Source organism: Nostoc sp. (assembly GCF_036917135.1).
Taxonomy (GTDB): domain Bacteria; phylum Cyanobacteriota; class Cyanobacteriia; order Cyanobacteriales; family Nostocaceae; genus Nostoc.
Map to the genome: position 1 here is coordinate 115,343 of NZ_JBALEA010000023.1, position 57,671 is coordinate 173,013.

Genomic DNA, 57,671 nt, shown 5'->3' on the forward strand with positions numbered 1-57,671 from the left:
ATTTACGTGAGGTACACCCGTAGGGGCACGGCATTGCCGTGCCCCTACACCTCGTGGTGTAACCTTGTACTGCATCTGAATGGGAACCGCTATAGCACTGGTTGCACGACTATTAATTGTTGACTTATTTCGTGGGGGGATTTCACTAAATAGTTATTGGCAGAATGCCATTTATTACTATATTTATCTACAAATATACTCGCCATTACTCTCCAGATGGTAAAAGCACAGCAGCAGAACTCAAGGCAATACTAGTAGCAGCAACCAAAAATTTTTGCTTGATTTTCATTCAAATTTTTCTTTGCCTAAAAATTTTCTGTTTACATCCCCAATCCTGACCGGATAAACAAATCAGCAATGCTAGCTAGTCCTATCCCAAAACCGGGAATTATAAATAGAAGCATCATGGCAAAGAGTCCGAATTGGGTATATTGCAGTGGCTTTAGCTGAGGAAAAATCTCACTGAAAACATGAAAGCCATCAAGTGGCGGAATTGGCAATAGATTAAACAGAAACAACGTCAAATTAATCCGAGCCGCTAGGTAAAGAAATTCAACACTAAAGACTCCTGAAAGACTAGGATTAAAGAAAAGTTTGAGCAGCACAATAAATAGAATGCCTAAAGCCAGATTGGATAATGGCCCTGCTGCTGATACCAAAATATTGCCTAGCTTCCCAGAGCGAAACTTAGATGGGTTGACGGGCATTTGTCCCCAAGCTATACCCATGAGACACAGAAAGATCAGCGATTCTTTGCCCATGTGAACTACAGGATTAAGCGTCAGATGACCAGTTTGTTGTGGAGTGTTGTCTCCCTGACTCATTGCAGCCCAGCCGTGGGCAAGTTCATGTATAGTGATGGAAAATATGACAATTACAATAATTCTAAAAAAATGAATCGGCTCTGTGATGAGTGTTTGGATAAACATATATTCTGGTTCGTGGTATGGTAGAAGCTGAAATTCGCGCTTTCTGAGAACTAAGTGAAAAAGTGTATTTGAATTTTGGAGGTATAGATTTATCTACAAAATTAGTTTGTTGATTTTCGGATTCTTTCAGAAATATTTTTGCAAAATTGAGATGCTCTCTACTGGAATGCAGAGGAAAATCTATTTAAGCAGCACTAGCATCAAAAAATATCGGTAAATGAGAAAATCATCTAAATCGCGAGCTTATTGATACAAATAATAGCGTTTAATCTACGTATATAGCTCGGTGAATTTTGGTATATTTTTAAATTAAATTGATTTAATCGATCAACTTTAATTGCCTAAAAACCATAATTAGTTGGCATACAAAGGTGTTTTAGTCCTGGTAAATACTACGCAATTCTTTTTATTTTTTGTATAAAAATAGATATTTAAAAAAAAAAGTAGTTATTGTTGAGGGCGGGAGGAATACTGCCCTTGAGCTTTATTCGTGTGTTTCTTGTTTCTGAGGTTTAAGAAAGAGGGAGTATTATCTTGTAATTTTGGTATAAGTTAATTAGCATTCAAGTTGCATAATCAGGGCGCTCATGTTGCCTACCCCAGAAGATATTGAGGAAATTTGAATCTGCAAGTTAGATGTGTTTTAGCTGATGACTTTGCAAAGTTAATTTTATTACCTGACATAACAATAGATTTACTAATAATCTTTAAGAAAATTATGCAGAAATCAACTTCAATGAGACAATCTGACCTAATCTTCTTCAACTCATAAGGAAGACATGAACGATCGCACAAAGGCTCTTCAGGCTCTCGCGGCTGAACGTTGGCGGGTATCCCTGATTCTCACTGGAGCCATGATATTTATTTACTTTGGCTTTATCCTCTTAATCGCGTTCAATAAGCCCCTCTTGGGGTCATTAGTAGTTCCTGGTCTCAGTCTCGGAATTTTACTAGGGGCGTTGGTAATTGTCTCAGCATGGGTATTAATTTTTATCTACGTGCGTTGGGCAAATAGCAGTTACGACGATCAAATCGCCAAGCTGACACGCAAGTGAAAATTGGGAATGGGGAATGGAGATGAGGAGTAGGGGAAAAAGAACATTGATTTATTTACCAATGCCCAATACTTCGGCTTACCTCGGCTTCGCCCTTCGGCTACGCTCAGGACAGGCTCGGCGCAAGTCGCGGTTCCTGAGCGTAGTCGTACCACTTCGTGGAAGCAAGCTACGCGTAGCGTCTCGTAGAGAAGGGCAGTACAAGTGCCCAATGCCCAATGCCCAATAGCTAGCTATTAGCAACTTCTAGTCAAAAATCCAAAATACTAAACCAAAAAAGCATGAATAATGTGTGGTTCAATCTGCCACTGGCGGCGGATATTACCAGTCTTGGTAAGTTTAACCCGTTAGCGATCGCTTTCTTTTTTCTGTTTGTTGTCAGTTCTTTAGGCATTACCTATTGGGCGGCAAAGCTCACCAAAAATACCGCCCACTTCTACACTGCTGGCGGTAATATTAGCGGTTTCCAAAATGGGCTGGCCTTAGCAGGAGACTTCATGAGTGCGGCTAGCTTTTTAGGTATCACTGGGCTGGTGGCACTTAATGGCTTTGACGGCTTAATTTATTCTATCGGCTTCCTGGTGGGCTGGCCGATTGTCATGTTCCTAATTGCCGAACCACTACGCAACTTAGGTAAATATACTTTTGCCGATGTAGTGGCTTATCGCTTGCAGCAAAAACCTGTACGTATCGCATCCGCCATTGGAACGCTGGTAGTAATTAGCTTTTACTTAATTGCCCAGATGGTAGGGGCTGGTGAGCTAATCAAACTATTATTTGGCTTTGATTATGAATTAGCTGTGGTCATCGTCGGTTGTGTGATGATGGCTTATGTGATTTTTGGCGGGATGATTGCTACCACTTGGGTGCAAATTATCAAAGCTGTTCTGCTGCTTGGTGGAACAATTTTACTAGCTATTTTAGTACTATCACGATTTGGCTTTAACCCACTCGCTCTTTTCGCTGCCGCATCTGAAAAGTATACAGGTGTATTAGCTCCAGGCAAACAGGTTTCTGATCCCTTTGATGCGATCTCTTTGGGGATGTCTTTGATGTTCGGCACTGCTGGACTACCCCACATCCTGATGCGTTTCTATACAGTACCGGATGCCAAAGCAGCGCGGATATCTGTTACTTATGCTACAGCTATTATTGGCGTTTTTTATCTCCTAACCTTCATTCTAGGCTTTGGCGCGATGGTGCTGGTAGGACAAGATGCCATCAAAAAAATTGGTAGTGGTGGTAACATGGCTGCGCCGATGTTGGCAGAATTTCTCGGTGGTGATGCTTTCTTAGGCTTTATTTCTGCTGTTTCCTTTGCAACTATTTTGGCAGTTGTGGCTGGGTTGACACTCTCAGGTGCGGCTGCATTGTCTCATGATTTGTGGGTGAACGTGGTACGTTCTGGTCATGCTGACGAGTCAGAACAGCTAAAGGTGGCTCGCGGTGCAACAATGATTTTGGGATTAGTGGCGATATTCTTAGGTATTTTGTTTAAAGGACAAAACGTAGCTTATATGGTAGGTTTAGCATTTGCGATCGCTGCTAGTGCAAACTTCCCAGCGTTGCTGTTATCAATGCTTTGGCGACGCTTCACTACCAACGGTGCAGTTGCGAGTATGTTAGTGGGTACTGTCTCCTCATTGGTGCTGATTTATTTGTCACCGACAATTCAGGTAACGATTCTCAAGCACGCTTCTGCACCCTTTCCACTGAAAAATCCTGGATTAATTAGTATCCCATTGGCGTTTATTGTGGCGATTGTCGTTTCACTATTGAGTACTGAACAGCAAGCGCAGGAAAAATTTGCGGAAGTTGAGGATCGCATTCACATTGGTTCTGGGATGTGATTTTGTTAACGGACAAAGAAGGCGAATAGAATGATGCCTCCGGCACGCCTGCCGTAGGATGCCCAAAGGGCTGTAGGGCGAACGCGGCTACACAAACTCTCGTCCGCCTACGCGGACTAAGAGAAAATTCAGGTTTTTAACCCACCTGCGTGGGTTTTGCCTGTGTAGACGCGGTTTATAACCGCCCTTTTAATGTTAAATTGACTTCAATACTGCGTAGGTTTTGCTGCATAGTCATTGGAGATCCCCCTAAATCCACGCCACTTGCTCTACTTGGGGAGACCCCAAGACCGCAGTGGCTCCCCTTAAAAAGGGGGACTTTGATTCCGGTTCCCCCCTTTTTAAGGGGGGTTAGGGGGGATCAAATCTTAACCGAGCAGTATTGAAATTGACTTGACTTTTGACTACTGTCCAAGTTCTTTGATGTTATTCATCACTTGTTGGTATAAGTCATTGTTACCCTGACTTTGAAAAATGCTTGCTGCTTGTTGTAAATCCTTGAGTGCCCCCGGCTTGTCTCCATTGGTGGCGCGGGCGTTTCCTCGGTTATTGTAGGCAGGGGCAAAGTTAGGATTGAGGCGAATGGCTTGATTGTAATCTTCGATCGCACCCTGTGGATCTCTATTGGCAGCACGGGCATTGCCTCGATTATTATAAGCGATCGCATATTTGTGGTTGAGGAGAATCGCTTGGTCAAGATCCTCTATTGCCCCTTTTTTGTCTCCATTGGTGGCGCGGGCGTTCCCTCGGTTATTGTAGGCTTCGGCATAGTTGGGATTTAGGCGAATCGCTTCACTGTAATCTTTAACTGCTTCTCTGTTACCTCCGACTGAGGCGCGGGCATTTCCTCGGTTATTGTAGGCTTCAGCGTCGTTAGGATTGATCCGAAGGGCTTGATTGTAATCTGCGATCGCTTTTTCCTTGTCTCCCAAATCAAAATAAGCTAGTCCCCGGCCATTGTAAGCAGCGCCATAGCGAGAATTTTGAGCAATTGCCTTACTATATGATGCGATCGCAGCTTGCAAGTCGCCGTTTAAATGCTGATTCTTTCCCTGAAGATAGAATTGCCCGCCAATGGATGTTGTAGCTGAACGACGGCTAGGTGGGTTGACTCCGATTTCTGTTACCAACACATTGTCATTCTTACTACAAGAAACACTGCTAATTGCGGTCAATGTAGTAAAAATAGCTATGGTAAATACCTGATTTACCCTTGTTCGCTTTTGCCTAAATAAACGCCGTCTCATAAGTTAATATAAACTGCCATAACACCTGAGCAAAATTAGGACTAAAACCTAGATATTAATTATTTAACTCAATCATCATTCTAACTTTTAATAGACTTTTAAATTTAATTTACAAATTTCCCTAATATTTTATAAATCTCTCTGAGAATCCAAGAGGAAATACTTATAAAGTATCAATATTTATTCTTCACAATAACTCTATAATTCCTGCAATTTGTAGCCTAATGAACAATTTACTCATCCTCGGTTTCACTCCCTTGAGTTTTAGAAGTTAGCCGCCAAGAGGTGGTTTTGTCAATATCTACAGAAAGCTGTTCGAGATTTTGCCCTAAATCTTTTTGAAGTTTCTGAGTTAGTGTAATGGCAAAATCTAAATTAATACCTTCGCTTTGTGCTAGTCTTGCCAATTCTGCAAAAGTAGCTTTGACTGTAGTCCGCTCATAACTAGTTAGCTTATAATCAGAAGTTTCCGATATATTTTGAACCTGCATGGCTTTTTTCATGCGTTCTTGTAAATGCTCAAATTCGGAATTCAACAACTTCCATTGCTGCTCAAGTTGCGAGTATCTGGTACTTAGTGATATTAAGTCTTCCGTTGCTGGTTCGGGGCTGGCTTGGGCTTGTAATCCTAACAAATTTAAGTGGATTTGAGCCAGATAAATACAATCTAAGTAAGCATACTCTATCTGCTCTTCAGTTAGGGGGCGTTTTGCCCAATCGCTTGTTTGCTCTTGTTTGTCGATATTGTTAAAGCTACAAAGTTTTGTCGCTATGGTCTTGAGTTGATAATTGGGTAATGGTAAAAGATAGTAGGGAATTTTTTTTGCCATTTCCAAAGTGCAAGTAATATTTTTAGCTTTCTTGTTACCGAGAAGCTTTAGATCATAGCTGGCATTATGAAAAACTTTTTCAATTGTAGAATTTATCATAACTTTTTCAATAAATTCAGCTATAATGTGAGGCTGATCTAAGACATCTAAAAGATAGACGCGATCGCCACTCATATCTTGGGGATTATCCAATACCTGAATCAGCGACAATCGGGGATTACGACTTTTATAGTCAGCCACTTCTGTATCTATCCACAGAGTTTTGGCATTGGTATATTCAGCGACAATGGCACTAATTTGACTGGCGGAAGTAAGGTAGGGCATTGGCTAATATTTCCTGATATTTAGGGAATTGTAAGTAAGCCATAGTTTTATAAAGTAACATTTTGTTGGTAATTTTGCTGGCATAGGATTGCAAAAACGCTGAAGTTTTCAATTCATCGTAGATATCGCCAAAGGGAATCAAATCTGATAACATCGAGTCACCACTGTTGCGATCGCATAGTCTACCATTGAAAGAGCTACTGTGCATCTACGTTAAATTCATCGAGAGCTTAGACTGTGTGCGGAACCATCGTGGTTAGCAACCGTCAGGAAAATTGAATTGGCATTTCTCAAAACAAGGCGCAAAATCTTAGCTTCAAGAAATCGTCTAAGTTTCAATTTTCAGTAACCTGAGTGATTGTTTGGGTAGTTTTACTGCATCACATTTAATGGTTTTTTAACATCTGCTCCTCACCATGACACACACCTCAATTAATCGCTTCAAGTACTCAATTAGGAGATAGATAATGAAAAATCTAATTACATTATTAGTTACTGGCGTTTTGGTAATTGGTGCTTTTGGCTGCCAAGACGCTCCTAAAACTGGTTCGGAAACTCCTAGCACTACTAGCGAAGCCGCTCAAGTACCAGCAAAACCAGCTTCTCAGACAAGTCAAACTACGAATAAAACTATTGCCAAAATTCCAGCAACAGAAACGACTCCTTCAGTAGCTAATACAGGTACTAAAGTTAAAATTGATTCTGAAAAAACGGCTCCAACAAAAGCTAAGAGCGACTTAAAAACCGAAGTTAGCGAAAAGTTGAACAAAGGCTTACCAGGCAATAAGTTACAAGTTGAAAACAAAGAGGGTGAAATTATCCTCAAAGGCACAGCCGCTTCTAAAGAAGAACTCAAGAAAGCTCAAACCTTAGCTAAAGAAGTTAAAGGTGTGAAGACGGTGAAGGTGGAAGCAAAAGTTGAAGCTGCGAACAAGCCAGAAAATAATAACTAATCGTGAGTTCGACAAGTCTTATTTGACCTCTCCCCCAGCCCCTCTCCGACGCGGAGAGGGGAGTAAAAAGCTGAATTTTTCGTAACCGCTCAATAATCCGGGGTAAATCGCTCAGTGACAAGCCTCAAATGGCGTAAAATCGTTACTTATCTGGTAGTTCGCCCCGATTTATTGAGCGGATACTATCTGTTGACCAAATAAAGTGTTCGCTGAGGTTTTGAGTAAGCGATGTATTTCGGATCATCCGATTTACCAAACTCAGATAATCGTCTAATTCTTTATATTCATCTAATTCTGTTTCTTCTTCAAAAGTCAGGGCAGATTCTTTTTGTTTAATTAATAAAGCTTCAATTTGCCCCTGTACTAAACTCGAAGCGCGAAATATCGGCACTCCTTCTACTAACTCAATGCGGACAGCACCATCTAACGGTAGACTGTTGGGTAAGTGTAACAATTTCAGAGGTAAATTGGTTTTCATCGTATTTATCTCAGAATATTTGGATATAAGTTTTAGACAGAAAATTTACTTATAGACTTAGCAATTAACAGGATTGGATAGGCATTGCTTACTCTACAATAAGTAAGTCGGTGAGAAAAATTCCATGTATATGAAGAAATATAAATTAGCTGTAGGGTGTGTTATGCCGTAGGCTAACGCACCTGGGATTGTTGACGGTGCGTTGCGCTCTGCGACAACACACCCTACATTAAAATTTCTTAACATAGCTGCACATATTAGCACCGACTTACTTAAATCTGGAAATAGCTTTATCTGTTGTAAATGTTCTTTACGCTAATCATCGGAATAATATCCAGTTTGCGGCGGGTTGCCCACACGGGATGATTTTACGTTTAAAGAAGTTTACAAGGATGATGCTAATGGAACTATTTGGTGTCACTAACAACCCATCTGCTATTTTGGGCATCCCATAAAAGGAAAAAGCTTACAGAAGCAGGAACTACCTTTCCCGTTTTCATAAAGTATCTGATATTAGCGTTTACTGTAGCTGTTTGTGCAGTTGTTTCTACCAAACTAACTTGTTCAACATTTACACTTTGAACCTTTCCTCCCCACCAGTCAATGTATGAAAGATAGCCATCTGGATGCAGGGATTTATTATTTTGATAGTTAGGAGATAGTTGATTCCATCCAGTTTGAAAATCACGTTTATTAATAGTCTCAAAATAATTTTGTACAGCTTGTTCTGGTGTTGGCCTATCGATTTGAGACTGTGTTGAAGAAGGCAATTCAGCAGATTGGGTGGGAAATTGTGGTACAGGTGACACTTTTTGCTCCTGTGGTTCCTGAACTGTGGTAGGTTCTGGAGCGATGGAAACTGGGGATTGTGCAGGTGTCGGCGGATTTTGCACCTGATCGGGGGTTGGGGAAGATTCAGGTGAAACCCTCGACTGTTCCAGTGGTTGGGGCGATCTACTCAGGGCAAAACCAATGATTATAGAACCACCAATCAAAGCACCTACAATCAGACTAGGCAGAAATACTTCTCTGTGCCGACTATTTTGAGGGGCAGGTTGAGATGAAGCCCCTGGACTGAGAGCAACTGTATTTTGAAGTGTTGCAGGTGCAGTTCCGACTGGTGGTTGCATATAAGGTACCGTCGGCGGGAAGTTGACTGCACCAACTTGCAAGGCTTCTAGCATTTCTTTGGCAGTGGAAAAGCGATCACGTGGATGATAAGCGATCGCTCTATCTATCACCTGCATCATTGTCTGGCTCACATTCACAGCGTGTTTGTGCCAGACAATTTCCCCGGTACGTGGATCTGTTTCTAATTCTTGTGGCTGTTTAAGAGTGAGCAGATAAATTGCTGTGACTCCTAAACTATATAAATCACTAGAAAAAAGTGGTCTACCTGCGGCTTGTTCACTGGGCATATATCCAGGCGTACCAATCACAATTGAACTCGTAGGATTTCCTTGAGAATTCACCACTGTTCCCATCGTTTCGCGGATCGCACCAAAATCAATCAGCACTGGCTGGCGATCGCGATGACGCAAAATAATGTTATCTGGCTTGATATCTCGATGGATTATCCCTTGACTGTGTACGTATTCCGTTACTGGTAATAAACTTATTAATATTTCTCTGACCGCACTTTCACTGAATGCTCCTTGCTGGTAAACTTTTTGAGTTAACGTATCACCTTCAATCCACTCTTGAACCAAGTAGAATTGACCATCTAGCTGGAAGTAAGCATACAAGGCGGGTATCTGTTTAGTTGCGCCGCCCAAGTCTTCTAAAATTGCCGCTTCCCGCTTGAACCTCTCTTGCACTAACTGGTAAATCTGAAGATTATTTTGAATTGGTCTAAGCTGTTTAATTACACAACAGCGATTAGACGGCATTTGGGTATCTTCTGCCAAGAAAGTTTCACCAAATCCGCCACTACCCAAAGTCCGAATTACTCGATAGCGGTTGTTTAGCAGGGTTTCCATAAATTATGTCCCAAGTTTTACCCACCTTGAAAGGACTAATCTTAGTTGTGTTACTTACACCAGGATAATATTTATCGGTCTAATGTTTATCTTAAGAGCGCCAGGATCACCACCCATAGACATCATTGAAGCGGTTTGCTCATCCTGAATTCTCCTCTACCCTCTTGCGAATTTTTAATTAGTTGATACACTTGTTCTTCATTAGCCCAGTGAACCAGCGCCTATGGTGCATATCAAGCGCGTGGAACTTACGAACTTCAAATCCTTCGGTGGCACTACCTCAGTCCCTTTGCTACCGGGGTGTACTGTCATATCTGGGCCAAATGGTTCGGGTAAATCTAATATTTTAGATGCACTGCTATTTTGCCTGGGACTGTCCAGTTCTAAGGGAATGCGAGCCGAACGCTTGCCCGATTTGGTAAATAACACTCAAACGGCTAAAGGACGGGCTTCTATTGAGGCTAGCGTCACGGTAACGTTTGATTTGTCCGATGAAATCTCACACAAAGACACAAAGGCACAAAGGGGGGAAGCAGGGGAGGTAGGGGAAGCAGGGGAAGTAGGGGAAGTAGAGGAAGTAGAGGAAGAAAATCCAAAATCCAAAACTTGTACTGAGCGACTTGTGCCGAGCGAAGCCGAGGTAAGTCGAAGTATCCAAAATCCAAAATCGGCAGAGTGGAGTGTTACTAGAAGGCTGCGAGTCACTCACCAAGGTAGTTACACATCGAATTACTATATCAATGGTGAAGCTTGCACGTTGACAGAATTACATGGGCAACTAAGTAACCTGCGGGTTTATCCTGAAGGCTACAACGTGGTGCTGCAAGGAGATGTCACCAGCATTATCTCGATGAATGCACGGGAACGGCGGGAAATTATTGATGAATTGGCGGGGGTGGCGGCGTTCGATCGCAAAATTGTCCAAGCCAAATCAACTTTAGATGAGGTGAAGGAAAAAGAAGATAGCTGTCGGATTATTGAGACAGAATTAACTGCACAGCGCGATCGCCTTTCCCAAGATCGGGCGAAAGCTGAGAAATATCAAAAACTCCGCACGGAATTTCTAGCTAAACAATCCTGGGAAGCTGTTTTATCATGGCGATCGCTACAAGCACAACAAGAAAAGTTAGTTAACGAAATTCAAACAGGCGATCGCAATTCTACTGAACTCACTACCCAACTCACAAACCTAAATTCCCAAATCGTCCAAAAAACGGCTGAACTTGAACAACTCAATGCCCATGTAAAAGCATTGGGAGAAGATGAACTTTTGGCGGTACAATCTACCCTCGCCACCCAAGAAGCAGAACGAAAACAACTCCAGCGTCAACTCACAGAATTACAAACGACTTCCCAAGAAACCGCCAAACGTCTCACTCAAACTCAACAAGAGATTCAAAAACACCGTCTTTCCCTAGAAGAAATTGCCAAAACCCAAATTGTAGAGACGCGATATATCGCATCTTCCCAGCAACAAAGAGATGAAACACAGCAAACTCTAGAAACCTCCCGCGAAGCCGCCGCAGAAATCGCCTCCGCTTCGGAAGCATGGGTGCAGCAACAAACTGCATTCAACCGTCAAATTGAAGCTTTGCTGCACACCCTAGAACCGCAACGCACCGAACAAGCACAACTCAGGGAACGCAATAGCCAGTTACAACAGCTTATCCAAGAGCAAACTCAGTTAATTGAACGCGACGAACCCCTGTTAGCCGAAAAACAAACTGAGTGTTATCGAGTTGAAACGGAATTTAACACCTCTAGCGAACCCATCCAAAATTTAGCCCAAAATCTCTCAGCTACAGAACAAGAACTGCAAATCCAACAGGAAACTCAAAAGCGGTTACTTTCTGAACAACGAGAAAAACAACGCCAGTTGGATAAAATCGAGGCGCAAGCGCAAGCACAGCAAGAAGTTCAAGGAACCCAAGCGAGTAAAGTAATTTTACAATCGGCAATGCCTGGACTTTGCGGCTTAGTTGTGCAGTTAGGAAAGGTGGAACCCCGCCATCAGCTAGCCTTGGAAATGGCTGCTGGGGGACGCTTGGGACATATTGTGGTAGAAGATGACAGCATCGCCGCAGCCGGGATTGAATTGCTCAAACAGAAACGTGCAGGGAGAGCGACTTTTTTACCACTAAATAAAATTCACGCTCCCAAATTTACTCAAGATGCAACGCTGCGTTTTGCTAACGGTTACGTTAATTATGCTGTGAACTTAGTCGATTGCGATCGCCGTTACAAAGATGTATTCAGCTATGTTTTCGGCAACACGGTAGTTTTTGCCAACCTGGAGGCGGCGCGGAAAAATTTAGGATTGTATCGCATCGTCACCTTAGATGGGGAACTCTTAGAAACCAGTGGTGCAATGACTGGTGGTAGTAACAGCAATCGTTCAGCCTTGCGGTTTGGCAATGCGGAAGCGGCAGAATCTGATGAAGCGATCGCTTTCAGAAGTCGTTTGGTGGACATTGAGCGAGTTTTAGAGCGTTGTACAGAAGCGATCGCCACTTTGTCAACCAGAACCAAAAAACTCACCCAAGAACTCACCGAAGCGCGTCAGGCGCGGCGCGAACAGCAGTTGCAATTGGAACAGTTGCAGAAAGATATTAAGAGTTTAACAACGCAATTAGAGGGGACGCGATCGCAACTCGCCCAAAACAGCCAAAAGTTAGCCACTGCTCAATCCCGATTAGAAATTTTAGAGCGGGAATTACCTGGACAAGAAACTCAGTTGCAACAATTGCGACACGCTTTAGCAGAGTTGGAAGCATCCCAAACTCCCAGCGAATGGCAACAAATCCAGGCAACCATTAAAATTCAAGAGCAACAATTGCAACAACGCGAAACAGCGTTACGGGAAGCCGAACAAAGATTAAAAAATTTAGAAAATCAGCAACAACGTTTGCAAGAAAAAATCCAAGAAGGTGAAACGCGAATCACCGAATACGAAACCCAACAAACCTCTTGTAGAGATGCGATTCATCGCGTCTCCACACAAATTACAACGATAGACGATCAAATCACCCAAACCCGCGCCACTCTCAGTATTATGGAGCAAAATTTGGGAGAAGAGAAACAAAAACGCGACGCCACAGAACTAGAAGTGCGATCGCATCTTTTGCGCCAACAACAATTGCAATGGGAAATCCAAAAACTCCAAGAAACCCAAGAGAAGCGCCGGGAAGAACTAATTGCACTGCAAAGCCAGTTGCGGGATGTGGGGGCAGAATTGCCAAATCCCTTGCCGGAAGTTCCAGATCAGGTAGATTTAGAAGAATTGCAGAAAGAATTGCGATCGCTTACCAAACGCTTACAGGCAATGGAACCTGTTAATATGCTGGCGTTAGAAGAATACGAACGCACTCAAAACCGTCTCCAGGAACTGACGCAAAAATTAGAGACACTAGAAGGAGAACGCACCGAACTACTTTTACGGATTGAAAACTTTACCACATTGCGGCAACTTGCCTTTAAAGAAGCTTTTGATGCTGTCAACGAAAACTTTCAATCGATTTTTGCCATTCTTTCCGACGGCGACGGCTTCTTGCAACTCGAAAATCCCGAAGATCCCTTTAGCAGTGGGTTGAATTTAGTCGCGCACCCCAAAGGCAAACCCGTACAGCGCCTAGCTTCCATGTCAGGCGGAGAAAAATCACTCACAGCCTTGAGCTTTATCTTTGCCCTGCAACGCTACCGTCCATCGCCATTTTACGCCTTTGACGAAGTAGATATGTTCCTAGATGGAGCAAACGTAGAGCGATTAGCTAGAATGATTAAACAACAGTCACAACAAGCGCAATTTATAGTTGTGAGTTTGCGTCGTCCGATGATAGAATCAGCCGAACGCACAATCGGCGTTACTCAAGCACGAGGAGCTTACACTCAAGTTTTGGGGATTAAGTTACAATCATCCAATACATCTGCTTGAGTTTTTGTTAATAATAGTGTATGGATAAACCGGATTCGAGATCAGGACTCGGTATAGAATGACCTCCGAACAGATAATTAGGCGTTCCGACATATTAAATACCCAGGTGATTACCCGCGACAACGGCAAGCGGCTAGGCATCATCAGTCAAGTCTGGGTTGATATAGATCAACGAGAGGTTGTGGCCCTTGGTTTGCGAGACAGCCTGATCTCCATTTCGGGCATACCGCGCTATATGTACCTCAACAACATCAGCCAGATTGGTGATGTCATCCTGGTTGATAACGAAGATGTCATTGAAGATATCGAAGTTGAATCTCTCAGTAATCTGATTAACTGGGAAGTAATTACAGAAACAGGCGAAGTATTAGGCAAAGTTCGGGGCTTCAAGTTCAACGGCGAAACCGGGAAGCTTGAATCTATAGTCATTGCTTCTTTAGGCTTGCCCCAAATTCCCGACCAAATCTTGAGTACTTACGAGTTTTCAGTAGATGAAATTGTCAGCACTGGCCCCAATCGTTTGATTGTGTTTGAGGGAGCCGAAGAACGAGTAAATCAGTTGACATCTGGTTTACTAGAGCGTCTGGGTATCGGCAAAGCACCGTGGGAGCGAGATATAGAAGAAGAAGGCTATACTCCACCACGTACAATTGCAGCACCAAATCAACTACCTAGTGGAGTGCCATTGCAGCCACCCAGACAAAAAGTTCGCGCCCCCGAACCCGTAGCGCGGGAAGAAGAATGGAATGAAGACTATGTGGAAGAAGAAAGGCCACAGCGTCAGGTAATGAAGGCGCGGCAGTATGAATCTATTCAATACGAAGAGGATGAGGAAGAAGATAACTGGAGCGAGGCAACAGGCAGCGACAGGTATCAACAACCGCAGCAGCCGCTAAAGTATGAAGCCCAGCCCTATAGCAAGCCTTATGTTGACGAATACGATGATTATGACGACGTAGAAGGCGATGCTTGGGAAGATGCGCCGAAGCCCGTGAATATTCCCAAGAAAGTCAAGGAAAGACAGCCAGAATACGAAGAAGAAGGCGGATATTAACTAACTCGTAATTCAACCGGAAAATTACGAATTATTTTCAGATTAAATTAGCCCTTTCCTTCTAAGTAAGGAAAGGGCTAATTTTTTTAGAGCGCTCGAACCACAGAGATACAGAGCACAAAACCTTGGCGACACAAGCCTTTGGGCTTTACAAGCGTGCTATTCGTCTTTGTGCGTTTTCTCTTAAAATCACTGTCATCTGCAATTTACATAGTTTTGAAATTTACACTGGCAATAATGAAACATGGGCTGAAACAACCTTCCATCCTTCAGTAAACCTGTACCAAGTCTGGCTTTGTCGCCCAAAGCGCTCTACACCATTGATAATCCGGCGAAATTCTAAAGTCACTGTTGCTCCATCTTTCCCAAAAGTTACAACCTTGAGATTCGAGATTTCTCGCGCTATTTTTGCGTTTGGTCGATTCTGGCGAAAGTTACGAACTTCATCACCACCATAGAGGTTTTCTGCTAATCCGAACCGCACTACTTCGGGCGCATCCCAAAACAAGCTATCCATCACCTCCAAATTGTTATTAGAAAGGGCTTCTTCATACTTGAGGTACAAATCAGTTACTTCAGCGACAACAGTAGGGTCATTTACGCTAGTCATTGTTGTTACCAATTTTTATGTTATGGCTGATTATGCACTCTTTCAATCGTCAGAGCTATTTTCTTGATGCTTCCATACATTACCCCTGAGTAGTTCCCAGTTCTTAACCGTGAATAAAAAAGTAGGTAGTCATGCTGAAGGCAACAATTATGACAAATTTCCGAATTGAGTCGGGTTCAAGTTTACGAGCATAATGGGCGCTTAAATAACCACCAAGAGAGCCACCGACTGCCATCAAAATAGCTTGATGCCAAGCAATTACACCTGCAAAAATAAATGGAACGATCGCAATACCATTGATACAACTCCCTAAAAATGTTTTGAAAGCATTCATTTTGTGAATACTTTTCATACCTAAAAATGTCAGAGTTGCCAGCATTAAAATCCCTAAGCCTGCACCAAAGAAACCGCCATAGATGGCGATCGCTAGTTGAGCCAGTATCAAATTAAACAAGGGTACAGATTCCGGTGATGTATTCTGGTTTTGACGCTGTAACCACTTTTTGAATGGTTCGCCAAAGGTAAACACAACTGTTGCTAGCAGCAATAGATAGGGAATCAGCTTTTTAAAGACATCTGGTGATGTATACAACAAAGCTATGGAGCCAATCATGCCACCAAATAAACTGACACCACATAGAAGTAAAAAATCTCGCCGCTCGATGCCCAAATCTTGACGATATGCTCCAGCACTGGCTAGAGCCGCCACCCACATCGCGGTATTATTCGTGGCATTAGCTGCGATCGGGGGTACACCCGTAAAGATGAGAGTTGGAAACGTGATAAAGCTTCCACCACCCGCTACAGCATTTAAGCCGCCTGCAATGAAAGCGGTACTAAAGAGAAGTAAGCTATGGAAAAGTGTTAATGATGGTGGCATTATTTACGAATTACAAGTTTGAGAATATCACTTGGAGAATGGGCAATTAAATCAGCACCATGAGCTTTCAATTCCTCTTCGGTTCCATAGCCATAGGTAACGCCAATGGAAGCGATTTGATTGTGCTTGGCTCCAATAATGTCATGTGAGCGATCGCCTACCATCACCACAATAGAGGGTAAAAGTTTTTCTGTTAATAAAATATGGTGAATTAAGTCACCTTTTATGCTTCGCGTTCCATCAAGTTCACTACCATAAATACCATCAAAAAGCAACGATAAGCCAAAATATTCAATAATCTGTGTAGCATAAATATATGGTTTAGAAGTCGCAACAAAAGTTTTATAACCAGCAAAACGAATGGCTTTTAGGATTTCTGGAATCTGGGGATAAAGGGAGTTTTCAAATAATCCAATGGTGGCAAAGCGACGACGATATAGTGAAATAGCCTGTTCAATTACTATGCTATCCAAGGTATTGAGTAATTGCGAAAAGCTTTCTTTCAGGGGAGGGCCAATACACCAATGTAATTCATCAGCATTTGGTGGTTTGTAATCGAGTTCAGAGAGCGCATACTGAATGCAAGCAGTGATGCCAGGTTTAGGATCTGTCAAAGTCCCGTCTAAATCAAAAAGGACTGCGGAGAAAGGCATATCTTAATTCCCAATTCAACCCCTAATCTTGAGCGATTTCACAAAGCCTTCTCCACTTAGCAAAGCGATGCCCAATGTGACAACACCAATCCCCACGCTCTGAACCACATTTAAAGTTTCGCTAATCGTTATCCATGCAACTAGCGCTGTCAATGCTGGACTGCTAGAGCCAATTATGGAAGCGGTAGATGCGCCAACCATCCGAATCCCCACATTGTTTAGAGTGTGTCCAATAAAGCTGATAAGTCCCGAAAATATGCTACCAATCCATAGGGGTGTCCAGTCAAGTTGGGCGTTATTAGCTGGCCAGAACAGTAAGCTAATACCAGAAAGCAGTAGAGTGCAGGCAAAACTGATCCAGGTAAAGGGAATTGGATGGAATTTTTCTAAACATTTTTGAGCAATGATGCAATAAAAGGCGTAAACAATTCCAGCGCCAAAACTAGCGAAAATGCCGATCGCAATGGTATGCCTGCTGTAGGTGGCAGAAGATTGGGGAATGGTGAGAGCGCTTCCCACCAGGATAATACCCATTACCAGCCAACGGAACAATGTGGGGCGATCGCCAAAAAATCTCCATGACAGCAGGGCTGTAAATACGGGATAGGTAAAGAAAAGGGTCAAGGCAATACCTGTGGGAATCAAGCCAATAGCAATGTAGAGTGAGGCAATATACACAAACATCAGCACCCCACAGCCAAGAGCTTGGATTAGAACATCCCTACCTTTACGGGTGAACAAGTATTGGAGTTCTGTCCAAGCAGATGGATATAGCTTGAATGATAGAGATGCCATGAGTGGAACCACCAGCAGCATTCGCATGAACATCAGCAAGAATGAATTCTGCAAATCCGGTTTAACGTATCCACCGAGTAAAAATAAACCAAGTACGAGATGTTCTGAAAACAAAACTCGGACAGTAACGTTGTGAAACGTCAAAACAAAGGAGGATAGTAAAACCGTTAGGATGCCCAACACGATAAAAAGTTTCCTTAGAGACGACTTGATTGTATTGTTAAAACCACTGGAATAACAAACCAGATGAAGTTTCAGGAAATCAAAGCCGTCGCTTCAAAAACACTGCCAGTTGTTCAATAAAAACTTTGCTGAGGAACCGACGCCCACAGGTTCAGGAGTAGTCTTTGTGGTGAACTGCTTTACCAGACGGGGTAAACCAAGATTTTCACGCTAGGACTCTGGTCTTGTTGCTTCGATGGAGGGTAGTTTAGAGAATTTATCGTACCAATTAGCAAGTTTTGGATATTTTTGCCGCCATTGGAGATCGGGAAGACGGATCTCTAGTCCAAGTGCAGAGGCGAGAGTTATATGAGCAAGTTTAGGAGTTTGGTCGAGTTTATCTGATATCTTCTCGAAGTAGTCCAAAATTCTCAACGCCCGCTCACGCTCAAACTCGATCACCCCAGGAGACTGCTCGTTGAGAGGACGCCTTAACTCCCGTACCCAAACAGCAATGCCATCTATGAACCCGCCAGTCATACCTTCAAGTTGCTGTAAAAAGCCATTATAAATGTCAGCAACAAGTTTGATCTCAGGATTTAAGTGATTCAGATAGGCGCATATTATACGTGTTTCACTCAAAATAAATCCGTCGTCAGTCGCTAGCGTTGGAACTTTACCTGTAGGGTTGTAATTAAGTAGGTCGCTGTTCGGATCTCGTGCAATGACTTTTTGGGTTTCGATCTGATCGCACAGATTCAGTTCTAGTCTTGCTACCCGTGCAATGCGTGCATAGGGTGAGTTAGGTGTATAGAATAGTTTCATAAAAAAGCGCGATCGCCATTAGATACTGGGTTCAAATGTCTATCGTTTTAACATTTGAAAAAATCTGGTCAATAAATTAGGAAATACCTGAAATATCTTTCAGTGGTATTTACTAGTTTGTCAAGTTAAAATTGATGGGTAAGCAAGTTCGTAGTAAGGACTTTAGTCCTTATTTTCTAAGCACTAAAGTCCTTACTACAAACACTCAAAACTAAGTACTACTTTTGACGCGAGTCTCTATTACGCAGTCACCGCCTCACGTCGATTGTACTCAGAAGCATCTCCTTTAATAGCCTCACTTTGTTTACCATCGATGCCCACTGGGAGGTCGCCGACAATTGTCACGCGTTGAACGTGGCGGGGCTGATCGCCGTAATCTGCGATCGCATAATGTTGAGTAGCCCGGTTATCCCAAAAAGCTACGTCACCAACTTGCCAACGCCACCGCACTGTGTTCTCAGGACGTGTGATGTATGCTTGCAACAGCCGCAGAATGTCATCTGATTCAGTTGTTGATAAGCCACGGAACTGACGCACAAATCCGCCGATGAATAGCCCGCGCTCTCCAGATTCGGGATGTATGCGTACAACTGGGTGCAGAGTCTCGTATACAGTGGAGGTGAAGACAGCCCGATAAGCTTTGACATCTTCAGGTAGGTCGAATCCAGTTGCATAATCGTATTTGTTGCTATGTACTGCCCAAAGTTGATCTGCAAGATTACGCAGGTGGGTAGGTAAATCTTGGTATGCAGTCACGGAGTTTGCCCAGATTGTATCGCCACCAGTTGGGGGAATGTCAAGCGCTCGTAAAATAGAACCGAGAGGAGGACGGTCTACAAATGTCACATCGGTATGCCAGCTATTGGCGCGGGAAGTGGTACGGCCATAATTCAAGTCTAAGACTTCTGGATTTTCTGGCAGCGATGGTACAGTGGGGTGGGCTGTAGTGAGTTCACCGAAACGACGAGCAAAGGCAACCTGTCCATCAGCATCAAGTTGTTGCTGACCACGGAAAAAGATCACTTTATATTTAACTAAGGTCTTGCGAATATCGCTGATGATGTCATCACTGAGGTTAGAACTCAGATTAACACTGATGATTTCAGCACCGATACGTCCTGCAACTGGTTTGATGTCAAAGTATTGAGAACCCATGTTTTTAATCTCCAAGAAGTTTATGTTTTTACAACGATGTAGAGACGCGATTCATCGCGTCTGATTCATTGCGTCTCTACTGTTAACGTGAGTGAGTTCAACAAGTCTTATTTGATCTCTCCCCCAACCCCTCTCCGACACGGAGAGGGGAGCAAAAAGCTGAATTTTTCGTTACTCCTCCCTTTCCGTTTCGGAGAGGGAGGCTGGGAGGGAGAGGTTCATCGAACTCACGTACTGTTAAACACCAGGGGTAGATCCGCCATCAACGATAATCTCTGTTCCTGTAATCGATGCAGCTAGATCAGACACCAAAAATAGCGCCAGGGCAGCAATTTCTTCTGGCTGGGCAATTCTTTTTAAAGGAATACTTTGGATGTTTTGTGCCTTTACTTCCTCGACAGTAATCCCTTGCGCTTGGGCATTCTGCCGCGCTAAAGTCTCGGCACGTTCGGTAGCTGTAGCGCCAGGAGAGATAGCATTAATGCGAATTTTATACTCGGCTAACTCTTTAGAAATGCCCTTTGTGAAGTTCAGCAAAGCGGCATTACTTGTACCACCAGCTAGGAAGTTAGGCCGAGGTGTGCGTCCTGCACCGCCGACTATATTGACAATCCTGCCATCACCGCGACTTTTTTGATGGGGGACGACGGCTCTAACTAGGCGGATATAGCCCAATAATTTTAAGTTCCAAGCATCCAAAAATAAATCATCTGTGGATTCTAGGAAAGACCCAGCACGGGCTGAACCTGCATTATTAATCAAGATATCAATTTGATTAAACTGGGTCAATGTTGTGGAGACAACTTTCTCAACATCCTCTGCTTTAGTCAAATCGGCGCTGATGGCAATAACTTTAGCGCCTGGGGTGGGTAAAGATTGGATGTCAGCTACTGCCCGATCTAAGCGTTCTTGATTGCGAGATGCGATCGCAACATTCACACCTTCACTATAAAGTGCTTTGGCGGTGGCTAAACCAATTCCCGCACTTCCTCCGGTGACGATCGCTGTTTTACCTGATAGCTTTAGTTCTAAGCTCATAAAAACCTACGCTCAAAAATGTAATTTACTTGCGAACCAACAATATTGCTGATTGAGAGCCGATATTGTGGATGTCCAAGATGGCTTGATTTTCCTCAGAGGTACAGCCCAGAAGTATTTTGATTTCTGTATCCCGCTTCTGCAAGTCAACACTACAAATGATCGCGGTGACTGTTCTACTAGACAAGCTTCCGATCCAGACATCAAGATCAAATCCATCTCCAGAGCCAGTGTTTTCCAAGTATCCATAGTCCAGGGGATAAACGAAGGATGGATAACGTGGATGTGATGTACCTTTTGGGCGATCTATCTTGAGATTACTAGCGGCTACAAGCTGATCTAATTTGAACCAGAAGTCAGCATAATTCGTAATTATCACCCCACTGAATCAATCTGCTTGATTGCAACAAAGAAGAACATTAGTATTTCCCCATAAATGAGTGCATCAAAAGAGAATTAATTACGAATTACTCGGTAATACTCAATGTCTCATAATCTACTGTATTTCGATAGAGTTATAGTATTTATTGGACGTAAAAAGAAACTTATCACAGGCAGCTAGAAGAATCAAGCACCTTGTGAAAAGATTTGTTTCATATTGGGGGCAGTGGTTTTAGGCGATCGCTTTTGGAATACTCAAAAAATGGCAGAGGAAATGATTTTAGGGACTGACAAATAAAAAAACATCCCAAATTTTCTTGTGGGATGGGTGTCCCCACCCGTCCTAGACTTAGGGCGCTCATGTTGCCCACCCCACAAGCAAGATGGATAATTTATTTCTTGTCAGTCCCTTAAACCTCATCTAAGTTGAGAAGCGTAGTTTTTGCCCTCACCCTAAATCCCTCTCCCAGACATGGGAGAGGGACTTTGAAATTCTGGCTCCCCTTCTCCCATCTCTGGGAGAAGGGGTTGGGGGATGAGGGCAAATCCTTTTCATCAGGGAAAAACTACAGGTTTCAAGATAGATATGGTTTAACTGTGATTATTGTCGTAGCTAGCGATCGCAACGATAGTAGATAAAGGTACTTCTGCAAAATACTGTCGCTGAAATTGTTCTTCTCGGACAGCAGCTAAAAACCGTGTAGCTGCTGCGTCCGCAAGGTTTTCGGCATTATCGGTTGGATTCCAGGTAAATTGTAAATAACGGTCTTGTAATTTGACCGTGAACCCTAAATATTTTAAAGCTTTGATTCCCACAAGTAAGGTTTGGTCGCTGATGCCGATTTTCTCTAAGAGTTGTACGCGGGTAACTAGTTGATTGGTGCGACTGAGATATTTGGCAATTCCGACAAGAGTCAGCCAAATTTCTTTGGGTGGTTGGTGGTTGGGTTTAGACCAAGCGATCGCTAATTGTTGCTGATTGTCAAGCCCAGATGCAGAGCGGCTGATCGTTAAACATCGCCGCAACCACATACGTAAATCATCCCAATTCGTGGGACAATCTTCAAGCAAGAGTGGGGGAGTGGGTAATGGTGAGTAGGGACTTGTACTGAGCGACTTGTGCCGAGCATCTCGACTTCGCTCGATGGAGCCGGAGCCGAGGTAAGCCGAAGTAGTGGGGAAGTTACGCCAGTCTAGAATAAGTGGTGTTAGCGGATAGCTAAGGTTTAGCCCGTTCCGAGTCGTGAGTGCTGAGTTAACACTGGGACGTACAGCAATTAATCTGATTTCATAACGTTTTTTGAAGGTGTTGTAGTCTAGTTCGGCTATACAATCACATCTTCCGATGGGCAATTCATCTTTATAGTGTCCCCACCATAAGCCAGGAAAAGCACTTCTGCTAGAATCATCCCGAATGTCAAACTCAGTTTTAATGTACTGTACCTTTTTCCCTTGCCAATCCTGCTGATTGCGATGCCAAGAATTTTCAAACCAGCAGTTTTGAATTAGCAATTTCGGAACAGGATTACCCATTCCACAAGGTTCTAGCAGTTTTAGTTCCAAAAATAACTCTTTCCCCAAGTCTGCTACCGTTACCGTCAAGTCTGCTTGCACAGTTGGCGTTAGGGTTGTACTACCTAAAGATTGCCGCAACTGTTGATTAATCGCCGCAGTAAATAAAGGAATATTCTCTACCAACAAACTCAAACCCGCCGCAAAGGGATGTCCCCCAAAGCGATGTAACAAATGTGCTTGGTCTTTCACCAATTGGTATAAATCAACAGAATTCACCGAACGGGCAGAACCACGAGCGAGGGGAGTAGGGGTAGAATCTTCCCCACTCCCTTCTGTACTTAACAAAATAGTCGGGCGACCTGTTTCTTGTGCTACCTGTCCGGCGACTAAACCCAAAACACCCGCAGGCCATTGGCCATCTTCTAGAACAATGACGCTGGTGGTTGATAAATCCAATTGGGTGAGCTTTTGCGCGACTTGTGCTTGCACATCTTTTTGTAAAGATTTGCGGCGGGCGTTTGCGAGTTCTGTAACTTCGGCTAGTTCGTTACAACGTTTGACATCACGACTAGTAAGTAATTCCACGCAGAAACTCGCATCACCTTGGATACGGCTAACAGCGTTAATTCTTGGCCCTAAACCAAAGGAAATATCTGTGGGGCGATCGCCACTTTTCTGGCACAATTCTAATAATCGCCCCACCCCTGGCCGCCGTCGTGCTGCTACTGGCAGTTTAAAATCTTCTTGCAATCGTTGAATTCCCATCTGTGCCAAGTAGCGGCAATCTCCACTTAACTGCACTAAGTCGGCAATTAATCCCACTGCAACTAAATCTAATAAATCCTCTAAGGGATATTTTGCAATATTAGGCAGAATGTGATATAATGCTTCCACCAACTTATAAGCTACCGCCACCCCAGAAAGATGAAATAGCTGATGTTCCCTTAGCAAATAGCGGGGATTGATAATCGCGGCGACGGGTGGGCGTTCGGTGGGTAAAGTGTGATGGTCTGTAACTATGACATCTATGCCTAGCTGTTTTGCATAGATAATTTCCTCAAGATTTGTGCTACCTGTATCGCAAGTAACTATTAATTTGCAACCTTGTTTGGCTAAATTATCAATTCCTTGGTGATTAAGTCCGTGGGATTCTTTCAGGCGATTGGGAATATAGTAAATTAACTGGGTATTTTGAGCGAAAAACTGCCCCAATCCATCCCAAAGTACAGATGTGGCGGTAATGCCATCAGCATCGAAGTCTCCCCAGATGGCAATTTTTTCCTTAGTATTGTATGCTTGTTGCAACCGTGCGATCGCTAGATGAATTTCTTGTCCAAACTCAAAAGCACTTGCTGGTTGATAAGCTTTATAGTTGATAAAAGCTGTTAATTGTTGATCGTTTTTAATTCCCCGTTGCCAGAACAATTGTGCTGCATACAGTCCACTTGATGCGGGTGTATACTGCTTAACTGCTTGGATAAACCACTCAGGCGGTTGTTCGGTTGCTGTTATAGTCCACTGCTGTTGTTCAGGCATACAAAGAAACTTAGGAGTTAAAACTATTAAAATACAATGGTGTGTTAAATCATTGGAGATTGGTAATCGAGAATTATAAATATCTCCAGAAAGTCAAACAACTAAAATAATCAGACTTAAATATCATCCTACAATAACACTCCTATTTTATTAAAAAAAACTCAGTAAGTAGGCGAGAATAAATCAAAGTAGGTTAAGTAATGTGAAAAATATTTGATTCCTGTTCCCCCCTTAAAAAGGGGGGTTAGGGGGGATCTAGAAGTGCCTAAAATCACAGTGAAAGACTTTTAAAACATCTTCTTACACTTCTACCTTCCTTCTTCCCCACTCCCCACTCCCCACTCATGCAATAAGCATCCATGAGCAAAACCAGTGATGACGAAATGTTATTGCACAAGCAAACTTGGCAACGTGAGCGGCAAATCATCGCACGTTTGTCTTCTTTGAACTATCGAACTGGCGAACTGCGTAGCTATTTGCACAACATTGCTTGCGGAGTCAGCGAACTTATAGGAGTTGATTGGACAGTAGTTACCTTTTGCCAAGAAGGGTTTGAAACTGTTCTAGCGAGTAGTCTCGAAATGGGCGAAGGCGAACATATTTATGCACTACATGGTTTACTAACTGGTACTGTTATCGAAACTGGTCATTCATTAGCGGTGGAAGATGCTCAAAAATATCCAGAGTATGGACAAGCACCAGAAGGTTATTGTGCATATTTAGGGATACCATTGCGGACTGCAGAAAGCGAAGTGATTGGTACTATCTGTTCTTTTAATCAACAACCACGTAATTTTATAAAAGAAGACATTCAAATAGTAGAATTATTTGCTGAACGAGCTGCAACAGCAATTGACAACTATCATCTCTATCAACAACAGTGTAAATTTAATCATATTCTAGAGATTGAGGTAGAAAAACGCACCGCCGAATTACAAGCAGCCCAAGCCAAGCTTTTAGAACAGGAACGACTGGCAGCTATTGGTGAATTTGCTGCTATTATTGTGCATGAAATTCGTAATCCCTTAACTACAATGCTCATGGGATTGAAGTATTTCCAAAAAACTATTCTGACTGAATCTGCTCAAGAGCGATTAGCGTTGGCATTGAGCGAAGCTAGTCGTTTAGAACGTTTGCTAAGTGAAATTTTGCTTTACGCCAAGCCCCAAGTATTGCAACTTTGTGAATTAGAGGTGAATGAATTCATTCATGAGTTGCTTGTATGCATTCGTGAAATGCCAGAAGCTTTGGAACGAAAAATTGAATTTATTCCGGCATCGCCGACAGTGAAATTTTTAGGAGATAAAGACAAACTTAAACAAGTATTCATCAACATTGTTCGTAATGCTTGCGAAGCAGTTTCAGTAGGAGATATTGTTAAATGGCAAGTAGATTGTTCCCATACAGATAAAGTTTGCATTAATGTCCACAATGGTGGCGAGGTAATTTCATCGGAAGTTATCGCCAAACTTTTTCAGCCATTCTTCTCTACAAAATCTTGTGGTACTGGACTAGGACTTGCTATTAGCAAACGCATCGTCAATGCTCATACTGGTAAACTGTTAATATCTTCTGACCTCTTGACAGGAACTACCGTGAGTGTTGAATTACCTGTAATTCTTCAATGAAGTTTTGATATAAATGCCAGGTATTTGCAATAAATATCATTAATAGATAATATCTATATCTTGTGAGTTAAATCACACTAATAACCTAAGCACTGAAATAAAATTATATTTATTCAGAAAATATTGCAGACAAAACTATGTCTTTAGTTGAACTAATTTTAGTGCTAGCCACAATAGTTGGTGTTGCAGACAGTAACACAATTTTGGTTAAAGATAATGCCGGACAAACAACTACAATAAAGCTAGCGTGTATTAATGCACCAGAGGCAAGTGAGCAGCAATCAGGTTTAGCAGCAACACAAAGGCTTAAACAGCTACTACCACCTCAAAGTCGTGTCGTGATTAGAACTACAGAACAACTCAAAAATGGTAAACCAGTTGGTGAAGTGTTTGTGGATAATCGGTCAGTAAATCTCCTTTTGGTAGAGTCAGGTAATGCTGTCGTTGACCGGGAATCTTTAGAAAATTGCTATGAGACTAAAACCCAATTTTTAATTGCAGAAGCCAATGCTAAAAATAACCATTTGGGATTGTGGCAGGAATCAAAACGGCAGTTTAAATTCCATGTAAAATAAGCAATTAGGCAAAAATAAATAAACCCATATTAGAGGATGTTTGAAAAGTCCTCTTGCCAGTATCAAAAATTTTAGATCCCCCTAAATCCCCCGATAAATTGGGGGACTTTGATTCCGGTTCCCCCCTTTTTAAGGGGGTTAGGGGGGATCTAAAGTGCCTAAAGTCACAGCGAAATACTTTTCAAACAACCTCTTACGCAATGTAAAATCAATTAAAGGTTTGTCCTAAGTAGATATAGTCCCTGACGACAAACCTTTGATTATTCATGCACACTTACTTAGTTGCATTTTTAATATCACCAATCAATTCATCAATCCTTGATTGAGTAGTGTTCCAAGAACACATAAAACGTACTCCGCCCACACCAATAAATGTATAAAACTGCCAGTTCTTTGTTTTTAAACTCTGAATGACTTGTTCAGGTAATTTCACAAACACGGCGTTAGCTTCTCTAGGAAACATCAAATCAACGCCTTCTATATTTAACAGGTGATTTTCTAAGTATTCAGCACATTGATTGGCATGTCTAGCATTTTTTAGCCAAGCACCAGTTTCCAATAAACCCAACCAGGGAGCAGAAATAAACCGCATTTTTGAGGCTAGCTGACCTGCTTGCTTGCACCGATAATCAAAATCCTCAGCTAAGGCTTTGTTGAAGAAAAGAATCGCTTCACCTAATGCCATCCCATTCTTAGTACCACAAAAGCACAATACATCAACTCCACTTTTCCAAGTAATTTCAGCAGGGCTTTTATTCATAGCAGCAACTGCATTTGCAAAACGAGCGCCATCCATGTGAATCTTTAAATTATATTTTTTAGCAACTTCTTTAATATTTAAAAGCTCATCAATAGAGTATAAAGTTCCTAATTCAGTTGATTGTGTAACGCTAATAACTTTAGGTTTGGGATAATGAATATCAGTACGTCTGGTGACAATTGCCTCTATAGCCTCTGATGTTAACTTGCCGTTTTTACCTGGAGCAAGTAATAGCTTAGAGCCATTAGATGCAAATTCAGGTGCGCCACATTCATCTGTTTCTATGTGAGATGTTTCATGGCAAATAACGCTGTGATATGATTGACAAAGGGCAGCTAAAGATAAAGAATTTGCGGCTGTACCGTTAAAGGTAAAAAATACTTCACAATCAATTTCAAAAAGTTCCCGAAAATAATCACTAGCTTTTTGAGTCCATTCATCATTTCCATAAGCTGGAACACTACCTTGATTTGCCCTAATCATATATTCCAGGGCTTCAGGACAAATGCCAGAAGAATTATCACTTGCAAACTGTTCTAATTGCCTACTCATAATTTCTATTTTGATTTTTAACAGTAGTTATTATACTTTGATGGTAAATAGACCCGCGTTGTAGGGGTAAAGCGCATTGCTCATTGGTGTCAACTTCAGCTCAAACTCTTTTAAAATCTGTTTCTATAATGGCTTTTACCTTAAGTACATATTATATGCTTTATGTCAACGTATAAATAGTAAGTTAGTAGCCCTTTCAAGGTGGGGAAAATTTTGGTCAAAGAATCCCTCTTGACTCTGTGTTATCTGCACCTAATAAGGTTAGATAAATTACTTTTAAACCGCAGAGGCACGGAGAAGCCAGTGCGTTGGGCGGGTTCCCCGACTTGTAGCAACTGGCGCAGCGCAGAGAGGAAATTAGAGATTTTCTGAGTCACCTTGAAAGGCTAATAGTAAGTTAGTTAGTTCTTGTTGTTATCTGAGTAGTTTTAGCTCCATCTTATAGTAATCTGGTACTAGTTATAGACTTGCTGATGTCCATAGAAAACTGGAGTGCTACTTCCGCCTCGCTAAGACATTCAATTACTAGGGTGTGTTACTAAGCATTGCCTTGAGAGGATTTTGGAGGGTTAATAGGACTAAAAAATAAAGTTTGCTAATCAGAATACCAATCGTATACTGATAATGTAATTTTCAATGCCCTAACAATAACGATGACATCACTGTTGGGCATATTTGTCCTTTGTTAGTTGTCAGTAGTCATTTGTTTATTTTCTACTGACCAATGACCAATGACCAATACTTCTCTACGAGAGGCTGCGCCAACGACTACGCGGTAGTTGAGCGTAGTCGAAACTCAGTACAAGTGACTAATAACTAATGACTGAACCATTGATTGAACTGAAAGGTGTTTCTAAGTCCTTTGGTAGCCATAAAGTTCTAGATAATGTAGACTTGACCATTCATCGGGGAGAAGCACTGGGGATTATTGGGCCATCGGGGACTGGTAAATCAACAATTTTACGGATAATGGCGGGGTTACTTAGTCCCGATGAAGGGGAAATTTATGTGCAAGGAGTGCGGCGAGACGGTTTGATTGAGGATGGTGGCCAGCAGGTTGGCATTGGTATGGTATTTCAGCAGGCGGCGCTATTTGATTCGCTGACGGTGGATGAGAATGTGGGATTTTTACTTTATCAAAATTCCAAGCTGCCGCGATCGCGCATTCAAGATTTGGTAAAAGAAAAATTGGAGATGGTAGGTTTGCCAGCAGTAGGTAACCTCTATCCAGCCGAACTTTCTGGAGGAATGCGAAAACGGGTGAGTTTTGCCCGTGCAATTATGTCTAACCCCGATAGTCCCACCGAAGGCCCAGAAGTTCTACTATACGATGAACCAACAGCCGGACTTGATCCCATTGCCTCAACAGTAATCGAAGATTTAATCCGCTATTTGCAATGTTTACATGGGGTTTGTAGTACTTATGCTGTTGTTACCCACCAAGACAGCACCATCCGCCGCACATCTGATAGACTTATATTTCTCTATGAAGGTAGAGTGCAGTGGCAGGGTACAGTTAGTGAAATATACAACACAGAAGATCCGTTGATCAGACAATTTATCAGTGGAAGTGTGAAAGGGCCGATTAAAGTCGCCGGCTAGAAACTTAAAAGTCAGGAGTTAACAATGAGGAATTATGAGTTAAGAATGAGAAGTTAAGAGTTAAGAACTAAGAAGTTAAGAGTTAAATTCAACTCCTAATTCCTAATTGGTTGTTGGTTGTTGGTGGAGGCAAAAAAATGCGAGGTCTTATGACAAGCAGCTTCGCGTCTGGGCGAACATTTAGAGAAGGTTCTGTAGGGTTATTACTCCTGCTAGGACTAGGGGTATTTGGATTACTCTTTCTGTGGTTAAATAGATTCACTGCTGCTGGGCGTTCATACAAAGTTATTGTGGAATTTGCTAATGCTGGCGGAATGCAAAAGGGAGCAGCAGTCCGCTATCGTGGCGTTAAGGTAGGAACTATTTCCCACGTTCGACCTAGACCAAATGCTATTGATGTAGAGATTGAAATTGCCCAAACTGACCTAATTATCCCCAGGAATGTAGTGGTGGAAGCTAATCAGAGCGGGTTAATTAGCGAAAGTATTATCGACATCACACCAAAAACAATCTTACCTGCTGGGGTGGTAACTGCTAAACCCCTAGATAAAAGTTGTGATTCCAGTCTGATAGTCTGTAATGGCTCTCGGTTAAAAGGTCAGGTTGGCATCAGTGTTGATGAACTAATTCGTAGTTCAACTCAGCTAGCCGATACATACAATAACCCAAAAGTATATAAAAATATCAATGGGGTTCTGGAAGCAACTACAGGTGCAGCATCCAGTTTTACAGAGCTAAGTCAGGATCTTCGAGGTTTGACCAAAAGCTTACGACAACAACTTAATACCTTTTCCGCCACCGCTAATTCAGTGCAACGGGCGACAAACCAACTTAGCACATCCACAACTCAAACTATAAATAAATTCGGTACAACTGCAACTCAAGCAAATCATTTGCTGAACAACCTGGATAATCTGTTGACAACAAATCGTTCGGCGCTAGTTGGGGCTTTGAACAATATCACCGAAACCAGCAACCAACTGCGTGTTACAGTCAGTAGCTTATCACCATCTGTGAATCGATTGACTAAAGGAGAATTACTCAACAACTTAGAAACTCTTTCAGCAAATGCAGCGCAAGCCTCAGCTAATTTACGCGATGCTTCTAAAACCTTAAACGATCCCAAGAATGTGGTGGTGCTGCAACAAACTTTAGATTCAGCAAGAGTAACCTTTGAAAATACCCAAAAAATTACATCTGATTTAGATGAATTGACAGGTGATCCGACTTTTCGCAAAAATCTGCTGCAATTGGTCAATGGTCTAAGTCATTTAGTATCTTCTACACAAGAGATGCAGCAACAAGTACAAGTTGCTAGTACTCTAGACTCGGTAAAAGCTGCTGTGAGCAAACCAAAGAATCTAATTCCTACCCCAGCACCAACCCAACAGCCGGTGTTTCACGACAAGTCTTTACCCATCTATACAACAATTAATCCCTCACCTGCTAATTTTGAAACTGCCGACACTAACCTTCAACCAATACCCAGTCAGTCTGTCTCTAATTCATCCCAAGAAGACCTTTTGAAGCAGCTACGGGAGTATGGTAAGCAACGGGAGACGGGGAAAGAGGTAACACAGGTTGACAATTTTAAGTAGGGTATTTTACTGCAAAGCAAGTGTGTTGAAGCTCATCAACACCACTGCCTGGTTTCGTTCCTAAACCCAACAGCAATAATCGTTGATTTTGTTGGGTTTCACTTTGCTCAACTTAACCTACAAATATTTTATTTTTTCAGAGTAATAAAAGGGCGTTAGACACTCAGCGATCGCAGTAGATATAGCGGTTCCCATTCAGATGCAGTACAAGGTTACATCACGAGGTGTAGGGGCACGGCAATGCCGTGCCCCTACGGGTGTAACTCACGTAAATGATAACTGCTATATAATTACACCACTTCCGCCCACTTAATAATAATCAAAATAACCGGAGTTATACGGGCGATGCATTGCCAAAGGAAGAAATAGCACACACAATGCCCCATGCCCTATTCCCTAATTCCAATCCTGTTCGTCTTTCTTACCACGACTTTTATAAATTCCCCCTAAATCGTGAATTTGACGAGTTTTCTCAAAAAGCTCGGCTTCGGTCAAACCCCACTGCTGCAAGACTTTATCTAAGTCTTTTTGGATGTCTCTTGCCCCTGGAAACCCTTGATAACGCATTCGCAGTCTACCGAATTCTGCTAAGTTATAGTCTGTCGCCTCTTGAGAGAGTAAAATATCAATAAGGGGGCGATCGCGGTTATAAAGTGGATGTTGTTGGTCTTTGCCAGCCATTGCTTCAGTCATCGTCAATCCTGAGTAAAAAGTTAGGAGTTAGGAGTTAAGAGTTATAAGTTAAGAGTGCTGAGTCTTGGTTTTTAAGTTTAGCCGAGAGCAGAGGAGCAGAAAAGGCAAAATCAAATAATCTTCTGCACGGAAAAACTAATTGTAAAATTGATAACCCCTTACTTAGCCAAAACTCCTAACTCATCACTCCCCACTCTTAACTAACATTAGACGGCAAGTACACCTGATGTCTTACGGCTCTCACCACTGCCACTTAACTTTAAATAAAGTTACATTAGTCCTTAAGAAAATACAAAAAACTTTAGATGAGGGTGAATTTTATCTCACCCAAAGTCCAAGCAGCGAGGGAGCAATAACCCATTATGTTTGAACACTTCACTTCCGAAGCCATTAGAGTAATTATGTTAGCTCAGGAGGAAGCACGTCGCCTGGGACACAATTTCGTAGGAACTGAACAAATTCTCCTGGGTTTGATGGGAGAAGGAACTGGAGTTGCTGCTAAAGTGCTGGCCGAATTAGGCGTTAACCTCAAAGATGCCCGCCGCGAGGTAGAAAAAATTATTGGTAGGGGTTCTGGCTTTGTACCACCAGAAATCCCTTTTACCCCCAAGGTGAAAAGCCTCTTCGAGCAATCCTTTAAAGAAGCTCATAGTTTGGGACAGAATTACATTAACACTGAACACTTACTCTTAGGATTGACCGAGGCTGGTGAAGGTGTCGCCGCCAAAGTGCTGCAAAATCTAGGAGTTGACTTTAAGAGTGTCCGCAGTGCCATCGTTCGCCGTTTGGGTGAAAATTCACCAGCTTTCGCTGGTAGTGGTAGTCAAAAGCGCACCCAACCGCTAACGATGGAAGAGTATGGCAGGAATTTGACCAAATTAGCCCAAGAAGGCAGACTCGACCCGGTAGTTGGTCGTGAGAAGGAAATTGAGCGGGCGATTCAAATTCTCGGTCGCCGCACTAAGAATAACCCAGTGTTGATTGGAGAACCAGGAGTTGGCAAAACTGCGATCGCAGAAGGTCTAGCTCAACGTATTATCAACCAAGATGTTCCCGAAACCTTACAAGGCAAGCAAGTTATCAGCCTCGATATGGGGTCATTGGTAGCTGGAACTCGCTTCCGTGGCGATTTTGAAGAACGCATCAAAAAAGTCGTAGAAGAAGTTCGCACTGTCGGCAACATCATCCTGGTGATTGACGAAATTCACACCTTGGTTGGTGCTGGCGGTACAGAAGGTGGCTTGGATGCAGCTAACATCCTCAAACCTGCCTTAGCACGAGGTGAACTCCAGTGCATCGGCGCAACTACCCTTGATGAATATCGTAAGCATATTGAGCGCGATGCCGCCCTAGAGCGTCGTTTCCAACCAATTAAAGTTGGGGAACCCTCAGTAGAGGAAACCGTACAGATTCTTTACGGCTTGCGCGGTGCTTATGAACAACACCACAAAGTCACAATTTTGGATGCAGCACTTGTAGCAGCAGCCGAATTATCAGACCGCTATATTAGCGATCGCTTCTTGCCCGATAAGGCAATAGACTTGATTGATGAAGCAGGTTCTCGCGTTCGTCTGCGGAACTCCCAAAGTTCTCCCAATAAAGAACTTAAGCGTGAACTCGCTGGCGTTACCAAAGAAAAAGAAGCAGCAGTCAGAGTCCAAGATTTTGACAAAGCTATACAATTGCGCGACCAAGAATTGAAACTCGCAGAACAACTGCAAGCAACGTTTACACCAAACGAGCAACCTGTCAACTCGACTGTAGTTGACGAAGAAGACATCGCTCAAATCGTTGCCTCTTGGACTGGCGTACCAGTCAACAAACTCACTGAATCTGAGTCAGAGTTGCTTTTGCATCTAGAAGACACTCTGCATCAGCGACTCATTGGACAAGAGCAAGCAGTCTCGGCAGTATCTCGCGGTATCCGTCGCGCCCGCGTGGGATTAAAAAATCCCAATCGTCCCATTGCCAGCTTTATCTTCTCTGGCCCCACTGGAGTTGGTAAAACCGAATTGGCGAAGGCATTAGCCGCCTACTTCTTCGGTGCGGAAGATTCGATGATTCGGTTAGATATGTCCGAATACATGGAAAGCCACACCGTCGCCAAGCTAATTGGTTCACCTCCTGGTTATGTAGGATACGATGAAGGCGGACAACTTACAGAAGCCGTGCGGCGGAAACCATACTCAGTGCTGCTATTCGACGAAATCGAAAAAGCGCATCCCGATGTATTCAATATGCTGCTGCAACTCTTGGATGACGGTCATCTTACCGATGCCAAAGGTCGGAAAGTGGACTTCAAGAACACGCTGATCATTTTGACTTCTAACATCGGTTCCAAGGTGATTGAAAAAGGTGGTAGTGGCTTAGGCTTTGACTTCGACACTCAAGCTGACGCTAGCTATAACCGCATCCGCACCTTGGTAAATGAGGAATTGAAAGCTTACTTCCGTCCTGAGTTCCTTAACCGTCTCGATGAGATTATCGTCTTCACCCAACTATCCAGGGATGAAGTTAAGCAAATCGCTGAGATTATGCTTCGTGAAGTTGCTGGTCGGTTGACGGAAAAGGGAATTATCTTGGAAGTTAGCGATCGCTTCAAAGAGCTTGTGGTACAAGAAGGCTACAATCCCAGCTATGGTGCTAGACCATTGCGTAGGGCAATTATGCGCCTTTTAGAAGATTCTCTCGCCGAAGCAATGCTGTCTGGTGAAATCACAAATGGAGACACAGCCCTCGTCGATGTTGATGATGACTCTCAGGTGAGAGTCCAAAAATCAGAAAAACGAGAGTTACTGTTGGCCAATGCTGGCTAATTCTATACCCCGTAACTTTTGAGAAACACTCCAGCCTCTTGCGTAGAGCAAAGACACTAACAGGGTTATCTCAGACAAACATCAAGTGAAATGGTATTATTTATCACCCCTAGTAGAAATGCTAGGGGCTTTTTTGTGCGATTCTTTTTGAGTGGGCAATGCCCATCTACCCACAGATGTTTATAATAAGTTTAGGATATAGCAGTAAGGGACTGACAAATAAAAAACATCCCAAATTTTCTTGTGGGATGGGTGTCCCCACCCGTTCCAGATTTAGGGCGCTCATGTTGCCCACCACACAAAATGGATAATTTATATCTTGTCAGTCCCTAATATGATTGAAAATCAAAACTTCCGTATAGTTAAAGATACTGTTAAAACTGATGACTCATTGCGATATTGATTCCTTTGGTAACAATTCTGATGCTGCTTCACCCTCACCCATCTGATCAGAATTACCAGATGTAGAAAAACCATCTGCTATATCTTTGATAAAACCAGCTACAGGTACCGCGACTAGCAAACCTAAGACTCCGCCAACATTGGTGCCGACAAGCAAAGCAATTAATACCCATATAGGTCTAAGCCCAGTAAATTTACCTAATAATCGAGGTGCGATCGCCTGATCAATTAACTGGTCAATGACAATAGCTACCGCCAAAACCTTCACTGCTAGCCAAAAGTCGTGTGTAGCTATGATGAAAGTGATTACAATCAGACTGACGACATCGCCAAAGGGAATTAAGCTCAAAACCCCAACTCCCAAACCAAAGAGTAAACCAAACTGGACTTGAAAACCTAAAAACAATAATGTTACTGAAACACCCATCAGTAAAGCCAAACTTACCTGACCAATCAAGTAATTTTGGAAGTTTTGCTGAATAGATTGACTTACCTTCTGGGCAAAATTTCCCGGTAACTTCTTAAATATACTCTCCCAAATTCTTGGGCCATCTAACAACAGGTAAAAAGTTAGTACTACTGTGATTAATGACTCAGAAACACTATCAATAGTATCTAGAATAATGCTTAAAAGTTTATCTGAAAAAAACTCTAACTCATTGGGTAATTTGTCAGTTATTTGTGTTAGTAACTCACTTATATTTACATTTAATTTGTGTCTAAAAAACCAATCATTTACAATCTGAAGTTTTTCTTCGCTAGAATCAACCCATTGGGGAAAGACTTTAACCATCTCATTAAATTGCTCTAAAACAATGGGAACTAAAGTGATACCCAAAGCAGCAACAATTACCAATGCTAATATAAAAACTAATGCTACTGCATAGCTGCGTTTAACTCCCCCCTGTTGGAGAATCGAAACAGGGTAGTTTAAAATGAATGCAAGTAAAGTAGCCAAGACAAGAATTGTGACAACAGGTTGAAAACTTTTAATAAGCAAAAATGCTAGCCAACCATTGATAAAAACTAGAGGAAATAGCAGCGTAAAGATTAACCATTTAAGTAGTTGATTCAGTGAAAAATTCATAATTAATTTCAAAATCAAAATTATTCTAGTTACTACATTGAACCCGGTAATTAAATATGCCCAAGAGGAAGGAGATAAGAAAAATCTTTCCCCATTCCTCACTCTCAATTATTCCAACTACTAACTTTCAGCAAAAGCTAAAAATTGCTCCTCATTTATTCGCCCTGCTTGATACAGAGTATTAGTAATTTCGGAAATAGTTAAAACCGCATGACTGCGATAACCATTTTGCTGTAACCGATCTTTCACTCCTTGTTCATGGTCGATAAATACCACAATATCATTAACCTTTAATCCTGCTGATTCCAACTTTCCTGCCCCTTCCATGACACTTTTGCCGCTAATGAGAATATCGTCAACCACCACAACTATTTCACCAGGATAAAAGTTACCCTCAATGACTCTCCGAGTTCCGTGTGCCTTCACCTCTTTCCGTGGAAAAATCATTGGACAATGAAGGCGCAAAGCCAAACCAGTAGCCGTAGGCAAAGAACCGTAGGGAATACCTGCTAACCGATCAAAAATCAGATTCTTCAAAATATCCTGATATGCACTGAGAACCTGATTAAAAACTTGGGGATTGGAAATAATTTTGCGTAAGTCGATGTAATAAGGAAATATGGCTCCTGATGCTTGGACAAAGCTGCCAAACATAATACAGTCAATGTCATAAAGTTGTAAAATTAAATCTTGTTGTGGGTGCTGATTTAGCAAACAAACATCAGAGAACCACACAGAACAAGTGGAATTTTCATGAATAATTTCAGTTTTGATTTGATTAATTTCTGCGCGTAGAGATTGGATATCGTGAGATAATTGTGTGTTTGACAACACATCTTGAGGAACAGGAATCAGCAAACCATCACCGTTAGTATTCAAACCTGCTTCTAAAATTTGCTTCAGGTTTTGACCCTCCGCCCAGATGCTACGCGCCATAATAATTCTTTCCGGCGCAATGGCTCGAATAAGTGCTAAAACTTCAGGATTTGTAGTACCAACTTCCAAACCCAATTGTTCTGGAGTTCCCCAGGTTTTTGATTCTTTTACTACTTGTAAATAAAGGGGTGATTCCTTTGTCGGATATTGCTGTAAAGCTTCTGCACCTCGATTAGAAGTACAGCATAAAATAAACACCGCTTTATCAGGATAGACCAAAAAAGGTGCTACATGATCTTGTCCTGTATAGGGACTGAGAGTGATTGCATCTACCTGCCATTCTGTAAACACAGTGCGGGCAAAGATTGTACTAGTATTTAAGTCACTGTGTTTGGCATCTAAAATAACTGGGATGTGATCTGGAATAGCTGCTAAAGTTTTGTACAGCAGTTCTAAACCGGGAATACCTAACGCTTCGTAAAAGCCAAGTGTCGGTTTATAGGCACAAACAAAATCAGCAGTTTCTGCAATAATGAATTTTAACCACTTTTCCAAACCGGCAATGAGTTCTTCCGATTCATAACGCACAGGCATCATTTCTGGATTTGGATCAAGTCCTACAAACAGTAAGCTTTGATTTTGCAAGATATTTCGATTCAATTTATCAAAAAAGTTCATATTTATCGGTAAAAAAAAGATTGTTTACTAAAACATCGATTCTGTGAGTTGAATGCCTCCAGCTTTCCGCCCTAACCCTGAGTGAATCACTGCAAATAAGACAACCATCGGCACTGAGGCAAAGTGAACGATTCGCAATGCTTGCCAACTGCCAAACATATCTAAAATCCAGGGAAATTGAGCAGGTTTATACATTCCTATGCCTGTAAATAACGCCAGTAGCAAGATAGGAATAATTGCTGTATAAGCAATCCGATGCCAAGCATAAATTAGACGCTGGGAATTTTGACTTTTTTGTAATGCTTTGAAATCATTGGCACCGACAAATCGATGTCGCCAGCGTCGGGTAATTAAAACGTAAATTCCATACCACAAGAGATTTAACGAGAATAGCCACATTGCTGCAAAATGCCAGTGTCTACCTCCTGCAAGCCAACCTCCTAAGGTAAATATCGGAGGAATGTGCAAACCTCCACGTCCACCAAAAACAGGGTTGGCGTTGTAAATTTGTAGTCCACTGGTGAGCATGATAAATAGACTAATGATGTTACAAGAGTGGAAGATTTTGGCTCCTATTGCTTGGGTGGGCGGCTTTCGAGTTTGAGTGGGAACCGTTGAAGTCATAGATTTTGACTGATGAAAGTCGCTGTTTATCTGTTTTGGGTGAATGGCCTAGCAAGTTTGGGGTTGGACATTACTCACCTTTATTTTCCCATCATAAGATTCAGTATTTTGACATTGATGGTCTACTATCTGCTGTTTTAACTGTCAGTTTAGGTATAGCTAGGGTTGTTCTAAGTATAAACTTTCATTAATTAGTGGCTAATTATCTGCTTGCTTCTGCGCCCCTACCCTGCGGGAAGGCGAAAATTACAGCAGATTTCAGGTAAATGAAGTACATATATAAAACCCAAAACCATGTAGAGACGTAGCACTGCTACGTCTCTACATGTATTCGATTAAAGCGCAATCTGCTGTAATCAACTCATTCACAAAATCAGACAACATTGAGTGTACCAGTAAAATATCATACACCTGGCAAAACTTATTGCGATCGCGAACTAATTTTCAAACAGTATGTGTGGTTACAATTAATCAGAAGATAGAAGATTTTCAGCCAAAGTTTGCGTTGTTTCTGGGGTAGCAATTTTGACCTGCTCAAAAAAGCGAGATATCCAAGGTAAAGTTACAAGGATTCCCGCTAGTACTAATAAAAATGCAGCTATTCCAAAAATTTGGTCACGGGGAACTTCGAGTACACCACGTAAAATTACCTCTCTTAAAGCAGAAACAATAGTAATTTCGACTGCTGCGGCCACGGATGTTCGCTGTTGTTGTAGATGATCAATTAACAGGCGGAACAACTCTACCAAAATCAAAATGAATAGGATATCAGATGTTACTTGCCGCAAATCTAATGGACTCAAAAAGGAGAAGAACATATCTCCCAGTCGGATGAGCATCACACAGAATAAACCAAGGCAGAGAGAAATGATAATAAAGTCTTGAAAAAACTCCAGGTTACGTACAATTGTATTTCTTTGTAGCGAGTTATTTAACTTTGAAATTATCCCTTTGAGCATGGTATTTCCTAATAGGCTAGATTCATTTATCTCCATAACCAAAATAGTGCTGAGTATCTAGCATAGATTACTCAGCACGGTCTAAACCTTAGCTATCCGCTAACGGAACTGTATTCAATCCCCATTATTTAGCTATGGGGCTAAAGTCAGCACTATTAAACTATTTTGAACCGTTGAGTTTATGTACGGCTTCGGCGGTTTTCATCTTGGATGCTGCGGTTGTTAAGTTATTCGCAGCCTTGATGATCTCTTCTAAGGTTTGGTTAACCAGATTCTCATCAAGGGAGACTTCTGATAAGTAAGTTTCTATGAAAATCTCCACTCGACTAACAATTATTTTGCCTTGAGAGCGTAGTCTGTTGAGGTCTTTGGTAGATAGATTATTCATTGTTTGAAGCTCCTTTTGTTTCGCGGGTTAATTCTACATTTTTGATCAGCAATTCTCATGACAAGAGCTATTCTGACAGGTCAGCCCTTTTTTGAAAGATAAAGCTTGCTGGAATACCTATTAAATCCTTTGCCTGTGGACTGCTTAAATGCCTTCAGATTCCCCAAATTCGTACAAAGGTTTTAAGCAGGAGAATTGCTGGGGCTGGCGAGTTAGCGGGTCTATTTTAGGACTTACGCACCGAAATCATCTTTTGAGACTCAGTGTAGGGTTTTGAGTCTTTAAATGTCAGAAGCTTTGGTGCAGATATCAGAAGTTAATATGTAGGTTGGCTTGAACGAAGTGAAACCCAACCTACAAATATTCTTAACCGAACCTTATTGGCTGTTGACTCCTTTTATAACAACTTGAAGCCGAAGTTATTCAGAGTCTCACGCAAATCCTTACACCCTTTTAAATAGTCTAAAGTGGCTATTCGCTCGGCTGAGTGTTGCGACCAATCACCAGCGACATTCATATTTTGTTCAGTGTAGAACTCTTTCATGATATCATTATAGTGAGCGATCGCATCATCTTGCTCTGCCAATTTATAGGTTTCCCGGTGAAATACAGCTGGCTGGGGTAGACGCGGCTTAACAACAGGTTGTACTTCCGGATTGGGATAACCCACACACAACCCAAACACAGGGAACACAAAAGGTGGCAAATTTAATAATGTGGCTACCTCTTGAGTATTTTTGCGGATTGCGCCGATATACACCGTTCCTAAACCAATAGATTCAGCAGCGACAATCGCATTTTGGGCTGCGACTGAAGCATCCACTATTGCTTTAACCAACAGTTCTACGTAATCCAGAGCTACGGGAGTTAGTCCGCAACTGTCAGCAACATGAGCTAGACGACCTAAATCTGCTAACCAAACGAAGAATACGGGAGCTTGGTTAATCCATACTTGGTTATTAGCCAGCCTGCATAATTCGGCTTTGCGCTCTTGATCTTCAACTGCTACCACACTCCAAGTTTGCATATTAGCTGAACTAGGAGCAGATTGAGCAGCAGCAACTAGCCATTCCAGGGTTCCTGGTGGTAAAGGATCGGATAGATAAGACCGAACTGAACGGTGGGCTATTAGCGTTTCTAGAGAATCGTTCCAGTCAATTTCGTGATTGAAGGGAACTTCACCGTAGCGCGATCGCAGTAGTTCTGTAGGATTGGTCATAATCAGCTTTTGAACCTGAACACTTTTTGACGATTTCAGAGGGATTACTAACGACGAAAACGTACCGATTTTGGATTTGGGATTAAAAAGTTTTTTGGCCAAGTACCGAATGGTCTTTTTCAATCCAAAATTGCAAATCTAAAATCCAAAATTGTTTGATTGCTAGGCAGCTAGCTGGGTTTCTCCGAAATCTGAAGTTAGGCGTTCATTCCGAAAAAAAGCCACTCGTAAAGCTAGCCGATACTCAGATGCAGGGCAAGTAAGGGGAGTAACCGTATGCCAAGAATTATCAGAACGTGCGATCGCAACTGAGGAATCACTAAGGGGTAGAATATCTTGGAAGGCAGATTCCGGCTGGGAGTCTTTGAGAATTCGCAAACAGCCTCCCCATTCTACAGACCATTGTTGATTGAAAAATAGCAGATGAGTTAAAAGTTTGTTCGGCTCGTCTGTATGAGGGTGATGCAACTGTCCTGAGCTATACCGACGAAATCCAATATCCATTACACAGTCTTTTAGTTCCAACCCAGACATTTCAGCTATTGCTGCACGGTAAGAATCTGTCCACAGTTCTTCTATCAACTGTCGCCAGACTTTACTGAGGTGTCTCAAGTCATAAGTAAGTCTGCCTTGTGCCATCCGCTCTCGCCAGCGATTATCGCTAGATTTGAGCATTAAGGAAATATCCTCGCTAGTGGCAAGCATCTTTCCCCAAGAATATCCATATCCCTCTCCCTCCGACAGGCGAAACTCTTCGTGGGGAAAACTCGCAGTTAGTTCTAAGCTTGCTTCTGGTGAAAGCAGGTTTTTGATCAAAGCCCAATCGTATGGGACTTTTTGCATTGCTGTGGCACGAATGGAATCAAAATTAAGCATGGTAGAAAAAACGCTTTAGTATAATTAACCAATCATGATTACCCTGGACATCAAGTGGTATTAGAGCATCAACAATCGATTTACCTCTGCATCAAGAAGCTTTGCTCAAGCCGCAGAAGTTTTAACACCGGAACAGTTAGACTGACTTTTCACGGGATCTGGAAAACCTCACTTCTATTTCTCTCTCCTAAAAGGAGAGAGACTTTGAATTTTCCCCCTTCCCGCACTTCGTGCCGCTACGCGAACGTAGGGAAGGGTGTTAGGGGGTTAGGTTTTTCCTGGCTTTTCCACATAACGTGAAAAGTCAGAACATTTAGAGAGTTATTCCAATCAATTTCGTAATTGAAAGGAATTTTATGCGATCGCAATAATTTTGTAGGATTTGTCATAGTCAACTTTTGAACTTGAACGCTTTTTTACGATTTCAGAGGGATTACCAACCCCATTACAAATTTGTTTGGCTACAAGACAATTGGTTTTACCGATAGCAATTCTTCACCACTGCTCAAAGTAGATCAAGATCAACTTCCCCAGAATCAAACTGCTTTCCCTGCTGTTTGAGTGATTGTGCTTGGAGACTACGCAACAGGGAGCGCAAAACATCAGTCTTAGTGCGTTGGAACCGATCGCAGTACTGCTCTAGAAGTTGCCGTTCTTCTGGAGACAATTGAAAAGTGATCCATCCTTGCTCTTTTCTCGGCATAGCTATTACCAACATAATTGGTAGTATTCTATCAGTTGGTACAATAATTGCGATCGCTAACCAGAGACGGAATTGTGATGCTTTCTTAACCTTCCCTACTCCCCATTCCCGATTAAGTTCACCTTTGAGGAACAAAACTCAGGAGTTCTTCAACCGTGAGACTGCGCTTAACTTTCACTGACTCATGCTTTACAGCATCCAGCACTGATTGAATTTCTGGCTGACTGAGGGTGATTCCATGTTCTTGCAGCACACTGAATATCAGATGCCGGCCGGAATGTTTGCCTACAACCAGGCGACGTTCCCAACCAACATCTTCCGGCGCGAACGGTTCGTAAGTACCCGGATTTTGCAACACACCGTGAGCATGAATGCCTGACTCGTGTGCAAAGGTATTTTCACCCACGATGGCTTTCCAGGGAGGAATTGGCCAATTAGCAGCTTTAGCAACTAACCGTGACAGTTCCAGTAACCGTTTTGTATTAATACCCGTTGGGATGCCGTAGAGGTGTTTCAGTGCCATCACCATTTCTTCCAACGCCGCATTACCTGCGCGTTCGCCAATCCCATTTACCGTAGTGTTGACCGATCGCGCCCCTGCTTCAATACCAGCTAGCGAGTTCGCCATTGCCAGTCCAAAATCATTATGGGTGTGCATTTCTATGGGAATGAATAGATGATGCACAAGGGAGCGAACTTTGCTGTAAGTGTTCAGAGGGTCGAGAATTCCTACAGTGTCACAAAAGCGAAACCGGAAAGCTCCCAACTCTTGAGCATAATACGCCACATCCAATAGAAAAGATGGATCGGCTCTGGAAGAATCTTCGCCGCCAACAGATACAGCTAAACCGCGATCGCAAGCGAAATTAATTGCATCCCGCAGAAGATCCAACATTACCTGCTGCTTACCCCCAAATTTGGCGGCAATCTGAATTTCTGAGACCGGAACGGAAATATGCACCCGTTCCAAACCACAATCTATAGATGCCTGAATATCGGACAATTTAGCACGGTTCCAGCCAAGTAATTGGGCATTTAATCCCAGATTAGCGATCGCTCGGATCGACTCTGCTTCTTCTTGCCCCATTGCCGGCACGCCAATTTCCAATTCTGGAACACCAATGGCATCAAGAAAAGTGGCGATCGCAATTTTTTCTTCAACGTTAAAGGCTACACCCGCAGCTTGTTCACCATCTCGCAAGGTTGTATCGTTAATCTGAACGGGATGTTTATTCATAGTGAAATGATGATTCATAACCAGCTAACTTGTTGGGTGATTTTGATTGACTTGAAGAATTCATAATTGAAAGACAGAGCAGCTAACTTGAGTTGTGGAAACTAAAAGACATATTTTTTAGCTGTAGGGTAATAATTACGAATTACGAACTTGTACTGACCGACTTGTGCCGAGCGGAGCCGAGGTAAGTCGAAGTATTACGAAATATTTGCTACAACTTCCCCAATATTGCTAGTGTCATACCCACCGAGAATCTCTAATTGCGATCGCACTAGCTGATGTCCCAAAATACTGAGAAACTGCTTTACTGGTTCTTCTTGCAAGTATTCTTTAATAATCACCAAGTCATATCGCGCCCGATGAAGGGGGATAAATCCCAAGCCAAAGGCAGCAGCTATAGATGCCGTACTGATACCTGCATCAGCAATTCCTGAGACTACAGATAAGGCAACATCTTGATGGCTGTGAACGATATGGTCAGATCCTTTAACTTTGTGCAATGGCACTCCTTCTTCTCGGAGTTTCCGTTCTAAAAGCATCCGACTGCCAGAACCCACTTCATGGGTAACAATAGTTGCTCCCAATTCTACTAAGTCGGAAACTGTTTTAACTCCCATTGGGTTTCCTGGTGGGACTAACAAACCTTCTTCCCAAACTCCAAGGGTAATCAAAATTGCACTCTTACCTGTTAATGCTTCTCGCACAAAGGGGATGTTATGTTCCCCAGTTTCAGCATCATATAAGTGCATCCCTGCAATGTGAACTTCACCTCGGCACAGACTAAGCAATGCAGCCTTGCTGTGGGCGAAACGATAATGAATTCGCAGTTGCGGATGCCAACGTTCAGTTGCTCTTGCTAAAAGGGAAAGCACAGGTGTACAACCAGCAATCACAACTGTATTGTGCAGTTTATCTATATCATCCAGAAGCCGAACCTGGACTTTATTTGTACCTATCTGGTTCTGTGCTTCGGGGAACCCATAAGGATCGACGGGTTCCCTACTTTCAACGGGGTGGCTCACTGCAAGCGTCTCACCATCAGCTGGAATCATTTCAATCCGAAAAGCATCATTTCCAACGAGTGGATAAGCTATCCATTGATCCCCAACCCGCGCTAGACTAACTCGTGATTGCTCTTGCTTAGGGGCTGATCCAGCAAGAATTGCCTCAACTTCTGGTAAATCTTCCTCAAACCAGAATAAGTCCTCGACTTGGCAACCAAGCGCCTTAGCTAAACGTAGTGACATAGCAACAGAAGGTGCATATTGTCCTAATTCCACACCACCAATACTCTGACGAGTTACGCCAGCTATATTAGCTAATTCTTGCTGACTCATGCCCAAGCGAGTTCTAATTGACTTCAGGTTATTGCAAAGATTCACATCCAGTTTCATGAGGCTGTATCTCTCCGTTAGAAAAAGCCGCAGCGCACAAACTTAAATTTGTTAGGTCAATAGCCAGGTTTTCTAGTGTTTGCCGTTTTTGTTGTCAGACATCTTACTGCAAGCATAACATACATTCTGCTAAAATACTTGCATTTGGGGATACGATTTAGCGATCGCTAGTCTGAGTGCGGTAAATCCTGATCTAAATGCCAATTGCGTTTTTTAGTTGGTACCGCTACCCACTGGAGTTCCAACCATAAGATTGGGTTCTTTTCCTTCAACCTTGAGGCGCGATCGCGAATAATCCGTGTAGCGTTTATGCAAACAGCGTCCAATATCCCCAAATCTTGGGCAACGCCTCTAAAAATGTCTTGGTAGGCATTGACTGAGGCAAACAGCATATTAGGATAATAAACAACAAAATGTTGTATAAGTTTTGGGGGATAGCCCCAGTAAGAGTTTACGAGTTCGACATGGCAGTACTGGAGCAACTCACCGAGTTTAGGACAGCGCCCCTGAGCTATGGTGATAAATTTTTGGACTAAAACCTCTTCGGTCAACATAATGAGTTCTCCTCCTTCAATGAGGTAGACGAATTTTGGCGTGGTTCAAAACGCCGATTTCTCAAATGGTGTTAAGAAGTTTACGCAGTTTTTTCTGCTTTTTCGAGTCAGAGATTGCCAATTGCTCCAGACACTTTGTATGAGGGATAACCCCTACTGCGTCGTCCTATTCAAGAGGTATCTCCGAAAATGAATCTGCAACCTTTGTGGAGTTTGGGCTGATACCTAATGTTTGGAGGTGTCTAAACAACCCAAACTGTACCAGCAGTTCCTCTAGGCGATCGTTAGACATAGATTTCGGAGTGACAAAATCTGTATTCTGGTCAATTGCCATTGCTAGGTTGCGATAGTGCTGCGCCTGTTCAGACTCAGGAGCATACTCAATCACCGTCTTGCGGTGGAACTCTGCTTGCTGCACCATATTGTCTCTGGGTATAGAGTAGATCATTTGAGTCCCCAGTTTCTCTGCCAGAGCTTTGATCAAATCATCTTCCTCATCGACCTTGCGAGAGTTGCAAATCAATCCTCCCAGACGTATACCGCCTATGGGTGCATACTTTTGAATACTTCGGCAGATGTTGTTGACGGTATACATTGCCATAATTTCCCCAGAAGTGATAATGTAAACTTCTTGAGCTTTGCGTTCACGAATGGGCATGACAAATCCACCGCATACCACGTCACCCAGACCGTCATAAAATGTATAATCAAGTCTAACTGCATCATCATAAGCACCAAGTTGTTCCAGCAACCCAATTGATGTCAGAATGCCTCTACCTGCACATCCTACACCAGGTTCCGGCCCACCCGATTCCACACACAGCGTCTTCCCCCATCCCACCTGGCGGAAGTCTTCTAGATTCAAATCATCATCTTCTTCTTTACGCAACGTGTCGAGTACAATCTTCTGGTGGAATCCTCCCAAGAGGAGCCGGGTGGAGTCTGCTTTTGAGTCACACCCTACAACCATCACCTTACGATCCAGATCAGTGAGTCCAGCCACTACATTTTGAGTTGTTGTGGACTTGCCAACTCCCCCTCTTCCATAAATAGCGATTTTCCGCATAAAAACCTCAATAATGGCGCAGACTTATTAATTTGGCTCCCAGATTATGGTGTAATCAAGCAGAGTATTCAATCAAATTGGAATTGTAATTCTTGAAAGTATTTACTACCCAGTTTGTGACTGAATTGATGCTATTAGATAGTGGACATCAACCGTCTATCCAGCACTATAAATATTGCAGTTATTTGCTAGAAGTTAAACAGCTTCTTACAGATATGGCAGTAAATATTAGCGGGATGCGAGATACAACAAGGGTGCTAAAAATTAGTTCCAATCCTGTCACCAAAAATACAAAAAACTTCCACAGATACGGCAGGTGAATGAGAAATTTTTACTTCATCACAGCAAGAGAAGTATTATTTTCGCTGCAAAGAAGATACATAAAAAAATCAGTCCAGCCTACGCTATGGCAACGGCTTCGCCAAACGAAAAACCGATTTTTAGGCGGTTTTGCTCCACTTCGATTAACGTTATGCCATCACCAATAACTGATGAGGCTGGTCTGATACTCACTTCAAAGGAATCTAAGGAGTTTTTATTCTGGTTTTAGATTCCCTATAAATAAAGAATATCATACATCTGGCCAATTTACTTGCGCTGACAAACTAATTTACAAACAGTATTCGTGGTTACAATTACTCATCAGCTAGAAAGCTTAAAAGCAAACAATTGCGTTTTTCCTATTGTTTTGATCTGAGCAAATATCGCCGATTCATCCAACTGAGGTATCTAGAATCAGAATAGCAATTAAATCATTAATGCTCTCATATATAGTTAGAATAGTCTGTCTATTTTTATTAGCAAAAGTCTTATATATAAAAGGATTTGGGTTGCTTTAAATTTATACAGAACTGTCTATTATAAATTGGTTTTATTTCTATTTTCCAATATTAATTAGCGTTATTGTTATCAAATTTACTATTATTAATTAAAAAGGTTGATAGGATTTTGAAATCAAGGAACTCCAAGAAGTTTCTGACAAAAATCAAGAGATAGAAGAATCATTCTTCTTATCAGCTATTGCACAAGGAGCAATCAGCCATGCCAATGAAGTTGTTTAAGTGCGACGAAACAATTCCCGAACGGGAGAAGCACATATATATAAAAGAAAAAGGAGAAGATACAACCCAGTTTCTCCCTAGCGCCCACGTTGAAACCATTCCCGGCTCATTATCTGAGCGTGGATGCAGCTATTGTGGTGCAAAACTGGTAATTGGTGGTGTCCTCAAAGATACTATCCAGTTGATACATGGACCTGTGGGCTGTGCTTATGATACATGGCACACCAAGCGTTATCCCAGCGACAATGGCAACTTCCAACTCAAATATGTCTGGTCATCAGACATGAAGGAACAGCACGTTGTCTTCGGTGGTGAAAAGCTGCTCAAGAAGGCGATGCTCGAAGCCTTTGCAGAATTTCCCCACATTAAGCGGATGATGGTGTACACCACCTGCTCTACTGCTTTGATTGGCGATGATATTAAGCCTGTAGTCAAAGAAGTCGAAAAAGAACTTGGTGATGTCGATATCTTCACCGTTGAGTGTCCCGGTTTTGCTGGGGTGAGTCAGTCCAAAGGACACCACGTATTTAACATGGGGTGGATGACTGACAAGGTAGGAACCTACGAGCCAGAAATTACCAGCCCATACACAATTAATGTGATTGGTGACTACAACATTCAAGGGGATACCTTTGTAATGGAGAAGTACATGGAAAAAATGGGCATCCAAATTATTGCCCATTTTACCGGCAATGGTACTTATGACTCCTTACGCGGGATGCACAGAGCGCAGCTGAATGTAACCAACTGTGCCCGTTCTGCTGGGTATATTGCCAATGAATTAAAGAAAAAATATGGCATTCCCCGCATTGATGTGGATACCTGGGGCTTTGACTATGCTAAGGAAGGGTTACGCAAAATCGGGGCTTTCTTTGGGATTGAAGATAGAGCCGAAGCGGTGATTGCTGAAGAAGTCGCTAAATATGAATCGAAGCTTGAGTGGTACAAAGAGCGCTTGACTGGCAAAAAAGTCTGTATTTGGACAGGTGGACCACGTTTGTGGCACTGGACTAAAGCTCTGGAAGACGATTTAGGAATGCATGTGGTAGCGATGTCGTCCAAGTTTGGACACCAAGAGGATTTTGAAAAGGTAATTGCCAGAGGTGAAGAAGGGACTATCTATATTGATGATGGTAATGAACTCGAATTTTTCGAGGTGCTGGAAATGGTCAAGCCGGATTTGGTTTTGACTGGGCCACGGGTGGGTGCTTTGGTGAAGAAGTTGCATTTGCCTTATGTGAATGGTCACGGCTACCACAATGGCCCTTATATGGGTTTTGAAGGTGCGGTGAATATGGCAAGGGATATGTACAATGCCATCTACTCGCCTTTGATGAAGTTGGCTAAGGATGATATCCGTGGCGAGCAAAATCTGCCAAGTACCAATGGTAATGGCAACGGTAAAGCAACCAAAGAGCTATCTGAGCAAGTCGTTTCTTTAGTTCAACAGCAAGTTAAGGAAGCCACTTCACAGGTTAAACAGCCAGCTAAGGAAGTTGCACCACAGGTTCAAAAGCCAGCTAAGGAAGCTGCACCGCAGGTTAAACAGCCAGCTAAGGAAGTTGCGCCACAGGTTCAACCACAAGCTAAGGAAGTTGCACCACAGGTTCAAAAGCCAGCTAAGGAAGTTGCACCACAGGTTCAAAAGCCAGCTAAGGAAGTTGCACCACAGGTTCAACCCCAAGCTAAGGAAGTTGCGCCACAGGTTCAACCCCAAGCTAAGGAAGTTGCACCACAGGTTCAACAGCCAGCTAAGGAAGTTGCGCCACAGGTTCAAGTGCAAGCTAAGGAAATCGCGTCATACATTCAAGAGCGAGCTGCGGAAGTCACAAAATTAATTCAAGAACGCTGTTTGTGGCAGTTTCACTCTCGTGCATGGGATCGGGAAGAAAACATCAATGGTGTTCTCAATATGGCCGCCCAAATCTTGACTGGAGAAAAGGTGGTTCTAGAAACCTTGATCGAGAGAGGTTTTTATGCAGATGCGAAGATCCTTTCGGCTGACCTGGAAATTAGATTTTCATGGTTAAATAGCATGGAAAACTCGCAAAAGAAGGCTGTACTGGAAGCTGTTAAGGCAATGCTGGTCGATATTGTAATAACCAAGTCCAAGAATGGTGAGTTGCATTATTCGCTTTATTAAAGCAATTAGATCGGTAATTCAACCAAACTAGGACTTACGCAAAGGTAAGGAAAACAAACCACAGAGGACGCAGAGGTTACGGGGGAATGAGAGTTTGAGAGGGTTTTTGCGTAAGTCCTACAAACGAACGGCGTTGTTGAATTGGAGTATGAAATAGAGTCTTGTCATCCTGTTAGTGTTTGTGCAGAAATTTTCTTACAGAGTAGAGACTTACAGAGTAGAGAGCTATGTCCCGACAGCCTACACCAAAAGCATTCCCAAGAAGTGTAGTGTTCGCATACCGTCTGACTACAGAAGCATCTCATCTAGTTTTCAAGATTTTCACGAAATTCAATTCTACTTTTCTTCTGTAATCGATGCTATCGGTAGCTTGCTTCTTGGTTAGATGCAGCTTTAACTCGCCGCAGACACCGCTCTACTTATCTTAAGCTCAAAAAGACACTTCATCTCTTCGTTCAGCAACGCCAAACAAAATCACGCAATTTTTACCACATAGGAGTCAAGAGAATGTCTTTAGTCGTAAAACAGAAAGAACGCAAGGGAATCATCAATCCTATATTTACCTGTCAGCCTGCTGGGGCTGAATACGCTTCCATCGGAATCAAAGATTGTATTCCCCTGGTGCATGGAGGACAAGGATGTAGTATGTTCGTTCGTCTCCTGTTTGCCCAGCATTTGAAGGAAAATTTCGACATTGCTTCTTCTTCACTCCATGAAAATAGTGCTGTTCTTGGAGGACAGCCACGCATTGAGGAAGGCGTAAAGACCTTAGTAGCACGATATCCCGATTTACGGATTATCCCAATTATTACGACTTGTTCAACTGAAACAATTGGGGACGATATCGAAGGAACCATTAACAAGCTCAACGGCTATTTAAAAGAGACTTATCCCGATCGCAAGGTTATCCTTGTTCCTGTACATACTCCCAGTTACAAAGGTAGCCAGGTAACAGGCTATAATGTCGGTGTACACGCAATCATTTCTAGCCTAGCAAAAAAAGGCGAACCAACTGGCAAGTTGAACATCATCACTGGGTGGCTTAATCCTGGAGATGTGATTGAAGTTAAGCGCATCTTAAAAGAGATGGACGTTCCAGGAAACATCTTACTGGATACAGAAACCTTCGATGCGCCCACCATGCCCGATAAAACAAGTTTTGCCTTTGGGAATACCACCATTGAAGAAATTGCTGATTCTGCCAATGCGTTGGGAACTATTGCCTTATGCAAATATGAAGGCGGTAGCGCAGCCGAATTCTTACAAGAGAAGTTCAAAGTTCCGGCAATCATTGGCCCAACACCAATTGGTATCAAAAATACCGACATCTGGCTGCAAAATATCAGCAAATTAACTGGTAAACCAATACCAGAATCTTTAGTTAGAGAACGCGGTAAAGCTATTGATGCGATCGCAGACCTCGCACACATGTTCTTTGCCAACAAGAAGGTAGCTATTTACGGAGATCCCGATCTAGTAATTGGTCTAGCAGAGTTCTGCTTAGAAGTTGAGTTAGAGCCAGTGCTGATGTTGTTGGGAGACGACAACAAAGCCTGCACCAAAGACCCAAGAATTGCCGAGTTAGAGAAGCAAGCAGCCTGTGATATCGAAGTCATCTGGAATGCAGACCTCTGGGAATTGGAGCGCCGCATTACAGATAAATCCCTCGAAATCGACTTGATTCTAGGCCATTCAAAGGGTCGATATATTTCTATCGACAACAAAATTCCGATGGTTCGGGTAGGCTTCCCCAGCTTTGACCGCGCAGGTTTGTGGAAATATCCTGTGATTGGCTACAAAGGAGCAGAATGGTTAGCAGATAACATTGCTAACGCCATGTTTGCAGATATGGAGAACAAGCACGAGCGCGAGTGGCTCTTAAACGTCTGGTAAGAGGAATTGAGGATTTAATTTTAACGCAGAGGAACGCAGAGTAAAACGCAGAGGAGCGCAGAGTTTGAGTACTGGAGCCTCTATTCAAAACTTTGCGTTCCTTTGCGCCAACCTCAGCGCGACGGCAGGCGCTACAACGGGGGGAACCCCCGCAACGCGCTGCCTCCCCTCTGCGTTTAAAAAAGATGAAATATTAGGAGAACTATCATGATAGATCAGAATGTCGTATTTTACGGAAATTTGAGCGAACTGTATCGCTTGGCAAAAGAGGGTAAGATTAAGACCACTTTACAAGGTAGTCATACCCGCCCCTGTAAATTTTGGACTGCAACAAAGATTTTAAGTGGGATTAAAAATGCGATCGTCATTTCTCACGGACCGAGTGGCTGTGCTTATGGAGTCAAGCGGGCATATAAGCTGACTAATAGCCGCAACAGTGGTTCCCCTTATGAACCCGTGGTGACTACGAACATGAGTGAGAAGGCGGTAATTTTTGGCGGGGAAAAAGAATTAGCAGGCGCGATTCGAGAAGTAGATGAAAAATACCATCCCGATGCGATCGTTGTTGCCACTAGTTGTGCGTCTGGTATTATTGGCGACTGTGTTGATGACGTAGTAAATAAGGCGCGCGGCGAAATCAATGCTGAGATCATGACGATACATTGTGAAGGATTCGCCGGGGAGTATCGCAGTGGATTTGATATCGTATTTCGGCAAATCGTAGACTTTATGGAGCCGCCAACTCCACAAAGAAAAGCACAACTAGCTGATTCTGTCAATATTGTGGGTGCAAAGATGGGCCCTGAAAGGACGGAAGTTGAAACCGATGTCAAAGAACTGGTGCGATTGATAGAAGGAATGGGGGCACGAGTTCACAGCGTCATCGCTGGTGACTGTACTTTAGAAGAACTCAAGCAAGCACCGAGTGCGGCAGTCAACTGCACTTTATGTTTGGATCTTGGCTATACCATCGGCAAAGCCATGTCAGACAAGTTCGGTACTCCGCTAAACTCTACTATCCTTCCCTATGGAATCACCGCTACAGAAAAATGGCTCGAAGGGGCGGCAAAATATTTAGGGATGCAAGAACAGGCGGCTGCCCTAATGGAAAAGGAATATGCCGCAATCAAGACTGAATTTGAAGCAGCTAAGAGTTATATAGAAGGGAAGTTAGCGATTATCGAAGGACATGATGCTATCAAGTGCTTATCCCTAGCTCACATGTTGGATCGTGATTTTGGGATGCGTGTAGTAATCTATAACTTCCATCCCTGGAGTACAGAAGCACGAGAAACCAGTGTAGATTATTTATTGGAAACAGGGTTAGACCCAGAAATCCTGATTACGAAAGGGACACTGGCCTTTGGCAAGTACGAGTCCATGAAACAAACGGAAGATGAATTACTGGATTTCATTGGTGGTCTTGATGCAGAATCGGTAGTTTATTTTGGTTCTTCCTTGAGTTTCCCCCATATTCCCGTAGTCGATTTAAATGCTATCTTAAATCGTCCTAGATTTGGCTATCGCGGAGCCTTAAAGGTCGCAAGGTGTATTAAAACAGCACTTCAATATGGGTTTAGACCTCGGAGTGCTTTAACCAAGCAAATGGTATTCCCTAAAAATTCCGGGTTAGCATCTACTCAATCACTAAGCGGAAAATTAGCTCAAGACATGCCTGATTGTACCGTATATGCAGAGAAGAGACGGGGAAAATGTATGAACGAGTAATAAATAAAATGTGACTTTGCTGAATAAAAGTATGGATTTGTCGGGCTACGCCCCGCTTCTCTACGAGACGCTCCGCGAACGCTAACACGCAGAAAATTGTAGGTTGAGTAGAACGTAGATGCCGGAGGCGGCTGACTACAGGGTAGTGAAACCCAAAAAACTCTCGAAAATGTTGGATTTAGTTCCTCAAACGCCACATGCTTCAAGTCGGTAGAGCCGCCCAACGCAGTGGCTCCCCAACCTACGTAGACTATTCCAGGTTGGTGTAATGAGTAAAATTTTTACCATAGTCAAGCCTTAGAGAAACAGGAGGAAAAATGTCTGCTGAAACGACTTTTGACAATTGTAACCATAGTAAAGACCCAGTAGTTGGCTGTGCCCTTGAAGGTATTGCAACTACGGTTGCTGGGATTAAAGATGTCAGTATTGTGATTCAGTCTCCACAGGGTTGCGCGTCCACTGTCGCAGCTGGGTATGATGCTCATGAGGTTGATTTCACCAAGCGGAAAGTAGGTTGTACTCGTCTTTTTGAGTCAGACATTGTGATGGGAGCGTCTGAGAAACTCAAAGGGATGATTAAAGAGGCGGATCAATCTTTTGATTCTAAGGTGATGTTTGTGGTTGGGACTTGCGCGGCAGACATCATTGGTGAAGATATTGCGGGATTGTGCAACCAGCTTCAGCCAGATATCAAAGCCAAACTCGTTCCTTTAATGGCTGGTGGGTTTCGGGGCAATGCTTACGATGGCTTGGAGATGGGTTTGGAGGCTTTACTTCCTTTTATCAAAAAAAGGCAGACCAAGAGAAGGGGCAGGAAGCCAAGGATTGTAAATATCATTGCGCCACAGGCAAATTTAAATCCTACTTGGTGGGCTGATTTGGAATGGGTAAAGAAGACGTTAAAATCTTTAAGAATTAAAGTACAGACGGTCTTCTCTCATAATACCTCCTTTGAAGAACTAGAGCAAGCTGGTGAAGCTACAGCCAATATTGTTCTCAGTCATGATGTTGGGTATAAGTTTGCTCGGAAAATGCAACAGACCCATGACATACCTTTGATCCTTGATGATATACCTTTACCAGTGGGTGTAAACAACACTAGCCGATGGTTGAAGGCATTGGCGGCACATTTCAAGATCGAAGAAAAAGTCGTCGAACCGCTAATTAAACAAGGCGAAGAAATGGTCGTAGATACACTTCGCAAACGAGCATTGATGATTATTCCCCGATATCGTAACTGTAGAATTGCCGTATCTGCGGATGGGACGCTTGGCATTGGACTGGTTAGAATGCTCTTTGAAGAATTGGAGATGATTCCTGAAGTCTTATTATTTCGCTCGGCGATGCCTGATTCTCGTTCAATTTTGGAGCGAGAACTGCACAGCCTCGGTCTTACTTCCCGCGTAATATTTTCGGCAGATGGCTATCAGGTAAAACAGACTTTAGAAGAGTTTGATGTTGATGCTGTGATTGGCTCGGCATGGGAAAAATATATGGCAGAGGAACTAGGAATCAAAATTGCTTTTGATGTATTTAGCCCCACTAACAGAGAAACTTATGTTGATAAGCCATATTTTGGCTATGAAGGCATGATCAATATGATGGAAGTGATTGCTAACGATTGGGATAGAGCTTTTCGTTCTAAAGAGATTCATTGGACAAGTTAGTTTTGAGGATTTGTAGTAAGGACTTTATTTCAGTCACATTGAATTATACTTCTCAAGCCGCTTCGCCAATTAAGGTAAAAGCAGCCCAATTTTTGGGGTGAGAGTGTTGTTGTATTGGCATTAGCATTGCTTGGCGTAAGGATTGGGCTTTATCCGAATTGTGCTGGAGATTTTTATAAAAGTTAGTCATCAGCTCCGCAGTCGCAGAATCGGGTATTGCCCATAAAGATACAATTACACTAGGAACGCCCGCAGAAATAAAGGAACGGGAGAGTCCAATTACCCCATCTCCTGTTAATCTCCCTCGTCCTGTGTCACAGGCACTGAGAACTACTAATTCAGCATTTAGTTTGAGGTCTAAGATTTCTTCGGCAGTAAGCAGACCATTATCATTACCAGAAGGAGCCAGTGCGATCGCACTACCCAATCCCCGATTATTATCTAGTAATCCGTGAGTAGCTAGATGAATGATTCTTGCTTTGGGCATTTTCTCTACTATTACCTTTTTAGTACCATTGCTTCCTGTAATAGCTGGAGTCTGAAAAAGAAGTGCGATCGCTTCTGCTTCCTTTTTAGCCCCCGGCAAACGGTCTAAATCCCTAGGCATAGTTGGATTTCCCAACACCAATACCTCTGTAAGTGCAGCTTGGTTAACTTTTGCTTGTTGTTGGCGTGTTAACTGCAATACCTGAATTGAAGGAGCAGTGAGAATGGTGTGTTTTTCAATCAAATATTGGTCAGAGTCATCTTGCAGAGCAGAGAAAGGAACAAGAAACAGAGATCCTTGAGGTATAAAGATAACTTTGGCATTAACTTCTGTCGGCAGTAGATCGGCAATTGGTTGAATTAGAATTTGATGAAGTCGTTTTAGACATTGTGATAAGCGACCTTCTTCAGAATATTCAGGATTTTCCGGTTTAGCTTTTCGATTTTGACCTCTTACACCGATAGCATTACGAGTAACGAGAACAAGGTCTTCAAGAGTTGTTGTATTTTCTGTTTGCCACAGAGGTTTTAAGTCAACGCTGGAAAAGGCTACTTCCCCCGTGGGTTTAATTACCCAAATATAGAGTTCTGAGTCGGCAAATCCTAACTTACCTTCAACTTTAAATTCATCACCAATAATCGAATACTCAACTAAAGTGGCATTTTGAGCTTTAGCCATTTGTTTAATTTGCTGTAGGGTAGGTGAAGCAATAGTTGATTCAGGGTTTTCGCTGGGGGATAACCGTGAAGCTAACAACTCTACAAATGCACGAGCGCGTCCCCGTTCAGCTACTTCGAGAGCTTCAGTGATTTTATTCTGGGCGATGAGGACTTTTTGTAATAATCGGTAAGTCCGAGCTTGCTCTTCAAAAACTGAAACTTTATAAGCATCATTATCACCCAATCTTGCCCTTATTGATTCCCAGGCTTCCATTGCAGTGCGGAGAAATTTTTCTGCTTCCCCAAGATTGCCAAATTTGAAGTGAATACCCCCTAAATTGTTCAGTGCATCCCCTTCTGCACCGAGGGCTTGGATTTCTCTAGCAATCTTTAAACTCTCTTGAGTGTGATTAAGTGCTTGGGTATATTCTTCTTGATATCGGAATGTTGATTGATAGAAGCCTAAGAGAATGTTTGAAAAGTCCTCTTCTCGGTAGCAAATACTTTGATATCCCCCTAAATCCCCCTTCTTTAAGGGGGACTTTGATTCCGGTTCCCCCCTTTTTTAAGGGGGGTTAGGGGGGATCTCAAAGTGAATAAAGTCACAGGGAAACACTTTTCAAACAACCTCTAAAGACGGAAAAACATCAGAGCATTTGTGAAATTATTTTACTGTCTAAATAAAGTTCACATAAACACAAGAAGTATTTTCATGATTCTTATGCCGTATGCAACACAAATGGGGGACAAAGTAGCAAATATACTATTCTCTCTATTTAATTGAATTCTTCACTTTTTCGATACTATAGGTTAACATTTTGTCAACTTCGTCTCCGTCCACTCGCTGTTCTATAACTTCTTTTTTAATTTCTTCCATATCAATAGTCGGAACATAATCAGGAAGCGTAATACCATACCGTGAATAAACCACTTCCTTAAAGATGTCGTAAAAGAATTTATCAGCTACCTGTTTTTCTTTGGGAGAAAACCGAGAATACCACACAGCCAATCCCACCGTAGTACCACCCAATCCCAGCGTAGCAGCAGTCAACATCCCTATAATTATCGGAATTATCAAAACCATAATTTTTGCTCCTTGAATTCTCAAAAGTAATTTACTTGATTTTTCTTGAAAAAAAACACCATTTGAAAAAGAATTCCGAATTCAGGAGCGGAGCCGGAGAATCAGAAGCTCCGGTCAGAATCAAGATGCTCGTTCGCCCTTGGCGTCTCCCCTTGGGAGAAGACTCGCTATCAGTGGGGGATTCATATCTGCTAATGATTGTAGACCATCAAATTTTCAATTTGGCGGGGGTCTTAAACCTGCTTATTCAGAGGCTCGAGTACTCGCTAACGCTGCGCTATCCGCCAGTCGCACAGAATTAATTTTGAATTCTGACTCTTGAATTCTTTTTGATACGCTGTTCCGTCTTAAGTTACTATCCAACAAATAGCTGTGTGAAATAATATTCACCGTAAGAGTTCCACCAAACACCAATGCCAGTTATGCTATATGGACCTCTTATGTTTTTTTCATGTCCACGACTGCCTATCCAACTCTCACAA

49 protein-coding genes (2 of these 49 running past the window's edge) are annotated in these 57,671 nt (G+C 42.5%); 16 read left to right on the forward strand and 33 right to left on the reverse strand.

Annotated features, from left to right (window positions below):
- On the reverse strand, positions 1–2 hold a 2-nt sliver of the coding sequence (locus V7K50_RS05195; RefSeq protein WP_334957904.1) for a hypothetical protein. The gene continues 343 nt to the left of window position 1, outside the view; only 2 of the gene's 345 nt are visible here; the start codon is cut by the window's left edge — 2 of its three bases fall inside, at positions 1–2; its stop codon lies beyond the left edge, outside the window.
- A 318-nt stretch (positions 3–320) separates the two neighbouring features.
- Positions 321–929: a site-2 protease family protein gene (locus tag V7K50_RS05200; RefSeq protein WP_334957906.1), complete on the reverse strand. Its 609-nt coding sequence runs from the start codon at positions 927–929 to the stop codon at positions 321–323.
- A gap of 779 nt (positions 930–1,708) precedes the next feature.
- Between V7K50_RS05200 and V7K50_RS05205 the strand changes: the two genes are divergently transcribed.
- From V7K50_RS05205 to V7K50_RS05215, 3 genes are all read left to right on the forward strand, one after another.
- Entirely contained in the window at positions 1,709–1,984 is a 276-nt protein-coding gene (locus tag V7K50_RS05205; protein ID WP_334957908.1) for a DUF485 domain-containing protein, read from the forward strand.
- 61 nt (positions 1,985–2,045) lie between these two features.
- Entirely contained in the window at positions 2,046–2,213 is a 168-nt protein-coding gene (locus tag V7K50_RS05210; RefSeq protein ID WP_334957910.1) for a hypothetical protein, read from the forward strand.
- Positions 2,214–2,265: 52 nt separating this feature from the next.
- Positions 2,266–3,834, forward strand: a complete 1,569-nt coding sequence (locus V7K50_RS05215) for a sodium:solute symporter family transporter (RefSeq protein ID WP_334957912.1) — start codon at positions 2,266–2,268, stop codon at positions 3,832–3,834.
- A gap of 404 nt (positions 3,835–4,238) precedes the next feature.
- Here the strand turns inward: V7K50_RS05215 and V7K50_RS05220 are convergent, their stop codons facing one another.
- The 3 genes from V7K50_RS05220 to V7K50_RS05230 all read right to left on the reverse strand — a co-directional run bounded on the left by V7K50_RS05220 (position 4,239) and on the right by V7K50_RS05230 (position 6,443).
- Entirely contained in the window at positions 4,239–5,081 is an 843-nt protein-coding gene (locus V7K50_RS05220; RefSeq protein WP_334957914.1) for a tetratricopeptide repeat protein, read from the reverse strand.
- Positions 5,082–5,314: 233 nt separating this feature from the next.
- Positions 5,315–6,235 carry a ribonuclease D gene (locus V7K50_RS05225; RefSeq protein ID WP_334957916.1) on the reverse strand — a complete coding sequence of 307 codons (921 nt, stop codon included), beginning with the start codon at positions 6,233–6,235 and terminating at the stop codon, positions 5,315–5,317.
- Entirely contained in the window at positions 6,204–6,443 is a 240-nt protein-coding gene (locus V7K50_RS05230) for a hypothetical protein (RefSeq protein ID WP_334957917.1), read from the reverse strand. The genes V7K50_RS05225 and V7K50_RS05230 overlap by 32 nt, the downstream gene beginning before the upstream one ends.
- A gap of 259 nt (positions 6,444–6,702) precedes the next feature.
- Here V7K50_RS05230 and V7K50_RS05235 point away from each other — a divergent pair, with 259 nt between their 5' ends.
- Positions 6,703–7,188 (forward strand): BON domain-containing protein, encoded by a 486-nt coding sequence (locus V7K50_RS05235; protein ID WP_334957919.1) that lies wholly within the window; start codon positions 6,703–6,705, stop codon positions 7,186–7,188.
- A 142-nt stretch (positions 7,189–7,330) separates the two neighbouring features.
- Here the strand turns inward: V7K50_RS05235 and V7K50_RS05240 are convergent, their stop codons facing one another.
- The gene (locus tag V7K50_RS05240; RefSeq protein WP_334957921.1) at positions 7,331–7,666 is read right to left on the reverse strand and encodes a hypothetical protein; all 336 of its coding nucleotides are present in this window, start codon (positions 7,664–7,666) and stop codon (positions 7,331–7,333) included.
- A gap of 407 nt (positions 7,667–8,073) precedes the next feature.
- Complete coding sequence (locus tag V7K50_RS05245) at positions 8,074–9,645, reverse strand: protein kinase domain-containing protein (protein ID WP_334957923.1); 1,572 nt, start codon at positions 9,643–9,645, stop codon at positions 8,074–8,076.
- A 223-nt stretch (positions 9,646–9,868) separates the two neighbouring features.
- Between V7K50_RS05245 and smc the strand changes: the two genes are divergently transcribed.
- Complete coding sequence (smc, locus tag V7K50_RS05250) at positions 9,869–13,576, forward strand: chromosome segregation protein SMC (RefSeq protein WP_334957925.1); 3,708 nt, start codon at positions 9,869–9,871, stop codon at positions 13,574–13,576.
- 58 nt (positions 13,577–13,634) lie between these two features.
- Positions 13,635–14,630 carry a PRC-barrel domain-containing protein gene (locus V7K50_RS05255; protein WP_334957927.1) on the forward strand — a complete coding sequence of 332 codons (996 nt, stop codon included), beginning with the start codon at positions 13,635–13,637 and terminating at the stop codon, positions 14,628–14,630.
- A gap of 223 nt (positions 14,631–14,853) precedes the next feature.
- Here V7K50_RS05255 and hpxZ read toward each other — a convergent pair whose 3' ends face one another.
- From hpxZ to recJ, 9 genes are all read right to left on the reverse strand, one after another.
- A complete protein-coding gene (gene hpxZ, locus V7K50_RS05260) occupies positions 14,854–15,240 on the reverse strand; it encodes an oxalurate catabolism protein HpxZ (RefSeq protein WP_334957929.1) in 387 nt (128 codons plus the stop codon).
- Positions 15,241–15,343: 103 nt separating this feature from the next.
- Complete coding sequence (locus tag V7K50_RS05265) at positions 15,344–16,120, reverse strand: sulfite exporter TauE/SafE family protein (RefSeq protein ID WP_334957930.1); 777 nt, start codon at positions 16,118–16,120, stop codon at positions 15,344–15,346.
- Positions 16,120–16,773, reverse strand: a complete 654-nt coding sequence (locus V7K50_RS05270) for an HAD family hydrolase (protein WP_334957932.1) — start codon at positions 16,771–16,773, stop codon at positions 16,120–16,122. The genes V7K50_RS05265 and V7K50_RS05270 overlap by 1 nt, the downstream gene beginning before the upstream one ends.
- Before the next feature lie 15 nt (positions 16,774–16,788).
- Positions 16,789–17,751: a DMT family transporter gene (locus V7K50_RS05275; RefSeq protein ID WP_334957934.1), complete on the reverse strand. Its 963-nt coding sequence runs from the start codon at positions 17,749–17,751 to the stop codon at positions 16,789–16,791.
- Between the two features lie 210 nt (positions 17,752–17,961).
- Positions 17,962–18,555, reverse strand: coding sequence for a glutathione S-transferase family protein (locus V7K50_RS05280; RefSeq protein WP_334957936.1), 594 nt, complete (start codon positions 18,553–18,555; stop codon positions 17,962–17,964).
- Positions 18,556–18,795: 240 nt separating this feature from the next.
- A complete protein-coding gene (locus V7K50_RS05285) occupies positions 18,796–19,710 on the reverse strand; it encodes a TauD/TfdA dioxygenase family protein (RefSeq protein WP_334957938.1) in 915 nt (304 codons plus the stop codon).
- Positions 19,711–19,947: 237 nt separating this feature from the next.
- Positions 19,948–20,748 (reverse strand): SDR family oxidoreductase, encoded by an 801-nt coding sequence (locus V7K50_RS05290; protein WP_334957940.1) that lies wholly within the window; start codon positions 20,746–20,748, stop codon positions 19,948–19,950.
- 25 nt (positions 20,749–20,773) lie between these two features.
- Entirely contained in the window at positions 20,774–21,127 is a 354-nt protein-coding gene (locus tag V7K50_RS05295; protein WP_334957942.1) for a hypothetical protein, read from the reverse strand.
- A gap of 593 nt (positions 21,128–21,720) precedes the next feature.
- Complete coding sequence (gene recJ, locus V7K50_RS05300) at positions 21,721–24,180, reverse strand: single-stranded-DNA-specific exonuclease RecJ (protein ID WP_334957944.1); 2,460 nt, start codon at positions 24,178–24,180, stop codon at positions 21,721–21,723.
- A gap of 359 nt (positions 24,181–24,539) precedes the next feature.
- On the opposite strand from recJ, the gene V7K50_RS05305 reads away from it, so the two are divergent.
- Positions 24,540–25,808 (forward strand): ATP-binding protein, encoded by a 1,269-nt coding sequence (locus V7K50_RS05305; protein WP_334957946.1) that lies wholly within the window; start codon positions 24,540–24,542, stop codon positions 25,806–25,808.
- Between the two features lie 137 nt (positions 25,809–25,945).
- Positions 25,946–26,383, forward strand: a complete 438-nt coding sequence (locus V7K50_RS05310; RefSeq protein WP_334957948.1) for a thermonuclease family protein — start codon at positions 25,946–25,948, stop codon at positions 26,381–26,383.
- Positions 26,384–26,657: 274 nt separating this feature from the next.
- Here the strand turns inward: V7K50_RS05310 and V7K50_RS05315 are convergent, their stop codons facing one another.
- The gene (locus V7K50_RS05315; protein WP_334957950.1) at positions 26,658–27,695 is read right to left on the reverse strand and encodes a threonine aldolase family protein; all 1,038 of its coding nucleotides are present in this window, start codon (positions 27,693–27,695) and stop codon (positions 26,658–26,660) included.
- Positions 27,696–28,514: 819 nt separating this feature from the next.
- On the opposite strand from V7K50_RS05315, the gene V7K50_RS05320 reads away from it, so the two are divergent.
- Both V7K50_RS05320 and V7K50_RS05325 read left to right on the forward strand, forming a co-directional pair.
- Positions 28,515–29,297: an ABC transporter ATP-binding protein gene (locus V7K50_RS05320; protein ID WP_334803358.1), complete on the forward strand. Its 783-nt coding sequence runs from the start codon at positions 28,515–28,517 to the stop codon at positions 29,295–29,297.
- Between the two features lie 137 nt (positions 29,298–29,434).
- Complete coding sequence (locus tag V7K50_RS05325; protein ID WP_334957952.1) at positions 29,435–30,895, forward strand: MlaD family protein; 1,461 nt, start codon at positions 29,435–29,437, stop codon at positions 30,893–30,895.
- A 396-nt stretch (positions 30,896–31,291) separates the two neighbouring features.
- Here the strand turns inward: V7K50_RS05325 and V7K50_RS05330 are convergent, their stop codons facing one another.
- Positions 31,292–31,588, reverse strand: a complete 297-nt coding sequence (locus V7K50_RS05330) for a DUF3288 family protein (RefSeq protein ID WP_334803360.1) — start codon at positions 31,586–31,588, stop codon at positions 31,292–31,294.
- A 362-nt stretch (positions 31,589–31,950) separates the two neighbouring features.
- Here V7K50_RS05330 and V7K50_RS05335 point away from each other — a divergent pair, with 362 nt between their 5' ends.
- A complete protein-coding gene (locus V7K50_RS05335) occupies positions 31,951–34,404 on the forward strand; it encodes an ATP-dependent Clp protease ATP-binding subunit (protein WP_334957954.1) in 2,454 nt (817 codons plus the stop codon).
- A gap of 388 nt (positions 34,405–34,792) precedes the next feature.
- Here V7K50_RS05335 and V7K50_RS05340 read toward each other — a convergent pair whose 3' ends face one another.
- The 12 genes from V7K50_RS05340 to nifH form a co-directional block, all read right to left on the reverse strand.
- Positions 34,793–35,893 (reverse strand): AI-2E family transporter, encoded by a 1,101-nt coding sequence (locus tag V7K50_RS05340; RefSeq protein ID WP_334957956.1) that lies wholly within the window; start codon positions 35,891–35,893, stop codon positions 34,793–34,795.
- A 120-nt stretch (positions 35,894–36,013) separates the two neighbouring features.
- Entirely contained in the window at positions 36,014–37,447 is a 1,434-nt protein-coding gene (locus V7K50_RS05345) for a bifunctional orotidine-5'-phosphate decarboxylase/orotate phosphoribosyltransferase (protein ID WP_334957958.1), read from the reverse strand.
- A 27-nt stretch (positions 37,448–37,474) separates the two neighbouring features.
- On the reverse strand, positions 37,475–38,071 hold the full coding sequence (locus V7K50_RS05350; protein ID WP_334957960.1) for a cytochrome b/b6 domain-containing protein: 597 nt from the start codon (positions 38,069–38,071) through the stop codon (positions 37,475–37,477).
- Between the two features lie 467 nt (positions 38,072–38,538).
- On the reverse strand, positions 38,539–39,030 hold the full coding sequence (locus V7K50_RS05355) for a phosphate-starvation-inducible PsiE family protein (RefSeq protein ID WP_334958371.1): 492 nt from the start codon (positions 39,028–39,030) through the stop codon (positions 38,539–38,541).
- A 160-nt stretch (positions 39,031–39,190) separates the two neighbouring features.
- Complete coding sequence (locus V7K50_RS05360) at positions 39,191–39,418, reverse strand: hypothetical protein (RefSeq protein WP_334957962.1); 228 nt, start codon at positions 39,416–39,418, stop codon at positions 39,191–39,193.
- A gap of 397 nt (positions 39,419–39,815) precedes the next feature.
- Entirely contained in the window at positions 39,816–40,637 is an 822-nt protein-coding gene (locus V7K50_RS05365; RefSeq protein WP_334957963.1) for an NADPH-dependent oxidoreductase, read from the reverse strand.
- Between the two features lie 162 nt (positions 40,638–40,799).
- Positions 40,800–41,513, reverse strand: a complete 714-nt coding sequence (locus V7K50_RS05370; protein ID WP_334957965.1) for a 2OG-Fe(II) oxygenase — start codon at positions 41,511–41,513, stop codon at positions 40,800–40,802.
- Positions 41,514–42,018: 505 nt separating this feature from the next.
- Complete coding sequence (locus V7K50_RS30640) at positions 42,019–42,351, reverse strand: hypothetical protein (RefSeq protein ID WP_442944555.1); 333 nt, start codon at positions 42,349–42,351, stop codon at positions 42,019–42,021.
- Complete coding sequence (gene nifV, locus V7K50_RS05380) at positions 42,335–43,453, reverse strand: homocitrate synthase (RefSeq protein WP_334957967.1); 1,119 nt, start codon at positions 43,451–43,453, stop codon at positions 42,335–42,337. The genes V7K50_RS30640 and nifV overlap by 17 nt, the downstream gene beginning before the upstream one ends.
- Positions 43,454–43,650: 197 nt before the next feature.
- Positions 43,651–44,847 carry a substrate-binding domain-containing protein gene (locus tag V7K50_RS05385; RefSeq protein WP_334957969.1) on the reverse strand — a complete coding sequence of 399 codons (1,197 nt, stop codon included), beginning with the start codon at positions 44,845–44,847 and terminating at the stop codon, positions 43,651–43,653.
- Between the two features lie 167 nt (positions 44,848–45,014).
- Entirely contained in the window at positions 45,015–45,401 is a 387-nt protein-coding gene (locus tag V7K50_RS05390; protein ID WP_334957971.1) for a hypothetical protein, read from the reverse strand.
- Between the two features lie 166 nt (positions 45,402–45,567).
- Positions 45,568–46,482: a nitrogenase iron protein gene (gene nifH, locus V7K50_RS05395; protein ID WP_334958372.1), complete on the reverse strand. Its 915-nt coding sequence runs from the start codon at positions 46,480–46,482 to the stop codon at positions 45,568–45,570.
- A 77-nt stretch (positions 46,483–46,559) separates the two neighbouring features.
- On the opposite strand from nifH, the gene V7K50_RS05400 reads away from it, so the two are divergent.
- From V7K50_RS05400 to V7K50_RS05420, 5 genes are all read left to right on the forward strand, one after another.
- Complete coding sequence (locus tag V7K50_RS05400; RefSeq protein ID WP_334808681.1) at positions 46,560–46,787, forward strand: IS1-like element transposase; 228 nt, start codon at positions 46,560–46,562, stop codon at positions 46,785–46,787.
- A 721-nt stretch (positions 46,788–47,508) separates the two neighbouring features.
- Positions 47,509–49,671: a nitrogenase vanadium-iron protein, alpha chain gene (gene vnfD, locus V7K50_RS05405; RefSeq protein ID WP_334957973.1), complete on the forward strand. Its 2,163-nt coding sequence runs from the start codon at positions 47,509–47,511 to the stop codon at positions 49,669–49,671.
- Between the two features lie 507 nt (positions 49,672–50,178).
- Positions 50,179–51,564 carry a V-containing nitrogenase subunit beta gene (gene vnfK, locus V7K50_RS05410; RefSeq protein WP_334957975.1) on the forward strand — a complete coding sequence of 462 codons (1,386 nt, stop codon included), beginning with the start codon at positions 50,179–50,181 and terminating at the stop codon, positions 51,562–51,564.
- Between the two features lie 207 nt (positions 51,565–51,771).
- A complete protein-coding gene (locus V7K50_RS05415; RefSeq protein WP_334957976.1) occupies positions 51,772–53,292 on the forward strand; it encodes a nitrogenase component 1 in 1,521 nt (506 codons plus the stop codon).
- A gap of 317 nt (positions 53,293–53,609) precedes the next feature.
- On the forward strand, positions 53,610–54,959 hold the full coding sequence (locus V7K50_RS05420; protein ID WP_334957978.1) for a nitrogenase component 1: 1,350 nt from the start codon (positions 53,610–53,612) through the stop codon (positions 54,957–54,959).
- Between the two features lie 52 nt (positions 54,960–55,011).
- Here the strand turns inward: V7K50_RS05420 and V7K50_RS05425 are convergent, their stop codons facing one another.
- The 3 genes from V7K50_RS05425 to V7K50_RS05435 form a co-directional block, all read right to left on the reverse strand.
- Positions 55,012–56,607: a CHAT domain-containing protein gene (locus V7K50_RS05425; protein WP_334958374.1), complete on the reverse strand. Its 1,596-nt coding sequence runs from the start codon at positions 56,605–56,607 to the stop codon at positions 55,012–55,014.
- A 270-nt stretch (positions 56,608–56,877) separates the two neighbouring features.
- A complete protein-coding gene (locus V7K50_RS05430) occupies positions 56,878–57,189 on the reverse strand; it encodes a hypothetical protein (RefSeq protein ID WP_334957980.1) in 312 nt (103 codons plus the stop codon).
- Positions 57,190–57,544: 355 nt separating this feature from the next.
- Positions 57,545–57,671, reverse strand: the final stretch of a protein-coding gene (locus V7K50_RS05435) for a CAP domain-containing protein (RefSeq protein ID WP_334957982.1). It continues 272 nt past the right edge of the window; the window shows 127 of its 399 coding nt (coding positions 273–399); the start codon falls outside the window, past its right edge; its stop codon occupies positions 57,545–57,547.

Excerpts from the sequence above, each read along its gene's own strand:
- V7K50_RS05335 (WP_334957954.1), top strand. The coding sequence starts at position 31,951 with ATGTTTGAACACTTCACTTCCGAAGCCATTAGAGTAATTATGTTAGCT.
- V7K50_RS05205 (WP_334957908.1), top strand. The coding sequence starts at position 1,709 with ATGAACGATCGCACAAAGGCTCTTCAGGCTCTCGCGGCTGAACGTTGG.
- V7K50_RS05345 (WP_334957958.1), bottom strand. The coding sequence starts at position 37,447 with ATGAACTTTTTTGATAAATTGAATCGAAATATCTTGCAAAATCAAAGC.
- V7K50_RS05220 (WP_334957914.1), bottom strand. The coding sequence starts at position 5,081 with ATGAGACGGCGTTTATTTAGGCAAAAGCGAACAAGGGTAAATCAGGTA.
- V7K50_RS05305 (WP_334957946.1), top strand. The coding sequence starts at position 24,540 with ATGAGCAAAACCAGTGATGACGAAATGTTATTGCACAAGCAAACTTGG.
- V7K50_RS05285 (WP_334957938.1), bottom strand. The coding sequence starts at position 19,710 with ATGGGTTCTCAATACTTTGACATCAAACCAGTTGCAGGACGTATCGGT.
- V7K50_RS05235 (WP_334957919.1), top strand. The coding sequence starts at position 6,703 with ATGAAAAATCTAATTACATTATTAGTTACTGGCGTTTTGGTAATTGGT.
- smc (WP_334957925.1), top strand. The coding sequence starts at position 9,869 with ATGGTGCATATCAAGCGCGTGGAACTTACGAACTTCAAATCCTTCGGT.
- hpxZ (WP_334957929.1), bottom strand. The coding sequence starts at position 15,240 with ATGACTAGCGTAAATGACCCTACTGTTGTCGCTGAAGTAACTGATTTG.
- recJ (WP_334957944.1), bottom strand. The coding sequence starts at position 24,180 with ATGCCTGAACAACAGCAGTGGACTATAACAGCAACCGAACAACCGCCT.
- V7K50_RS05280 (WP_334957936.1), bottom strand. The coding sequence starts at position 18,555 with ATGAAACTATTCTATACACCTAACTCACCCTATGCACGCATTGCACGG.
- V7K50_RS05255 (WP_334957927.1), top strand. The coding sequence starts at position 13,635 with ATGACCTCCGAACAGATAATTAGGCGTTCCGACATATTAAATACCCAG.
- V7K50_RS05315 (WP_334957950.1), bottom strand. The coding sequence starts at position 27,695 with ATGAGTAGGCAATTAGAACAGTTTGCAAGTGATAATTCTTCTGGCATT.
- V7K50_RS05350 (WP_334957960.1), bottom strand. The coding sequence starts at position 38,071 with ATGACTTCAACGGTTCCCACTCAAACTCGAAAGCCGCCCACCCAAGCA.
- V7K50_RS05370 (WP_334957965.1), bottom strand. The coding sequence starts at position 41,513 with ATGCTTAATTTTGATTCCATTCGTGCCACAGCAATGCAAAAAGTCCCA.
- V7K50_RS05355 (WP_334958371.1), bottom strand. The coding sequence starts at position 39,030 with ATGCTCAAAGGGATAATTTCAAAGTTAAATAACTCGCTACAAAGAAAT.
- V7K50_RS05360 (WP_334957962.1), bottom strand. The coding sequence starts at position 39,418 with ATGAATAATCTATCTACCAAAGACCTCAACAGACTACGCTCTCAAGGC.
- V7K50_RS05200 (WP_334957906.1), bottom strand. The coding sequence starts at position 929 with ATGTTTATCCAAACACTCATCACAGAGCCGATTCATTTTTTTAGAATT.
- vnfD (WP_334957973.1), top strand. The coding sequence starts at position 47,509 with ATGCCAATGAAGTTGTTTAAGTGCGACGAAACAATTCCCGAACGGGAG.
- V7K50_RS05340 (WP_334957956.1), bottom strand. The coding sequence starts at position 35,893 with ATGAATTTTTCACTGAATCAACTACTTAAATGGTTAATCTTTACGCTG.
- V7K50_RS05330 (WP_334803360.1), bottom strand. The coding sequence starts at position 31,588 with ATGACTGAAGCAATGGCTGGCAAAGACCAACAACATCCACTTTATAAC.
- V7K50_RS05415 (WP_334957976.1), top strand. The coding sequence starts at position 51,772 with ATGATAGATCAGAATGTCGTATTTTACGGAAATTTGAGCGAACTGTAT.
- V7K50_RS05210 (WP_334957910.1), top strand. The coding sequence starts at position 2,046 with ATGCCCAATACTTCGGCTTACCTCGGCTTCGCCCTTCGGCTACGCTCA.
- V7K50_RS05365 (WP_334957963.1), bottom strand. The coding sequence starts at position 40,637 with ATGACCAATCCTACAGAACTACTGCGATCGCGCTACGGTGAAGTTCCC.
- V7K50_RS05325 (WP_334957952.1), top strand. The coding sequence starts at position 29,435 with ATGCGAGGTCTTATGACAAGCAGCTTCGCGTCTGGGCGAACATTTAGA.
- nifV (WP_334957967.1), bottom strand. The coding sequence starts at position 43,453 with ATGAATAAACATCCCGTTCAGATTAACGATACAACCTTGCGAGATGGT.
- V7K50_RS05385 (WP_334957969.1), bottom strand. The coding sequence starts at position 44,847 with ATGAAACTGGATGTGAATCTTTGCAATAACCTGAAGTCAATTAGAACT.
- V7K50_RS05265 (WP_334957930.1), bottom strand. The coding sequence starts at position 16,120 with ATGCCACCATCATTAACACTTTTCCATAGCTTACTTCTCTTTAGTACC.
- V7K50_RS05310 (WP_334957948.1), top strand. The coding sequence starts at position 25,946 with ATGTCTTTAGTTGAACTAATTTTAGTGCTAGCCACAATAGTTGGTGTT.
- V7K50_RS05320 (WP_334803358.1), top strand. The coding sequence starts at position 28,515 with ATGACTGAACCATTGATTGAACTGAAAGGTGTTTCTAAGTCCTTTGGT.
- V7K50_RS05225 (WP_334957916.1), bottom strand. The coding sequence starts at position 6,235 with ATGCCCTACCTTACTTCCGCCAGTCAAATTAGTGCCATTGTCGCTGAA.
- V7K50_RS05215 (WP_334957912.1), top strand. The coding sequence starts at position 2,266 with ATGAATAATGTGTGGTTCAATCTGCCACTGGCGGCGGATATTACCAGT.
- V7K50_RS05420 (WP_334957978.1), top strand. The coding sequence starts at position 53,610 with ATGTCTGCTGAAACGACTTTTGACAATTGTAACCATAGTAAAGACCCA.
- V7K50_RS05230 (WP_334957917.1), bottom strand. The coding sequence starts at position 6,443 with ATGCACAGTAGCTCTTTCAATGGTAGACTATGCGATCGCAACAGTGGT.
- V7K50_RS05240 (WP_334957921.1), bottom strand. The coding sequence starts at position 7,666 with ATGAAAACCAATTTACCTCTGAAATTGTTACACTTACCCAACAGTCTA.
- V7K50_RS05245 (WP_334957923.1), bottom strand. The coding sequence starts at position 9,645 with ATGGAAACCCTGCTAAACAACCGCTATCGAGTAATTCGGACTTTGGGT.
- V7K50_RS05430 (WP_334957980.1), bottom strand. The coding sequence starts at position 57,189 with ATGGTTTTGATAATTCCGATAATTATAGGGATGTTGACTGCTGCTACG.
- V7K50_RS05290 (WP_334957940.1), bottom strand. The coding sequence starts at position 20,748 with ATGAGCTTAGAACTAAAGCTATCAGGTAAAACAGCGATCGTCACCGGA.
- vnfK (WP_334957975.1), top strand. The coding sequence starts at position 50,179 with ATGTCTTTAGTCGTAAAACAGAAAGAACGCAAGGGAATCATCAATCCT.
- V7K50_RS05390 (WP_334957971.1), bottom strand. The coding sequence starts at position 45,401 with ATGTTGACCGAAGAGGTTTTAGTCCAAAAATTTATCACCATAGCTCAG.
- V7K50_RS05270 (WP_334957932.1), bottom strand. The coding sequence starts at position 16,773 with ATGCCTTTCTCCGCAGTCCTTTTTGATTTAGACGGGACTTTGACAGAT.